We start from the raw sequence: 57,671 nt of genomic DNA, 5'->3' as shown, positions 1-57,671 counted from the left end.
GAGGATGTAGAAGCAGACCCAGAGTTAAAGCAAAAATTACTTAAGGCTAAAAAGAACGTAGTGGACGGTAAAGTTTATACAACAGATGAAGTACTCAAACTGATTGAGCAAGGTAAAGTGTAAAATGAAGGTAACATGGACAGAAGAGGGATTAGAGAGACTGAGTAGTATTCAAAGCCAGTACTTCACTTCACTAGAGACAATAACATACAAAAAACGTTTATTACTAAATATAGAAGAAAAGATTCTACTACTAGGAAAAAGTATTCCAGCTAGAGAACAAGGATGGGAAGGAAGTTATAAAATTATAGTTGATAAATTTATTGTTTACTACGCTTTTTCTGCTAACCAAGATACTTGCTACATTGAATATTTCAAGCACTCACGACAACAAAGCTAGAAAAACTAGTAATCGTTGTAATGAGTGCTTATTTTAATTCCTAGTCCATAATAGGCATATTCGTTTTCCAAATAGGAAGTATGATAAAATGAATGAATCATTCAAGAGTAAAGGAAGAAAAAAATGGCTAAAATACAAGCACCAATCAACAAAAATGAATACTACGATGTTACATTCGAAGACCTCACCCATGAAGGTGCAGGTGTTGCAAAAATAGATGGTTTTCCGATCTTCGTTCCAGATGCACTACCAACTGAAAAAGGTAAAATTAAAATAGTCAATGTAAAAAAGGGATTTGCATTCGGCCGTTTAATCGAACTTCACGAAGAAAGCAAAGACCGCACAAATGCCCCATGCCCGATCTATAAACAATGCGGCGGCTGTCAGCTCCAACACTTAAGCTACCAAGGACAACTCGACTTCAAGCAGAAGCAAGTCAGAGAAGTACTCGCACGAATTGGCAAGCTAGACATGGAACGAGTAAAAGTTCATCCAACCCTAGGAATGAACGATCCTTGGAACTACCGTAACAAAGCCCAAGTACCAGTTGGCGAAAGAGAAGGCGGGCTAGTCGCAGGCTTCTATCAACAAAGAAGCCACGAAATCATTGACATGGAAAAATGCCTCATCCAACAATCCGAAAATGATAACATCGTACAAGCTGCAAAAGAAATCTGCCAAAAATACGGTGTCAAAGCCTACAACGAACCAAAACACAACGGCTGGCTCCGCCACATCATGGTTCGCTACGGCATCATTACAAAGGAAGTTATGATTGTGTTCGTCACAAAAACAGACGACTTCCCACATAAAAGCAGCATCATAGCCGAACTAACAGAAAAATTCCCAACAATCAAGTCAGTCGTCCAAAACATCAACCCAAAACGTACTAATGTCATCTTCGGCGACCAAACAAAGGTCCTCTGGGGAGAAGAATACATCTACGACTACATCGGAGACATCAAATTCGCGATCTCAGCAAGATCATTCTATCAGGTGAACCCTGAGCAAACGAAGGTTCTCTATAACAAAGCGTTGGAGTATGCAGATTTAACTGGTGAAGAATCGGTAATTGATGCGTACTGTGGGATCGGAACGATTTCATTGTTCCTGGCTCAAAAAGCCAAACGAGTTTTTGGTGTCGAAATTGTACCAGAAGCGATTGAAGATGCTAAGCGAAATGCAGAGTTAAATGGAATTGCGAACGCAAAATTTGCTGTTGGTGAAGCGGAAGTTGTCATTCCTAAATGGTATCAGGAAGGCAATAAGGCCGATGTGATTGTTGTCGATCCTCCTCGTAAAGGCTGCGATGAATCTTTGTTGAAGACGATTTTGAAGATGAAGCCGATGAGGGTTGTTTATGTTTCTTGTAATCCGGCTACATTGGCGAGGGATCTTCAAGTGTTAGAGCAGGGTGGATACACGACGGTTGAGGTTCAGCCGGTGGATATGTTTCCGCATACGGTGCATGTTGAAGCGGTCGTGAAGATAATGTTAAAAGAAGGCAACTGACCCATATGGAGTTGCCTTTTACTTCTATTAGATGGACTGAAAGGCAACTCTAATCAAAGTAGCCTGCAATGTTTAAAATATAGATATCTAGAGGAATAATGGGTTTAACAGTTCAAGAATGGATGCCTTCAGAATTTATTAGTTAAGGCTAGTTTTAGAGGTGTACCAGGAACTTAGGAAAAATAATCTAAACGTTTATATTTACTTTCAGTAATTAAATTTGGCATTATGATGTCTTACTTTCAGTGAAAATCTAAACGTTTATAATTTAGGAGTTATGCAAAAATGGATTCGAAACCAAATATCCAGGATGTAGCGAGGCTTGCTGATGTTTCAATCGCGACAGTATCGAGGGTGATCAACAACCAGGATGGTGTGAGGAAAGCAACGGAGGAAAGGATTCTTAAGGCTATCGAGGAACTAGGTTATATTCGCAATGCAGCTGCCAGAACCATGAAACGAAAAGAAACCAACACGATTGGTGTCATTGTGCCTGACATTAAAAACCCGTTCTTTCCCCTCGTAATGGCTGGGATTGAACAGAAAGCCCGGGAGAAGAATTATTTCACCATTCTAAGCAGCACAAACGAGTCACCGGTTATCGAAGAAAAAATTGTCAAGAATTTCATTGAACGCGGCGTGGATGGGGTCATTATCACGACGGCCGATGAAAATGGCGAACATCTGAAGCTGCTCCAGGAGCAGAATATACCAACGGTGGCAGTTGACCGTAGCATCAAAAGCTTTGAGGTAGACACTGTCCTTGTCGATAATGTAAAGGGAGCGTATCAGGCAGTCCAGCACCTGATTCTTCAGGGGCATCGGAAAATAGCTATCATTTGCGGTCCCCAAAATACGACTCCAGGTTTTGAGCGGTTCCTAGGCTATAAAAAGGCAATAGAGGACTATAATATCCCTCTCGACGAAAGGCTTGTGGTGCAAGGAGATTTTGGAGAGCACAGTGGCTATCTGGCAACAAGGCAGCTTAGAGAACTGGATGAAAGGCCAACAGCGATTTTTTCATCGAATAACTTGATGACAATTGGCTGCATGAAGGCCTTGGATGATTTGAACTGGAAGCTTGGCTATGAAGTGTCGTTCATTGGTTTCGATGATGTGGATATAGCGACATTCCTGAATCCGAAACTGTCAGTCGTGGCAAGGCCGATGAAGGCGGTTGGTGAAATTGCTTTTATGTTCTTGCATGAAAGGATCAACTTTAAGGAAGCTCTTCCGAAACGCCAATATTCACTGCCTCCAGAGCTAATCATCAGGCATTCCTGCCGTCTTATGAAGAAGTAAGTTGAAGAGCGTTGCTCCATCCGTTAAATGGATGGGGTCTTTTTACAAATAAAAAAGATAGGTCCTAGTATTCGTATCTCCTCCCACAATTTAAATTCTTCTTTTCAAGACGGCGGCAGGCAGGTTCTATTTTTTTCTCTAAAAGGTTTATCTGTGGCTTTTCACGTTTTAAGCTATTGCATTTAATTTTACAACTGGCTCTTTTTTGAAAACGCATTCAAAAAAACGCTTGCCACTTTTAGAGTAAGGTGATAATCTAGATTCAGGAACAAATCTAAACGTTTACATTTAATTGTTTAGTTAAACTTACTATAAAACTTGTTACAGCGGTATATTTTTCGAACAAATCTAAACGTTTACATTTTTATGTTTGAATCCTAATATTATGGGAGTTCGAATTCGGAGGTCTCGAGTGACAAGGTTCACTGCGGATCATCAGACAAGTCCTGCCGACTAGTGAAGTGTGTATTTTACCACGTGAATAAAAATGCTTTCAATGAAATTGATCCGGACACCAACAGTTGAAAGGGTGTCTGCTCATTTTTCGCAAATGATAGCGCTTTTACACAATAAATTATCAAAACGAAAAGGAGAATTCTTATGAACAACGCAAAAATGATTGACCACACACTATTGAAGGCAGATGCAACGAAGGAACAGATTGTGGAGCTTTGTGCAGAGGCAAGGGAAAACGGGTTTGCATCTGTTTGCGTGAATCCTTCATGGGTAAAAACTTCAGTAGAAGAGCTTGCAGGCAGTGATGTAAAGGTCTGTACGGTTATCGGCTTTCCACTTGGGGCGTCTACCTCGTCTGTAAAAGCGTTTGAAACTATGGATGCCATTAAAAATGGAGCAACAGAAGTGGACATGGTTATTTCAATAGGGATGCTGAAATCGGGTAATGATCAGGCTGTGGAGGAAGACATTCGCATGGTTGTCGATGCAGCATGTAGAAAGGCGCTTGTTAAGGTAATCATTGAAACTTCGTTGCTTACCGAAGAAGAAAAAGTGCGTGCCTGCAAAATGTCCCTGCGTGCCGGTGCTGACTTTGTCAAAACATCCACAGGATTTTCAACAGGAGGAGCAACAGTGGAAGATGTCGCACTTATGCGCAGTGTTGTCGCGTACAAAGCAGGTGTGAAGGCATCGGGCGGCATCCGAGACCTGAACGACCTAATGGAGATGGCCGAAGCAGGTGCGAACCGAATGGGTACAAGCTCCGGCGTAAAGATCATGAAAGGTGAAACGGTTGAGAGCGGATATTAAGGTCACTTCATCGATTATAAAAATTCACTTATAAGGAGAAAAGAAAATGACAAGCAAAAACTTGATTCAGCTGCCGGACGGCTATTTGAATCGAACTCCCATTTTTCAATTTATCCTCTTGTCGTTACTGTTTCCTTTATGGGCGGTAGCAGCCAGCCTGAATGATATCCTCATCACGCAATTCAAGCATGTGTTTGAGTTAAGTGATTTTGCAAGCGCTTTAGTCCAAAGTGCATTTTACGGCGGATACTTTCTGGTAGCGATACCAGCTTCCATGGTTATCAAAAAGACGAACTATAAGTTTGGGATTATTACAGGCTTGCTGTTCTATATTGCGGGATGCACATTGTTTTATCCGGCTTCAGAGATGGCAACATATACGATGTTCCTATTCGCGATTTTCTCCATTGCCATCGGCCTTGGTTTCTTAGAAACAGCTGCAAACACATTCAGTTCCATGATCGGGCCGCGCCAGCATGCAACACTTCGTTTGAATATTAGCCAAACGTTTTATCCGATTGGAGCAATTTCCGGTATTTTATTAGGAAAATACCTTGTTTTCCAGGAAGGTGCAAGCCTTGAAGCACAAATGGCCAATATGACTACTGAAGAAGCGCATGCTTTTGGACTACAGATGCTTCAGCATACACTTGAACCATATAAATATATTATTTTTATTCTAATCGGTATATTGATAGTATTTGTTTTTACTAAATTTCCTTCCTGTAAACCCTTTTCAGCCAAAGCAAAGGCATCTGAAAAATCGCCTAGCCTTTTGCAGACACTTAAGTATCTGGCTGGAATCAAAAACTTTCGCAAAGGAATTGCTGCCCAGTTTTTATACGTAGGAATGCAGGTTGCGGTTTGGTCGTTTACTATTCGCCTGGCACTTGATCTAAACCCTGACATTAATGAACGTATCGCTTCGAACTTTATGGTGTTCAGTTTCATTGCTTTCTTCGTTGGAAAGTTTATAGCCAACTTCTTAATGACTCGCTTTACTCCGTCAAAGGTATTGGTTTTTTATTCAATCATAGGTGCAGCAATGCTTGCCTATGTATCATTCGTTCCAAACATGACTGCTGTATATGCGGCTGTTGCCGTGAGCATGCTATTTGGACCTTGCTGGGCGACTATTTACGCGGAAACGCTTGAAGTTGTTAAGGAAAAGAAATATACAGAGTTGGCAGGGGCAATCCTCGTCATGTCACTCATTGGTGCAGCAATTATACCAGTAACCCAGGGATTCGTATCAGATCATTTTAATTCGATGCAACTCTCATTCCTTATCCCTATGGCTTGCTTCATCTATATTGGTTTCTATTTCTTTGGAAAAATGAAACAGAATGATGCAACACAGAGTGCCGGAGACCCACTAAAGATGGCTCAGTAAGAAAACCTGATTTGCAAGGGCGGCCGTATTCCGGCTGCCCTATCGTTTATATAGGAGATGAATTGAAATGACATCTGGAGTAGTTGAATTGCAGCGTGATTATTATACAGATAGTAGCAAGGTGATTTTTCGAAACGACGAAATGACAGCAAGTCTATTCCGTTATCCGTCAGGTGTGGAAGCGATCGAGCTTAAAAATTTACGGGGCAGGATGGTTGTCCTTCCTTATATGGGCCAGATGGTCTGGGACTTGGTGTTTGATGACGTAGACCTGAAAATGAAAAACATGTTCTCCCAGCCGAAAAAGGCAGCTAGAGTCATTGATACATATGGCTGCTTTGCTTTTCACTCAGGCTTGATCCGCAACGGCTGTCCTGGACCAGAGGACGACCATGACCTGCACGGCGAAATGCCGTGTGCCAAAATGGACAGAGCCTGGCTTGAGATAACGGACGAGGGCATTAAAATCTGTGGAGAGACCGAGTATGTGAAGGGATTTGGCCACCATTACTTGGCACGGCCAACGGTAAAAATGTTTAGTAGGGAAACATTCATTGAAATCAGCATGAATGTTAAAAATCTTTCTGGATCAGAGATGCCGCTTCAATATATGTGCCACACAAACTATGCCTATCTCGACAACGCGGTCATGAAGCAGAACATTCCTGACGATGCTTTTAAACTCAGGGAGTCCATACCGGGACATGTGAAACCGACTGGGAGATGGATGGAGTACAATAAAAGGCTCCTTAGCGGAGAAGAAATGATTTCAGCTTTAAACCAGCCTGAGATGTATGATCCGGAGATTGTATTTTTTGCGGATGAGCTGGATCATTATCAGGAAGAAGCAGAGTTTGAAATGGTATTGCTGGATGGAAATGCTTTTTTCACTAGATTTTCTACAGCTGAATTTAATTATTCAACACGTTGGATTTTACACAACATCGATCAGCAGGTTGGAGCTTTCGTGCTGCCTGCGACCTGCAGACCAGAAGGATTCCTTGCTGCCGAAAGATCCGGTACAATATTGAAGCTGGATGCTGGGGAAGAAAGATCCTTCACAGTGGTAACGGGGAAAAAATAAGGAGGTAATCACATGGATATCGCAGTAATCGGATCCAACATGGTGGATCTCATTTCATATATTGATAAGATGCCAAAAGAAGGGGAAACCCTCGAGGCGCCGGAATTCGAAATTGGTTGCGGAGGAAAAGGGGCAAACCAAGCAGTTGCTGCAGCAAAAATGGGCTCGAAAGTGATGATGGTAACGAAGGTTGGCGATGACCTCTTTGCGGACAACACGATTCGAAATCTTGAAAACTATGGGATAGATACGGAGTTTACGAATAAAGTACTAGATACTTCAAGCGGCGTTGCACCGATTTTTGTAGATCAGGATTCCAAAAATCGCATTCTAATTATTAAGGGAGCGAATCAGCACCTTTTACCAGAGGATGTGGACAAGGCCACAGAGAAACTGAAGCAATGTTCTCTGATTGTTCTGCAGCTTGAAATCCCGCTTGAGACGATTTACCAGGCAATTGATTTTGGAAATGAGTACGGAATTCCTGTTATTCTGAATCCGGCACCTGCTTCGAAGAATCTGGACTTCAGCCATATATACAAATGCGACTTTTTCATTCCAAATGAAACCGAACTGGAAATCTTGACAGGAATGCCTGTGGATACGGTCGAGCAAATCAAGGCTGCTGCTGGAACTTTAATTGATAATGGAGTTAAAGACGTGATCGTCACCATGGGCAGCCGCGGAGTCATGTGGGTGAACAAAGGGGAAGTGCATATCGTTGATTCTCATAAGGTAGCCGCTATTGACACAACCGGGGCGGGAGATGCTTTCATCGGCTGCTTTGCCCACTATTTCGTGCAGAACGGTGATGTACTCCTTGCGATTAATATGGCCACCGCTTTTGCGGCATTAAGCGTCACAAAACGTGGCACACAGACTTCATATCCAAGTGTCGACGAAGTCGAGCAGTTCGAAGGTAAGGGTTTGAATAAAATAAAGGGTTTTGCCATCTGATAGTACCCATTTACTCTATAATCACATTAATTATCCCAAGGGCATCATATTTTGTGCCTGCTTTCTTGTACTTTTATCAAGTACCGGATTCGACCAATAATTGATGAATACGATTTTACAAGTAGAGCAGAAGAAAGTGGTTTTTAGGTCGTATAAACCTTCCACCTTGGCAAAGGATTTTAAAGTTATGAGCTATATATTTAAGGTGGAGTATATCCAGCAGGTGGATATGTTTACGCAGACGATGCATGTGGAGTGCTGTGTGTTGCTCGAAAAAAGCTAGAAGGAATGTAAGCGTTCGAGAATCTATAAAAGATTCGCGGACTTCTGTATTCTTCTTTTATTTCAATACGTTCATTAGTTTGTAGAGAATTTCATCGTAAAAAAAATGATGAAGCTGCAGTGTAAAAATAGCAAGGGGACGGTTCTTCTGCTTCCATATTGGAAGCAAGAGAACCGTCCCTTTACTTCATGTTAGATTGATTACTACTAAATTTTAATTACAATTATAGTAAAAGTTTTCGCCAAATAAATAGAAAGTAATAAAACAATTATATTATACTATTATTAGGTAAAAAGTATGATTGATAAAACTTATTGTATAAGGGTGTGGAAATAATGTACTACAGGGAAATAAAGCACGAGGGATTACATAAATATCGTTTAATCAAGGGTAATGATAAGCACGTTGTTGAACAAAAAGCTTTCCTGCAAAAAAGACAATGGGATGAAATGTGGGAGAATAGAAAAGAAGCAGAGAAGAAGAAGCTTGAAAGAGAAAATGTTGCAATGGAAAAAGCTCAGAAGAAGGCAATGTCAGAACAACAGACACTTGATGCTATTAACGAGATTGAAATGATTGACCACACATTGTTACATACTTTAGATATAGATGATAAAATCGATTGGGATTCCTTAAAGGATAACTCTAGATTTACAGTTCCAAAACCGAAAAGTCCTCAAGAGCCGTCATATTCCTCAGAGCCAGAAAAAAAGTTCTATGAGCCGAAGTTTGGATTTTTCGATATTATTTTTTCTTCAAATAAACAGAAGAAAATTGATGCATGTAATAAGTTATATGAAGATGCAATTAATGGTTGGAAAAGAGCAACTGACGATTTAAAAGCTAAGTTTGAAAAAGATGTAGCTATATATAAGGAAACGCTAGAGAATTGGAATGAAAAGAAAAAAACTTTTGAACTTGAAAAGCAAGATAAAAACGATGCTATTGAAAAGAAGAAAGAACAGTATTTAGCTGGGGAAAATGAATCGATTGTTGAGTATTGTGACATGGTTCTATCTAATTCAGTCTATCCTGATTATTTTCCACAGGAATTTGATATTGACTACAATACTAACAATCGAACTTTAGTTGTAGAATACTCGCTTCCTGATATCTCTGACCTACCAACCTTAAAAGAGGTTAAATATGTTGCTACAAAGGATACTTACAAAGAATCATTTATAACAGAAGCTGCAGCTAGGAAAATGTACGATAAGTTGCTATATGATGTAACTTTACGTACTTTACATGAACTTTTTGAAGCAGATGCAATAAATGTAATAGATTCAATAATAGTTAATGGGTGGGTAAATTCAGTCAATAAGGCAACGGGTAAGAACGAAAATATCTGTATATTATCTGTTCAGACAAACAAAGAAGAATTTATGGAAATCAATTTAAAGATGGTAGATTCAAAAACTTGTTTTAAAAATCTAAAAGGTATTGGAAGTAGTAAATTATTTAGTCTTACCCCTATCGCTCCTATACTCAAAATTAATAGGGAAGACGGTCGTTTTGTTGATTCTTACAATGTAACTGGAAGTGTTGATGAAGAAACTAATTTGGCTGCTATGGACTGGCAAGATTTTGAGCATCTAATAAGAGAGTTATTTGAGAAAGAATTTAATAACTCTGGTGGAGAAGTGAAAATTACGAGAGCTAGCAAAGATGGAGGCGTGGATGCAGTTGCATTTGACCCAGATCCTATTAGAGGAGGTAAAATTGTTATTCAGGCGAAAAGGTATACAAATGTAGTAGGTGTTTCAGCAGTTCGAGATTTATATGGGACTGTGATGAATGAAGGTGCAACAAAAGGGATATTAGTCTCTACTGCAGATTTTGGTCCAGATGCTTACAATTTTTCCAAGGATAAACCGCTGACCTTATTAAATGGTAACAACCTTTTACACTTGCTTCACAAACACGGACATCAAGCGAAGATTGATCTAAAAGAGGCCAAGTTGTTATTGAAAGAAAAATAACATGAGGAGCGTAGGGTTGTTTTCTAATCTTGTTAAGTGCTAATGAGGTGTTTTTCATATATTTATGAGTATTATCCTAATAAGTGGTTTGGCGAAAAGCTTGTATACTTTCTCACTATTTCCAATAGAATTCAATAGACTAAGGCTTGCTCGTTCGCTTGAAATTAACCAATGGGCCTTCCTTGATAAAAAATTTTTCTTTAATATTCCTTGACAGGAATATTCCTCGCAATGTATATTGTACTCATGAAAACATTTATTGCCTTAGCCGAACCTAATCGGCTGCTCATTGTAGAACTCTTACGTGAGGGTCCGCTCTCTGTAGGGGAAATTACTGAACGACTCGGTTTCAATCAACCTCAGGCTTCCAAGCATCTCAGAGTTCTTAGTGAAGCCGGGCTGGTGGAGGTGCAAGCAGTCTCTAATCGAAGAATTTATAAGCTTCGACCAGAGCCGTTCAAAGAGCTTGACACTTGGATGGAGTCATACCGTAGCCTCTGGAAAGAGAGATACGACAACCTTGAGGAATATCTCCAGAAGCTACAAAAAAACGAAGTGAAATCTGACGACTAGCAGTAGTCTAACTCTCCAAGTGAGCAAAACTTTGCAAGTCGACTTAAGGACTTTCCTTTGCAGATCATGTACCAAAACTAATTAAGACCACCTAGAGGAATCCACAAAAGCTTTCAAGTACAACTTAACTTAAGGAGGACATTTTATGTCAACGAAAATGATTTCGAGAGTAGAGGGTAACGAACTGATTCTAGAGCGTGAATTTGATGCACCTAAAGAGCTTGTATTCAAGGCGTTCTCAGAGGCAGAGCATCTGAAGCAATGGTGGGGACCTCGCGGGTGGACACTTACGGTATGTAACATTGATTTTCGTGAAGGTGGCGTCTGGCATTATTGCATGAAGTGTATTGACGAGAATCAGGGGGACTTTTTTGGATTTGAGTCTTGGGGAAAAGGGGTTTACCAAGAGATTGTTAACGCGGAGAAAATTGTTTACATTGATTACTTTTCTGATGCAGAAGGCAATGAAGCTGAAGGAATGCCATCAACTCGCAGTATCTTAACTTTTGAAGAAAATGCAGGGAAGACAAAGGTTATCAATCGTGCTCAATACGCTTCGTCAGAGGCACTTCAGACCGTCTTAGATATGGGTATGGAACAAGGCATTACTGAGACTTGGGATCGTTTGGGTGAATATGTAGTAACACTTAAATAGTTTTTCAAAAAAACTCCTGTACTAAAAATAGTCTGGAGTTTTTTTGAAAAAAGAGACAATCACTACCAATTCGTATGAAGTACTCCCTCCATATCATTCCGTTCATAAGCCATGATACTGCACCATAAAATTTGAGATATCTTTGAAATAGAAGCCATCTACAATAGCCGCTTTTCCAGGGTAGGTTTAAGCAAACGCTTATTTAAATTCCAGTGCTAATCAATATTGGTGTTTGTCTCAAACTTCCAGTAGCGGTGACAAAAAAATAAGTAGATGGTGAGAATTTCATGAAGGTACTAGATCATCCCTTTGATGAACAATGGTTTTGGTTATGATGGTACATGAAGGTGTTATAATATAGGTGTAATGATACAGAGAAGACGGAGGGTTACAGATGACGAATAATGATATATTAATTAGATTAAGATATGCTCTAGATATAAAAAATACAGATATGGTAGAGATATTTAAACTTGGTGGCATTGAAGTGACAAAAGAAGAAGTGCTAAAGATGCTCACAAAATCAACTGATAGCTACGATGATGAGGCTGAAATTGATGGTGATTTCGCTGAAGATGATGAGAATATAAAATTCAATAATACGATATTAGAGTCGTTTTTAAATGGCTTTATAATTTTCGAAAGAGGAATTCAAGAACCACAACCAGGACAACCGACAAGACCAGCACTGTCTAATGAACCTGTTAACAATATGCTTTTAAAGAAATTGAAAATAGCACTAGCATTAACAAGTGATGATGTCCTTGATATACTAGAAGATGCAGGAGTCATGATCACAAAAGGGGAACTAAGTGCGGTATTAAGAAAAAAAGGGCATAAAAATTATAAAGAGTGCGGCGATAAATACGCTAGGAATTTCTTAAAAGGATTAGCGATAAAATATAGAGGATAAGGGCACTAAAGGACTCTAGGTGATTAAATGATACATATATACTCAGGTGAAACAATCAGTTTTAATATAAATTATCATAAGCGAAAATCCATGGGGATTTCTATAGATCCCTATGGAAATGTTGAAGTAAAGGCTCCTAAAGGGACAACCGATGAATGCGTGCTTCAATTTATAGAGGAAAAATGGGATTGGATTCAGCAAAAATCTAAAGAAATGAAGGATAGAACGCTTGGGCCACAAGAGAAGGTCTATGATCATGGTGAAAGCTTTCTTTATTTAGGAAACGAATATCCGATACACATCTCTGAAGATATAACTATCAAGCAAGACCATGTAATATTTGAAGGAGATAAGTTATATATATATGTGAAAGAACTAGAGGATGAAAAAATAAAACAAGCTTTAAAACGATTTTATTATCAGCAATGTAAAGCGTTAGTAGAGAAAAGTATTAAGTCCTATCAAATCAACTTTAAAATAAAGCCACGCTCAATCCGTATTTCTGATAATAACAGGACATGGGGAACGTGTGATTCAAAGCTTCAGTTAACATTTAATTGGAAGCTAGCCATGGCACCACTGAAGGTGATCGACTACGTAGTCGTTCATGAAATGTGCCATATGGTCCATCTGAATCACGATCGATCCTTTTGGCGCCTTGTTGGAAAAATAATACCCGATTATAAGGAAATGGAAAATTGGTTAGCATTTTCAAGTTGGAAAATGACTGTTTAGCAGAAGACTTCATTGGAACCATTGTTATTGCATTAAATAAGTGAGCTCAACCCCTATTAAATTAAATATATATACCTCAAGTAAAGGAGTAGCATTATATTGAAATAATAGTAAACCATGACAAATTGTTTCCAAAAACATTTGGAGATTTTGTAAGGAGTCAAACGGATAATTGATTAGTATATCTCTAAATACCTTTGTGGTTTCAAAGCAGTTGAACTTAAAGAATCTGCAAAACTTTGCGAAGACTAGGAGTTTTGACTTAACTTAAATACAGTTAGGAAAGATTAAGAAATATTTTCCTATCATGCTATAAAAGAAGGTATTCCTTCAGGCTGAAAAAAGAAAAAGCATTGAGAAGTATACTGCTCAATGCTTTTTTGCCTCTTAAATAACTACGGTGAACCGTATCATAAATAAATGAGGTTTTACACTAGATTGATAATAAAAGAGAATTTCCCTAGAGGGGAGAATTAAAACTTTTAGGAAAATTCTTATTTGAATACTTAGAGCTCGGGCTTTTGAAAATTTGAGTAATTCTTAACTTGTAGATTCGATTTTTACTACTGGATCGCGATAAGAACTACTACCAACCCTGAATCTTGTATTTGCTTAAAGAATGGGGTAACTTATCAGGATTCAGGGTTATATACAATTCGTTAATTTTATTACTATGAATATAAAAACTAAGGATACTATGAACCTTACTATTCATATAAATCACAATGGCTGGCTGACTATTGACATTTTTAACTTCAAAATAAAAGTCTTCGGGGATCTTTTTAATAACACCATATAAAAAGGGCAAAACATTGGATACGGATACAATTGGACGAACAGCAGCCTTAACTTTTCCTCCTCCATCAGAGTACAGTGTAACGTTTTCAGATATAAGTTCTAATAACACATCAGTATTTTGCATCTGAAATGCTTGGATAAAGCGATCAATAATTGACTTGTTCTTATCATAGTTTAAACTTTCACCCTCTATACGGGAGATCTTTTGCTTAGCTCTGCTAAAAATTTTTCTGCAGTTTTCTTCTTTCTTTTCAATTATGTTAGCAATCTCCAAATAGGAGAAATCAAATACCTCTCTTAAAAGGAGGACTGCTCGTTCATCTGTTGCTAAATGTTCCATCATCCGTAAATAGGCAATACTCAATCCTTCTTTTTGTAGAACAACTTCAGATGGATCGAAGTAAAGTGATTTCTCTAGTAATAATGGCTCAGGATTCCATGGTCCCACGTAATGTTCTCGTCTGTACCCTGCGGATTTTAAAACATCAAGACAGCGGTTAGTCATTATTTTGCAGAGATAAGCTTTTTTATTATCTAGCTTTTGCTCATCAATTTGGTACGTTCTTAAAAAAGTTTCTTGCACAATATCTTCTGCTTCTACTACTGAACCTAACATTCGATAACCTATTGAAAACAACAATGGTTTAAATTGTTGATATTCCTCATTACTAATTTGCACTATATCACCTGTTTTCTTTTTGAATGATTTCTTCAGCTGCCTGTTTCCCGCTACTAACGGCTCCTTCTGACAAAATGGAATCGGGTGAAGCCCAGTCTCCTGCTATATATAATCCTGGAATGTTTGTTTTAGAACGGTGAAACTTTTGCTCATCTCCTATTTGAGGTAAACGATGGTTAACTGTAATTTGAGGGATAAAACGACTTGTGATTTCATGTTTTTTCCACCCTGGCTGCATCATTTCTAAAAACTGTTCGAGCTCGGTTTTTACCTTTTTTCCATCTATGTGATCATCTGGGTGATGATATTTAAACACATGAAGAACTGCACTTTTTGCATCATCAGAGAGCCGGGCATATTTTGAATGTACAGAAAAATAGAAAGGATCAGTGATGCCCATGGCGAACAATTTCTTTGGATTAGGAAGCTGAGTTAAAGCGACGTCTAACGTTGCTCCTCTTACAGGTGTTATTTGGGCTAAAAAACTACTTTGAGGACGATCAAGCTTTTCACCTAACATTTTATTAAGTTCGTGAGGGCCAGTTGTGCAAATTACATACTTCCCGTGAATTTCCTCGTCATTAGAAAGAACTAATTTAAAATGTTCATGCTCAATCGGTTCAAGTTCTTTTACAACTGTACTTGATTGAACCTGAACACCTGAGATAACCACATTATTGTGGAGTTGGTCAATAATTGTCTGCCAACCGGCATCTAGATAAAGTACACCGCCCATGACAGTCTTCAAATGTGAGACTATTAGTTTTGCACTCACCTTTTCAGGAGCATGACAGTATGTCGCAAGTCTGCCTAGTATATATAGTAATGACTGAACTTTTTTAGATACGGCTGCTTGCTGTACCCATTGATAGAATGTTTGCTCTGTTAACTTTTCAGTATCAATCCTATTAAACTTCATTAAAATAGTGGCCCATTCAATGCGTTCTTTCCAATTCAAAAAACTTGATGAAAAAAGTCCTAAAGGAGTAAAAGGAGCAGCGTATTCCATATTATTCTCAATTAAATCGCCAGCTAATTTAGGTGATTTTCCATTAAGTTTAATACCTAAGTTTTCTAGTATAAATTTAGCTTTTCCCTTTTTATAAATGGCATGGGGACCTAGGTTCAAATACTGGTGATTAATCTTAGTTGTCCTAGCTCTCCCACCAACATTTCTTCCTTTCTCTAATATTAATATAGACAAATCGGTTTTAGCTAAATAATTAGCTGCAACATAACCTGCTAATCCACCACCGACAATGACAATATCCCATCTTTGAGTCATAAGATAACCTCCATTTGTTTTTTCATAACTTATGACGACGAAGGATGAATATATGTGACAACATTTCAGATAAAGTTAATGGAAGTGTGTTCCTAACTAAAGCTGAAATCGCTTTATGAGTTTCTACTAAGTTTTACGTTTGTGAACTTCAATGAATTGATTTTCAATTTGATCAAATTGGCTTTTCATGTCTTTGTGCATGGTTATTAGCAACTCATAAATATTTTGATTTTCCATTAATATCAACTCTTATTTTCTTTATACAACAGATTATTACTCTTTGTCTCCTTAACTGTTGCGTTACCTCTAAATTTTTAGCAGCATATTAATGCAATGATCACCAAAATATTATGTTCTCCAGAAACTTCTTCGCTCTTTTCGGATAGGCGCTTTCAGGGAAATTGAAAACCCAGAACCGATCGCCATTTTTTCTGCCTATTAATCCACTTAGTAACGTATTAGGGGCCATTATTTCATATGGTAAATCTTTAACAAGGTAAGCAACATGGGAATCCAAAGCAGTTAATTCAACAATTTTGCCATTCATTTGAGTCACTTCAAAAATCGTACGTTTTGTTTCTTTGCATTCTTCTAATTGTTGGTTGTTTTGTTGGATATCGGTATTGTAGTCCCAATCATTGTGATGAATTCGAGAGAAAACGCTGTTGAAGAGCCGGTTGATTAGTTTTTCACATTGCTTTAACTCACTAGCAGACTCTTGAATAAAGTTTTCAATTAATCGATAAGTAGAACTTCCCGTTCGTTTATCGAGCCAGTATGTAAATTTCTTTAGTTCTATAAAAATTGCTCCTACTTCTGTTTCATTAGGACTTAATTCGATATGGTTAGGGTAAAAGGTGAAGAGAAATTCCTCCCAAAACGAGGCTTGACAAGCTTCCCAAGATTCAGGACATTCATCCTCCAAATATACGGTAAAATATAGACCTAGCACTTCTAGAAATTGATTGCGGGACTTGCAGGTGGGATTTCCCAGCTTATAGGTGATTAAATCGGTTCCGTAAAATTCGAATAAACCACGATACCTTAAATTGAACTCCGAACTTATTTTGACTTTTTTTAATAATTCTTCATGTTCATCAGGTCTTTTAACAGGCTGTAACCATACTCTAGTATTTTGAGAACAACAACTATCAACATCTTTTCCGCTAGCACATTTGCATAAAACCAGTTTTTTCAATTAATAATCACCTTTCTTTACTGAAGATTTAATAGAGTTGGAAAAAGAAAACGTTATGGGAGGAGGTTGTTGGAAGATAACTCAATTATAATCAAAATTAATTTACGAACAATGCTTTTTTGTAAAATCAAATTTTGCTAAATTCCATGAAATTTGACTATGACAGCACCTATATACCCAACTCTATTCACTAAGAGTTTTGATGGGAGTTCCAAGATCACTTATTATGTAGAAGTAAGAAGACTAAAGAACCTTAGGGGGAAAATCACATTAGAGCCCGCTACACATACTAACCCTGACTGAGCGGGTTCACTTTCCTGATTGAAGGAGTAGGAGCATCAAGTTAAATAAACGTTTGTTTAAGTTCTTTTTAAAGGGAAGTATCATTGAAAACGTATCTATTTTAATCAGATTCACGTTTATTTTCACAAATATGAACATAAGGTTTTAAAGACGCTAAAATAAAGTAATCTACGTGCCTACAACACTATCAATTCAAGGAGGAATTTCTATAAAAGCAATCCTATGCACAAAATACGGATCACCCGATGTTCTTCAACTAACAGAGGTAGAAAAACCTACTCCCAAGGACAATGAAGTACTGGTAAAAGTTCATGCGACAACCGTAACGTCAGGGGATTGTAGAGTTCGAAGTTTCAATAGCCCTTTCTTGTTTTGGATTCCCATGCGAATATTCTTAGGTTTTAGAAAACCGAGAAAACCTATACTTGGGGTGGAGTTAGCCGGTGAAATTGAAGCAGTTGGCAAGGATGTAAAGAGTTTTAAAAAAGGTGACCAGATTTTTGCATTAACTGGGATGAGGTTTGGTGCGTATGCCGAGTATACATGTCTGCCTGAAGATGGGATAGTGACAATAAAACCGGCAAATATCACCTATGAGGAAGCAACTGCCGTTCCTTTTGGAGGAACTTCAGCATTGTATTTTCTTAGGAAAGGAAATATCCAGAGCGGACAAAAAGTTCTGATCTATGGAGCTTCTGGAGCAGTGGGGACCTCGGCAGTACAGATTGCCAGATACCTTGGAGCAGAAGTTACTGGGGTTTGCAGTACCACTAATGTAGAGTTGGTGAAATCCCTGGGAGCAGATAAAGTAATTGATTACACGAAGGAGAATTTTGAAGAAAGAGAAGAGCGTTACGATCTCATCTTTGTTGCAGTTGGGAAAAGCTCGAAATCAACTTGCAAGAAGGCACTAACTCCGAACGGGACATACGTGACAGTTGACGGGCAAGGGATCGCTAAGGAACGCACGGAAGATTTACTTTTATTAGGAGAGCTTATTGAAAGTGGAAAGTTAAAAGCGGTTATAGACAGACGTTACCCTCTTGAAGAAATTCCCGAGGCTCATAGATATGTAGAAAAAGGGCATAAAAAAGGAAATGTGGTCATTATTGTTGCAACTTAAATAAAAGTGCACTGTCACTTCTCGAAGTTTGTTAAAGCCTACAAACATCGGACGGTGACAGGAGGCACTTTTCTTAGTTATTTTTACGTCTTATATCTGCAAAGTTATCCCTAGTCAGATCGAAACCTCTTTATCTTTTTTTGAACCTTTACGGAACCAGATTATGACAGGGATAAGTAGAAGTGAAAGGATCCCTCCGGCAAGTAATGGGAAACTAGAATAAGCTACGACTACACCAGATAGTGCTCCACCGAATGCGCCAGCCAAAGCAATGAAAACATCAACAGATCCTTGCGTTTTTGTACGAGTTGATAGATTCGTTCCATCAATTAAGAGTGCTGTACCGCTAATGATTCCAAAGTTCCAACCGAGCCCAAGTAGAGCGAGAGCGATAGTAAGAATCAGCATGGAATCGGTAGGAGCCACGGCAGCAAGAATACCTGCAGCAAGTAAAGTGGCACCAGAAGTGATTGCCATTGCAATACGTCCAAGCTTATCAACGAGAATACCAGTAAAGAGTGAAGGAAGATACATCGCACCAATATGGACGCCAATTATCATTCCTACATCTCTTAAACTATGTCCGTGGTGCCCCATATGTACAGATGTCATTGTCATAATCGCAACCATGAAAATTTGGGTTAAAATCATGACTGTAGCTCCAATAACTACTCCTCGTTTGTTAATTGTTAGAGAAGTGAAATTCACATCTGAAGGATTACTTTCGCCTGACTTTTTGAGAAGCTGCAATAGCTTTAGAAACGATCAAAGGATCTGGGCGAAGTAAAGCAAATAGGATCAGACCAGAAACGATGTAGGCTGCAGCCGCTAGTATAAATGGGCCAGCTAAGGCAGGGACTCCGATCACTGTGGCGAATCGGCCCATAACATCAACCAAGTTTGGACCTGCAACAGCCCCAAATGTAGTGGATACCAATGCGATACTAACTGCTGTTGCACGCTGTGAAGAATTTGCTTAGTCGGTACCTGCATAACGTGCTTGCAGGTTTGTTGCAGAGCCTGCGCCATAGATTAGTAGTGAAGCGAAAAGAAAGAAAATATTATTGATTACTGCTGATATAACGACTCCAATCGCTCCAATACCACCACCCAAGAACCCTGTTGCGAGCCCAAAACGGCGTCCAAAACGTTGCGAGAGTCGTCACCCTTTCTATTTTAATACTCCTAATTAATACCATTTCCGACATTCTTCATTTCTTATGTGCGTTATCATTATATTAACTTATTTCTATATTATTTTTGAGATGTGAAATTAATTATTGTCCGCTGTAAGAAAAGTCCTTTTGTTACTCCTTATTTATGCGCTGTTGCTAATTTCAACTTATTTATACGCTATTTTGAATTAAGCAACACCTTATGCTAATCACTTGAAAATAAAAATAGAGGTAGAAAAAAGGTTTACTAAATGCTGAACAATTTAAAAAAGCCGAAAAAAATAGTCGAGCAGATGATCATCGATTATAATGAGCATAGGTAATTTATCATTGAATGTAGGAATTGTAATAATGATAAATTTGATGCATCCAAACAACTTGAAGGGTTGTTCAAAGAAAAAGAAGGCATAGAGGTCAAGTAATACGATAGCCTTGAGGAAGGGAAAGCCGCTGTGAAAAATGGTGATATACCACTTTTGCTGCAAATTCCTAAGGGATATAGGAAACCGAAGAAGCACCCCTGTCGCTTCCTGTTTACTACAATGTAACAAATCTAGCAGCAGCTGAGCTTGGTTTAACCGTCATAACCGGGCTGGTCGATCAATATAGTAAAAACTTAGTTAGCTATGAACCTGTTGTCACCATAGAATCAATTGGTATTGAAGCACTTACCATTGCTACAAATAAAAGAGAACATTAAGTAGAGGTAATGTATATATGAAAGAGGAGTTAATAAAAGATGCCGATGCATGCTATCGGAGGGCGGAGCAGAAGGCTGCTCATTATTTTAAATCACTTTATGTGCAGGTCATGCAAAAGACTTATGTCCCTACCCTAACAAGAGATATACAATCCTGGAAGCACAACCATATTCATCATCATACATTATTATCCTTTTTTTCGCGTGGAAAGGGAAAACCTGATTCCAGAGGGTATCACAATTATATCCAATGGTTGGATTACACAGGGAAACTAGATAATTACCTGGATCGAAGTATTTCATATATTTATATGCGGGATTTGGGCAAAGCACTGGATTCACCTGATACTCAGGAAAGGGTTCGGCGTGCGGTTGACAGTTTAAAAAGTTATCTGACTTCTTCCACCAAGACAGACAACCCTGAGACGTTTAGCATGGCCGGGTTGTATCGGATTGCCCAGAAGGAAGGTATTGAAACTACCATGATCTGGGTGATAGACAAACTAAAGACAGTATCCTCAAATATTCCGATGGGGATGGATGCTGAGCAAGCCAAGCGAAAACTTATTAAAATCATTGCTGGAGTAGTGATGCACGAGGTTGAAGAGATGGCTGATGATATATCGCATCAAGAACGTGCTCAGAAACTTGATAAAGCTATTAGGCTTGGTTACTCCTATGGTCTGACCTATCCCTTCATTGATGACCTTCTGGATGCCAAAGTCTTATCCACTAAAGAGGAGAAACAATATTCTGAATTGATACGTACCACTCTTATCACAGGATCTGTGCCGGAATTGGGCGAGTGGACTGGAAAAAACCTGGATCTGATTCGATATATTCATTCGGAACTCCAAGATGCCTTTGAGTATATTAAGGTGCATCAGCGACCAGATACAATAAAATCATTTTTCGAGCAATCCTACGTGTTTTTTAATTCCCAGGAAGTGGACCGTGTAAAGGATCTATCAAATGGAAATTACACCAATGAAGAGCTTTATATACCAGTCATTTTAAAATCCTCTTCTTCACGATTGATTGTCCGTTCAGTAATCAGTGCTCCTGAGGATGAGGGCTTTGACAACCGAACTTTCTTTTATGGCATTTACAACCAGCTGGCTGATGATTTTGCAGATATGTTTGATGACATGAAGGAAGGCGCAGTAACACCCTATACCTATTATATGAAATATCATGGTAAACGTTTGGATCTCATAAACCCTTTTGAATTATACTGGACGGTCATTTCTAATTTGATCCATAACGTGTATCACTCAGATAAAAAGACCTGTGAGGTGATACTGGATCGTGCAATAAACGGACTGAAACGTTTTAAGGAACGAATGGGAACCAAAAAATACAACGAAGTTATGGAGCTATTTGCTTCGGGAAATCAGAAATTCAATAGTATCATCCAAAAGATGGTTCAAAAAGCGGATGATGTGGATTTCTTTGATAAACTGCTTAGGGACCATATGATGAACATTCTGAAAAAAGAACGGAAAGAGCAGGAAGACTTTTTAGATACGATCGAGACCGTACGCAATCAAATCAACAACATCTTACATATCCCTAAAACCGATCATGTTTCTTTGATGAAAGAGCCAATAATTGATGCTGCAAATTACAGTCTGGTTGGCGATGGAAAGCGATTGAGGCCAATAGTGACTTGGATCATGGGCGTTAACGAATATGGATTAGAAAGTTCAGCAATCGTGCCACTTCTAAGATCATTGGAATATATGCATACTGCATCCCTAATCTTCGATGATCTGCCATCCCAGGATAATGCGTCCATCCGTAGGGGGAGTCCAACCCTACATCAGGTGTATAACATTGCCATAGCAGAACTAACCGGTCTCTTTTTGACTCAGAAGGCTATTTGGGAACAAGCTTCTCTTGACCAGTTCGATTCGAAAACTGTGCTTAAATTGATTAAATATTCGGCCCAAATGACAGAGGAAATGTGTAAGGGACAAGCGATGGACTTGGAATCAAAGGGGAAACAATTGACACTGGAACAATTAAATATGATGTGCTTTTATAAAACTGGGATAGGATTCGAAGCTTCCCTCATAATGCCTGCAATTCTCGCCCATGCAAAGGAATTAGAAATTGAAGCTTTGAAAAAATTCGCCCATCATGCCGGCATTGCCTTTCAGATTAAGGATGACTTGCTTGATGTTGAAGGAGATCTGATCTTACTAGGAAAGCCCATTGGAAAAGATGCTGAAAACACCAGTTCTACTTTTGTATCAATCCTAGGTTCTGATGGTGCCAGAAAAGCGATGTGGGAACATTTTTGTCTTGCAACAAAAGCGTTGCAAGAGGTCCCGCGCAATAAAACTTTTCTGAAGCATTTATTGAATTATATGGTTAATCGGGACCATTAACAGTAAAAATAAGGTAGAATACCGAGAGCCAAGGCAGTATAAATCATTTAAAACTCACTCATGCTTTGTAATGATAAAAGGTTGGTTAATTATCAAGGGAAAAAAAACTCTTTAATGTAGTTGTAAACTGTGAATAACATGTGAATAAGTGTTAGAGCAAAAAGGGTGTGAATCGGAATCACATCCTTTTTCTTATCATTAATTTCCGAATAAAAGGGCGTATTCTTTGTGTGGAAAGGCTATATAAATTGGCAGAAGTAGACACTATTAGGGGGTCTAATACGGTGAACCGTACCATAAGTAAATGAGGTTTTTTTGTGGAAAACAGGTACAGCACCTTCTAGATAGGAATGGAAGGTGCTGTTTTAATTAATTATAGTTAAAAATTTATTTTGAAATTTAAGGGAGGAAACCAAGTGCCAATTGCGCTTAATAATTTACGTGAAAAAGTAGGGAATTCTTTAGATGAATACATATTAGATCTAGAAGATTCAGAGAAACTTGAAGTTTTACATAAAAAAGATGAAATAGTTGCAAATCTTATGGCAGGAAAGTTTAGAGATTTAGGTGGATTAACTGCTATGAGAGGATTTGTTTACCAATATTATGTTTCGATGTATTACATGATGTCAATGATATCCCCGACACGCGAAAGTTGGTGGGACGCAGTGGTATTAGAATACTTTGATGATATTACTCTTATTGGAGAAGAAAAAATTAAATTTATACAGGTAAAAACAATAAGAGAAGATGGAGTTAAAAATCATCAACCGAATAATTTTTCTACAAGAAAATCGTTAGACCAAGCAGATGATGCTAAAAATCATTTTAATAGTTGGGTTGAAAAAAATATATTGAATTACGATTATTTTCTAGAATCAAATACTGTTGAAGATATTACTGATAAAAATAGCTACGAACCACAATTTGAAATAGTTACCAACACTAAAAAGAGTAGTTTATCAAAATTGAAAAATTATACAGAAAATATCAACTATGAAATTAAAGACAGTGTTGATGCTGAAGGTGAAATTGAAGACGCTATAAAAGACGATGATGTATTTAAAAAAGCAATTGAAAAGCCGATAACTAAATTCGGTTATCGTTTTGAAGATTATGCTCAAATGGACATTGATTACTACTTAAAAAGACTATATATAAATAAATTAGGGTCTACTAGAGAACTTTATGAAGACACTTTAAATATGATTGAAGAAACCGTTAATGTTACCGATATTAGAGCTAAATCTATAGCAGAACACATATTCAATAGAATGTTTGCACTTGTAATATTAAATAGCCACGAAGATAATGAGGATAAAATAGAAAAAAGTGAACTAATTATAACAAAGGCACAAATTAATTATTTAATTAAAGGTTGGCTTGTTGAGGCTAAGGAGCTAATTAGTGAGAGTTCTTACTACGATAGCGCATGGGGGATATTTGAGACTACCATAGGAAGCCTAGAAACTGAATTTAAAGAGCAATTTGTTAATGGAAGTTTAAAAGCAGAACTGCTTACTCAGCTAGATTGGCTGAATAATCATATAACAACTAGTAATAGAGAGAATAGTACATACTGTGTATCTATTTTTAATAAAATATTTAATGGCAATAATAATCTTTCAATTTGGGATTTTGAACATGGTGATATTAGAAGTAATTTAAAAGAATCATTAAGGTTTATTGTATATTTTACAGTGTTTTATGAAAGTCACTCAGAGGTTTATCATAATGCTAAAATGTTATTTCACAAGGGGAAATCAAGTGTTATCGATAATGTCCTTTTCACAATTTATCATGCAAGAAATAAATTGAATAAAGTAACGTCAATTGAAAAAATTAAATCGAGTTTAAATGAGTGCCACGTATCAAGACATATAACTTTGGATTTATATTGCTTACTAATTGGCTCTAAAAAAGATGTATTAAATCCACTTGCATCAAAAATATCAGCTAGGTTTAAAATCACAACTGATGTTGATTCGCTCAAAAAAATTACAGAAGTTCCTGATCACATGAAATTTGTTGATGTTAGTGAGCTAGAAGATTTCTTCGAGAGCTTCAAGCAAGACGGAATCGAATTAGATAGCTTTAGAGAAAGTGAACTATTACCAAGTTGGAAAGAATATTTAGATGAAATTGTAAAGAAAATGAAGGTGAATTATATTGAAGCATGAAACAGTTATCAAGTTATTAGAAGAAAAAGGTTTCGAGAATTTTCTGCTTGAATCTGATGTAATGACTCAACTTGAACAGCATAATATAAGTATTTGGGCAAGTGAGTCTAAGTTAGTTCTTGTAAAAGAGTATAGAACAAAAAATTCTTTAATTGATTGGAAATTAGAAGACCAAATATATATATCAACTGCATTACAGTATTTTCCAAACAAGTATATTAACAATTTATACTTTTTCATGGTTTTAGATTTTAATTCGGATGATATTGCTTTAAGACTTGAAATAAATAAAATTGAAAAAAACGATTTAGTCTGTAAGAAATACGTATTAGAGAATGAAGCTGATTTAAATAGAGTTCCTTTTTTAATGAATCTAATGATAGAAACAGAAGAATTTTCTTTTGATAAGAAATTTCAAGAAAGAATTGTGAAATTCAAAGAAGAAATTGGTAAGGAAAAAAATTTAAATTTGGAACTAATATTAGATGATTATTTCTCTCATTATTCAAATGATAAACAAACTAGCAAAATTAAAATAGAGACTTTATTAGAAACAGGAGACTTAAATGTTTATTCAAAAAATAGTATTAAATAACTTTCGTATTTTTAGAGGAAAGCATGAATTCGACTTTTCAAACAAGAAAGTAATTGTTATAGAAGGACCCAATGGCCATGGTAAAAGCACGATTTTTGATGCGATTAATTGGGTTATCTCTGGAAAAATATCTAGATACGTTGGATCGTCAGAACATCTTCAATTCAATTTTATAATAAATAATGATGCTCTCAATAAAGGTGTGGATGAAGCATCAGTTGAAATATATTTAAATAGTAGTGAAACAATATGTATTAAAAGATCTATTAAGAATACTGGCTTACAAAAATTAGTTGTGAATGGTCAAAGAACCTTAATAAGAGAAGGTCAAAAAGAAATCGTGCGTTTATTAGTTAATGAGAATATAACTAATGATGCAAATTTATTAGAGTCCATTGATTTACTCTCATTTATAGAATCAACTTTGATTTTGTCCCAAGAAAACCTAGAAGTGTTTGTTAGAGGTAATAAACCTACAGAACGATATTCAAAGTTGGAACAAATTCTTGGATTAACAAGATATGGGCAAGACTTTAAAGAGTACTTACAAGATTTAAAAAAAGGGTATGGGGCAGAGTACGAGGGAATAGGTTTGGAACAGAACAAATTAAAGCATGAGAGAGAGCTTCTAAATGCAGAATACCAGCCTAAACTACTTCAAAATGAAAGAATTGGTAGCAAGTCAAAGGAAAGTATTTTAAACGAACTTAACACCTTTCAAGGAGACTTGAAAAATTATTCGCTTCAACCTCTTACTATTGACCAAAATTTTAATGAGCTTACAAAAGATGAATATGAACTAGTAAAAAGATATATTGACTTAATAGAAGATGAATTGAAGCAACTAGAATATTTTGAGTTTGAAATAAAGAAAAAAGAAATTTATGTTGATGAGTTAGAAATTAATGAAAAAATTATTGAATACAAAAACGAAATAGAAAACTTAAAACGAAATATACTTAATCGTGAAAAAGGTTTGGAAAGAGCCAATTCAAGAATAGAAAATTTAAATACGATTTCACGAACAAATAATTATTTAGAGACTAAAAAGATTGAAAAAGAAAGTATTATAACAAATATTAAGAGCATCACTGAAAACTTAAAAACTATTTCGAAAAATTTAGAGATAAACTACACTGATTTGACTTTTGAACAAATCTCGATTTATGAGAATGAATTTAATGCGAATAATGATCGTTTAAACAAACTTATAAAGAAAAAAAGGATTATAGAATTAGAGAGACGCCTAAATGAATTAAAAAAAGAAGCTGAAGATTTAGAAAAAGGATTAGAAATTGAGAATAAACTTGTAAATGATTTTAAAACAAGAGTCCAGGAAATTAATGAATCAATTTCAGGTTTGAATATTCAAAAGGATAGTAGTTTATCGCTTCAAATAAATGCAGTTATACATGAAGTTCAAAGTCATTTATTGGATAGCAAAGAACAAAAATGCTTAGTTTGTGGGACTGATTATGAGAGTGATGAAAAATTAAAGTCTGCAATACGCATAGAATTGGAAAACTCAACTAAGTTTATTAATCAAGTTGATATATCAATAAATGAGCATAAAGTTAAGAGAAACAAAGTTGCTAGTGTATTAGATTTAGCTGAGCAAAAGTTAATAGATTTTAAGCAAAAAAGAGAGACTTTAGAAAAAGATATAGTAAGTTTGCAAAGTGAAATTGCATCTATGAGACTTAGCAACTCAATAGACCAAGAGGATATTAAAAAAATTCATTTAGAAATAGAAGAAGTTCAAAAATATATACAAAGTAATGAGAATAAATATAAAGGTTATATAGAAATTAAAGAAGGTAATACTTTAATAAATGATTTGAACCAAAAAATTTATGACATCGGTGAGGAAGAGAAGGCAGCGTCTGAAAAACATAATCTTTATAAAGTATTTATTGGAGATCAAAGAAATCTTCAAATGAAAATTAATGCAATAAACAGTTATATTGATAATGGGAAAATTAAAGTTCAAGAATACAATAAAAAAGTAGGAGAATTGGAACAGTATATTCAGGATTCCGATAGGAAATTGAAGTTATTAATCCAAATTAAGCTTGGGTTAGAGAAGGTGCTGGATTGCGAACTGAGATTAAATAGCAGCGATATATTAAAGTTCATAAAGGCGAATATTGATCTAATTAAGAACGAAGAATATAAAGCTAGAAATATTTTAGTTCAGATTGAGAAATATCTAGGAGACATCGAATTAAGAGAAATAGAAACGAAGATTAAGAATTGTGATGAAGGAGTTTCAACTTACCAAAAGCAACTTGATCAATATTCAATTATGGATGAACAATTAAAAAATCTTATCACATACCATACTGAAGTACAGAGTTCTTTAATTAATCAATACTTGGGAGGATTATCTTTTACAATAAATAATTACTTTAGACAAATTTCACCTCATTCTTATTTTAATTATATTAACTTAATGACAAAGAAAAATGAGTTATTTGTACTTTTGAATGATAAGGAATTGGAATACGATGTTTTGGATGAAAATATTAATGAATCTATAAATGCTAGTCTCACTTTAAGTGCAGCACAATCCACAATATTAGCTATGAGTATATTCTTAGCATTAAATAAATCTCAGAATTGGAGTAAGTTAAATGTAATAGGCATTGATGATCCTTTCCAAAATCTAGATGATATTAATGCATATTCTTTTATAGATGTTATTGCTAATCTAATATTAATAGAAAATAGACAAGTAATAATTAGTACGCACGATTCTGATTTTGCAAAGTTATCAGTCAGAAAAATGAACTTAAAACCTGAGGATTATGCATATATCAAAATACAATCTTATACTAGAGACGCTATCGAGATTGAATCAGAACAATACAGATTGTTGGAGGATTAACATAAGTTTTTTCTTCAATAAAATCTACTTTTAATCTTGAATCTCGGTATTTTCGAACATACGTTATATTACTAATAAAAAACCGCAACACAGAGTTTCTGTGTTGCGGTTAATATTATGTTAAATTAAAGTTCTTTACTTTAACCGACTGTAGTTTCTGATTATATATAGAAGGAAGTGAGTTAGTATTTGATTCTTTATTTACTTTAGAGCCCAAAAATAAACCACTAAATCACAAGGATATTGAAAACTTGGTGCATTTTGTGGTTTTCTTTTTAGTTTACGCTCTTTTTTACAGGCATTTGAAGAACCTAATCCAGGAGACGCAAAACCACTATCTCCGCGGATGATGATTGGACAATGAGGATAGAGTTCTTTGAAGTGAATCAGGACAGGTTCCTAAAACTCAACTATCCCATTTGGGGTATACACATTTCCACTTTGAAAGACGGCTTTTATCATGGCAACTATTCAGACAGTGGAACAGCCTGGGAACTTGGTTATGCTTATGTTACTGACAAACCTGCTATTTTAGTTCATGTCGGTGAAACAGTAATTTAGTGGTGCATGAAGCTCACATGCAAATATCACATTGAAGGAAATTAAGGACTATGACCAACTAGCTAGTTCTTTCTATACAGGTGAAATGCTCTAATGGCTAAATTGAAAACCTCATTTAGATACATCAAGGTGAACAGTATCATTAGTAAATGAGGTTTTTGTTAAAGTTCTAATAAAAAAGGTTGTTTTTCTTAAGCTAATACTTTATTATAATTCTATAAACGCGTTTAAAGCGTTTTCATGAAACGATGTAATTCGATAAAATAATTAAATATAGGTTTATTCAACAAGGCGTGTTACTGTTCGGCAGGCAAGACCTAGATTGGATGGGAGATTTATTATTTCCCAACCAATCCAGGTCTTTTTTTGTTGGCATCATGTCCTTGTTTAACAAAAGAAAGTGGGGAATAGGATGAATTACAAAGAATTGGCACAGTCAATCCTTCAAAATGTAGGGGGAAGCGGCAATGTTCAAAATGCAATTCACTGTGTAACGCGGTTACGTTTAACTTTAAAGAATCCATCTTTAGCAGACACGGAGAAAGTTAGCAATCTTGAAGGAGTGATTAAAGTAGCTAACACAGCTGGTCAATACCAAATTATCATTTTTAATGATGTCGGTCATGTTTACAAGGAATTTATTAAGCTAACGGACATTTCGGACGGAAATTCAACGATTAATGAGGTAACAGATAAAAGTTTGAAGGGGTATTTTAATCGTTTTGCAAATTTAATCGTTGGGATTTTTGCTCCCATTATTCCAGCGATTGCAGCTTGCGGAATGTTGAAAGCGCTCCTGGTTCTCCTGCCGATGTTCAACCTAATGGCAGAGGACAGTCAGACTTATCTATTACTCAAAGTAATTTCTGATGCTGCTTTCTTCTTCTTGCCAGTGTTACTTGCCTACACAAGTGCGCAAAAATTTGGTACCAATCCGATGGTATCGGTTGCTTTAGCCGGAGTGTTGCTGCATCCTAACTTAACCACTATGTTTAACAGTGGTGAGGCCATTTCATTCGCTGGGATACCAGTAATGGCTGTTTCTTATGGGACTTCCGTAATTCCAATTATTTTAATTATCTGGTTTATGTCTTATATTGAAAAATTCGCTGATAAAGTATCGCCGGGACCTGTAAAAGTATTTTTGAAGCCATTAATTGTCATTCTAATTGTTGCTCCAATTGGTTTAACGGTATTAGGCCCACTTGGAATGTATTTAGGTGCAGGATTAGCGAACGGCGTATTATGGGTCCAAGATACTGTTGGCTGGGCAGCTGTTATGATTCTTGCCATCATTATGCCGCTTATCGTGATGTTTGGGATGCATAAGGTTTTCTATCCGGTTGTTATCGCTGCTTTAAGTAATCCTGGATATGAGACGCTTGTACTTACAGCAATGTTAGCATCCAACTATGCACAAGGTGCAGGTTCATTAGCTGTTTATTTTAAAACAAAGGATCCTAAACTGAAACAAGTTGCTCTATCAGGTGGTATTTCTGGTTTGTTTGGTATAACTGAACCTGCATTATACGGTGTACATTTAAAATTAAAAAGAACTCTAGTTGCTTGTATGATAGGTGCAGGTATCTCCGGATTATTTGTGGGTATTATGAATGTTAAAGCTTTTGCGATGGTAGGACCTGGAGTAGCTTCCATGCCAATTTTTGTTGAAAAAGGTTCATTGAATATTATGTTCGCTGTCATCGGAGCATTAATTTCTGTGGTGGTTACGTTTATCGCCGTTTACGTTATTGGTTTTGAAGATGAAAAGGCTGCAGGGAAAAATGAAAAAGCTGACACTAAATCTGCTAAATCCGCAATTAAGGTAGAAAGAAAAGTGATCTATTCACCGATTAAAGGGGAACTTATACCATTAACAAAGGTAAACGATAAAGTGTTTTCAGAAGAAGTAATGGGCAAAGGGATCGCGATTAAGCCTGCTGAGGGTAAGGTTGTTGCTCCATTTGATGGAACAGTTGAAATGGTTTTTCATACGAATCATGCAATTGGTTTAAAATCGAATCTTGGCGTAGAGGTACTCATCCACATTGGAATTGATACGGTGAATTTAAATGGACAGTATTTCATTTCTCGTGTAAAAAAAGGTGATCAAGTAAAACAAGGACAGCTATTGATTGAGTTTGATTTAAAGAGTATTCAAAAAGCTGGTTACGATACAACGACACCGGTAATCATTACGAATTCAGCAGATTATTTGGAAGTTCTGCCCCAAGACGAGAAGATAAAGCCTGTTAGCGGTCAGCCGTTGCCGCTTCTAACTGTTTTATAAGTAGTGTTTTGATGTAACCAGGAAAGGTGAGACTGTGATGAAAATAATTAAAGTGCTGAATACAAGTGTTGTTCTTGCGAAACGAGATGATCAAAAGGAAGTCATCGTTATGGGGAAGGCCATTGGTTTTAAGAATAAGCCAGGAAGCACGATTAACGATGCGGATATTGAAAAAATTTACGTCCCTGAGAATAAAAGTACATCGAATGATTTAGTTGAATTAATGCAAGAAACTCCGAAAGAATATTTGATGATCACGGACGAAATTATCTCTTACGCGAAAGGCCGTTTAGCCAAGCATTTAAATGAGCACCTATATATTGCCTTAACAGATCACCTTTACATGGCTACTAAGCGATTTAATGAAAATTTAACCATACAAAATCGGATGCTTTGGGAAGTAAAGAAATTTTATCCGGAAGAATTCAGCATTGGCTTGTATGCGCTAGATTTTATTGAAAAGCAGCTAGGGATCCAATTGCCTGAAGAAGAAGCGGCAAACATTGCTTTCCATTTAGTGAATGCCCAGCAGACGGATGATAATATGAATCAAATCCTGCTCATGACCAATACAGTTAAGGATATTTTAAATATTATTAAGTTTCACTATAAGATTGACATTCAAACGGATACGATTAATTATTCGCGTTTTTTGACACACCTACAATTCTTTGTCCAGCGGCTGCTGGAGAATAAGATGTTGGGAACACCCGACCATGATTTGTTTGACCAGATTAATAAGAAGTATCCGGTAGAAGGAAAGTGTGTAGATAAAATTGTAAAGTATGTTAAAACGAACTTTAATTACGATATTTCGGATGAAGAAAAGATGTATTTAATCATTCATATTAACAGAGTTGTCTCAAGAGGCAATGCATAATAGTCAGGAGGATAACTATGTCCAACCAAATTAGAAAATTCCCAGAAGGTTTTTTATGGGGCGGAGCCATTGCAGCAAATCAAGTAGAAGGTGCCTGGAACGTTGACGGCAAAGGTCTATCTACAGCGGATGTCGCCATATTCAAAAAGGGAGTCAGCAAAGCTGACTATAAAAAACATAATAAAGTGGACGAAGAACAAATCCAAAAGGCGATGAGTACAGAAACCGCAGAGGACTACCCAAAGCGTAGGGGGATTGACTTTTATCATCGTTATCCAGAAGACATGGCGGTTTTTAAAGAAATGGGATTGAAAACATTACGTGTCTCAATTGCTTGGACTCGAATCTTTCCAAATGGGGATGAGGAACAACCTAATGAAGCAGGTTTAGCCTTCTATGACCGTTTATTTGACGAAATGCATAAAAATGGGATTGAACCGATAGTAACCTTATCGCATTATGAAATGCCATTATATTTAGTGAATCAATACGGAGGCTGGTCAAATCGGATCGTGGTTGATCTCTTCGTGAAATTTAGTAAAGTCGTTTTTACTAGATATAAAGATAAGGTGAAATATTGGCTCACCTTTAATGAAATTGATAGTATTGTCCGTCATCCGTTTACAAGCGGAGGTATTGTACCTGAGCGTTTTGAAAATGTAGAACAGACCGTGTATCAGGCCTTGCACCATCAATTTATTGCCAGTGCATTAGCCGTTAAATATTGTCATGAACTCGTTCCGGGTTCAAAAATAGGCTGTATGCTGACAAAATTAATGACGTACCCTCATTCTTGTAACCCAAAAGATGTCCTAAAGGCTTCCAAGAACAATCAGTTTAATCATTTCTTTACTGATGTTCAAGTGCGCGGGGAGTATCCACGATTTATCAATCGTTTGTTTAAAGAAAAAGGAATTCAGATTGAAAAACAAGTGGGCGATGACGAGCTGCTTAAAGCACATACCGCTGATTTTATTTCTTTTAGCTACTACATGTCATTGGTTGCTAGTGAAAATAGCGAGGGAATGGAAAAAGTTAGTGGGAATACAATTGGCGGGGTGAAAAACCCTTATTTGGAAACAAATGAATGGGGCTGGCAAATCGACCCGATTGGGTTACGTATTTCTTTAAATGAATTATATGACCGTTATCAGGTTCCGTTATTTATTGTTGAGAATGGAATGGGAGCCTATGACAAGATCGAGGAAGATGGTAGCATTCAAGACGATTACCGAATTAGTTATCACGAGCAGCACCTGGAACAAATGCTGGAAGCCATCGAGGATGGAGTCAAGTTAGTTGGCTACACGAGCTGGGGGATTATTGATTTGATCAGTTATTCATCCTCAGAAATGGAAAAACGGTATGGTTTTATCTATGTAGACCAAGATAACGATGGCAATGGAACGTTAGAAAGAAAACCGAAAAAAAGCTTCTATTGGTATAAAGAAGTGATTGAAAATAATGGGCTCTTGGCAGAGGAAAAGGAAGCGGCAATACGCTGACATAAAAAGGGAGTGGAGATAGCCTCCACTCCCTTTTTTGTTTAGGAAATTATAAAATTTTTGAACTTTGGATAACGTTTCTGAATCCAGCTCCGACGCACAGGACGTGCTAGTGCAGTCATGGCGATTGACGTCGCGTCTTTGACTGCCAGCGCCTAGCCCCTCGAGGTCATAAGTCAATTCTAAATTGAAGGCAAAGAACGCCTTCTATTTAGAATCGCCTTATGCTTGTCGGACGCCTTCAGGATGAAGGTGAGAAAGGCGTTGCAACAGGACGTTGCGAATTTAGCCTTTCTTCCTCTGACCAAGGCGCTTGCGCTTTTGTTCATAGAGTAAATCATCGTCAGCTAGGGCTATTGGCGACCGATATTTGCTAGAAAGAAACGGGGAGCCAATCAGGACGATTACCTACCGAAATTAGTTAGAAGAAGCTATAAAATTCTTATTTTACCAAAATTAGATTTTCTATTTGTTTAATCGCCTCAATTACGTCCCTTTCACTATATGAACCCATTAACTGAAGGGATTCTTCTGGTTTAATCGCATGGGCAGCAATGAGTTTCATGGCTTGTTCTTGGTTATTTGTAATACCTAATTCTTTTAAGTTAATCGGGAAGCCTAGGTCTTTGTAAAAAGGAATGAGCTCCTGTACTTCCTCCGTTCGGTTTTCAAGGTTTAGCTGGACTAAAATCCCATATGCAACCTTTTGGCCATGAAGAATGCTGTGCGTTTCTTCAATAAAGCTGAGTCCATTATGAATAGTATGGGCTCCTGCCATTCTGCCATAGCGGCCACCATATCCACCTACTGTTCCGGCTAAGGTTATTACCGCCTCTAATACTTTTGTAAATGAAGAAGAGTTCGTACGCATTTCGAGGTTCTGAATAGCCTTTTTACTTTCTTCCATTAATTTTTCTTTTATGAAGGAAGAATGCTCCAATCCAACTTGTACCATTAATGAGAAAATATTTTTGTTAATGTTGTTTCGTATGGCTGCTTCTGCTTCATACCATTTGGCTAATGTATCACCGATGCCGCTTTTAAAATAATCAACAGGTGAGCAAAGTAAGAATACAGGATCTACCAGTGTAAGATAGCTGGAACGTTTATGATAATCCACTCTTATAAATGAACCATTATCATCGTAAATGACACTTAAAGGCGTGCTGGCGGCACATGTGCTTGCAACCGTTGGAATCGTGATGACCTCAACATTTAACCGGTCTGCAACTGATTTGGCGGTATCGATTATTTTTCCACCGCCAATCCCAATAATTACATCCGCCTGACTAGCACTTTTAGAAATTTTGTTTACAGCGGTATCTGAGCTGTATCCATCATGCTGAATGACCTGAACATGGGAAGGTAAGTTTGTATAATTTAAAAATGCTTGATACGATTTGTGTCCCGTAACCACTACTGGAGAATGAAAACCATCTAAGTAATTGGAGATGTTTTTCAGAATTCCTTCTTTACAGATATATTGATTTGGTCCACTTCTAACAATATCCTCTGGTCTCATGAATGTTGACTCCTTTTTTTATGATTAAAATAAAAAGACCTAAATTGAGCAGTATGAAACATACTACTCAACTTAGGTCTTGCCTGCATAACCAGTAACACGCCTTAAATTATTTAAGTATACAATATTATTTTAACAATATTCAGTCTATAATAAAAGGGTTTTATTTTAAATATATTTAAGGATGTTTTCAAGAAAACCCTGATTTTTGTGTCCATCGAAATCGCTTTTTCGATTGGAATGATGGCAGGTGGAGGAATCATTGCTTCTTGGGGAGGTTTCAAGAACAAAGTTCATACGATGACATTAGCTAGTCTCTTAATGGGAGCTTGTACATTTGCACTTGGTATCGTGCCTATCTTTTGGATGTATCTAATTTTTATGGCTGTGTTTGGAATTGCAATGCCAATTTTTAATACCCCAACTATGGTTTTATTGCAAGAGAAAGTTGATGAAAATTACCTTGGGAGAATCTTTGGTGTATTTGGAATGATTTCAACATCAATGATGCCATTGGGGATGCTTGTTTTTGGTCCAATCGCCGATGTAATTAAAATAGAATGGCTACTTGTAGGAACTGGGATACTTATTTTAGTGCTATCCATTTTCTTAGTTCGAGATAAAGTATTAATTGAAATAGGAAAGTCATAGTTACCGTGCCTTGTGTCACTGCTTGAAAGTTTGTCGAATGATACACGACAAACGACAAGCAGTGGCGGGCACTTTTTTTATGGAAGAAATCATTGTGTTCATATAAAATGGTAGTAATTAGTAGAAGTTTTATTCTGAAATCGAGGTGATGACTTAATTGGCAATGCTAGATCAAGATTCTCAATACATTAGAAGTGCCTACATCAAAAGAGATCAAATAACCTCTTATGATCACTTTCCGCTCAATCTACCAGTGATTCGGAATTTTAAGGAATTGAAGTTTCATCCTAATGTTACGTATATTATTGGTGAAAACGGAATGGGAAAGTCAACTTTACTAGAGGGTATTGCGATTGCTTATGGATTTAATCCTGAAGGTGGAACGTTAAATTTTAACTTTACTAGTTATGACTCTCACTCGAATTTAGACGAATTCATCCGTTTAGTAAAGGGTGTTAGCAGGGCAAAGGATCATTTCTTCTTTCGAGCAGAAACGTTTTATAATGTAGCAACCAATATAGAGAATTTGGACAAGGAACCTTTGTCTGGACCCAGGATTATCGATTCCTTTGGGGGGAAATCATTACACGAGCAATCCCATGGAGAATCCTTTTTCGCTGCATTTATCGAACGTTTTCAAGGTAATGGCTTATACATACTAGATGAGCCTGAGGCAGCATTGTCCCCATTAAGGCAAATGTCAATGTTAGCTAGAATCAATGATCTTGCTAATCAGGGATCACAGTTTATCATCTCGACCCATTCACCGATACTTATGGCCTACCCTAATGCGAAAATTCTCCAACTTACAGAAGAAGGAATGAGTGAATCAACATTGGAAGACACGAATCATTATTGTATTATGAAACAGTTTTTTGAAAATAAAAATCGGTTGCTGCACCATCTTTTCCGATAATAGTGCCAGACACTTTTCTCCAATCTTGGTACAGTCTACTCACAGAAAAAGTCCCATGAAGATTGCAACTCGTGATGCTATACCATAGGTATGATAATATGATTTGTAAATGAGGTGATTTGGAGTGTCATTATCAAAAGATTCCTTTGTGCCATTAGCAAAATTTTTCGAGATTAGAGAAACGAATGACAATTTATATGAGTATATTGATGGCACAGTATTCATGTCCCCATCTCCATCAACAAAGCATCAAAGAGTATCAGGTCGACTTCATTTAAAATTTGGGAATTACTTAATTGGTGGAGACTGTGAAATTTTTGCTGCACCTTATGATGTGGAATTGACGAAAGATGGGATAGAGGGAAATAAAATTATTATTCCTGATATCAGCATTATTTGTCAAAAGAGTGGTTTTAATGAAGCGAAGTATGTTGGTGTTCCTAATTTAATTGTAGAGATCCTTAATCCATCTAATCAATCTCATGATCTCATTACAAAACTTAATCTTTACATGAACTATGGAGTAAAAGAATATTGGATTGTAAACCCGATGTTAGATTCAATTACTGTTTATTTTTTGAATGCAGAAGGAATGTATGAACAATTTGATATTAAGACACGAACAGGCAAGATAAAGTCGAATTTTTTAAAGGGTTTTGATGTGGAATTAGAGTACGTTTTTAACTAAGTGTGAAAAGCCTTAGTTATTGTCCTTAAAAAATTGGCGAGCAGATTATCATCGATTATAATGAGCATAGGTAAGAAACAGTCTTATTAGGGCTGTTTCTTCTTTAATATTGTAAAGTGAGGATGGTTAACTTGACTCAAGAAAGCATGGTTCAGGTACAAGGTCTTGTTAAAAGATATGGAAACTTTACAGCTGTGAATGGCGTTGAATTTTCAGTTCAAAAAGGGGAAGTGTTTGGACTTCTTGGACCAAATGGAGCCGGAAAGACAACTACAATTGAAATGCTAGTAGGTCTTCGTAAGCCTGACGAGGGCACAGCCTTATTGGCTGGATATGATATAAAAAAAGATATAAACAAGGTCAAGGAAGTAATTGGTGTTCAGCTTCAATCGACTTCACTATTTGAACTATTAAAAGTGGAAGAAATCTTACATTTATACGCAAGCTTTTATCCTAATCACATTAACATTGAACAGCTTGTTTCAGATATGCTATTAACCGAAAAACGTAAGGATCGAGTTAAAGGCTTATCGGGTGGGCAGAAGCAACGTTTAGCCATTGCCTTAGCCCTTATTCACGATCCAAAAGTAGTGTTCCTAGACGAACCTACGACAGGATTAGACCCACAGGCGCGTCGAACGTTGTGGGATATTGTTCTGCGGTTAAAAGAACGCGGAAAAACAGTGATCCTATCCACTCATTACATGGATGAGGCCCATGTTTTATGTGACCGCATAGGTATCATGGACCGTGGGGAGCTAATTGCACTAGATACACCTAGTAATCTAGTTAAACAACTTCAATCTAGCAGTACCATTGAATTCCATGTAACAAATCCACCAGAGAAAGAATCTTTTTTGGAGTTGGATGGGGTTAAGGAAGTAGGGATTCGCGACAAATTAGTTCAGTTGTATACAGACGAACTACAGAAATCATTAACAGCTTTAATTCACTATACTTCTCTTCACAACGTCACCATTGAAGAGCTCCAAACCCGTTCTGCTACCCTAGAGGATGTATTTATTCATATGACAGGAAGGAGCTTGCGAGAATCATGAGAGCCTACTTGCAATTAACACTAGCACAATTACGCATCTTTTCGAGAAATAAACAAGTTCTATTCTTTACCTTACTTTTCCCTGTTATCTTAATGCTAGCATTAGGTACATTTGCCGGTGGAGACAGTAACTTATCATTGAATGTAGGAATTGTAAATAATGACAGATCTGATACTTCCTTGCAACTTGAAGATTTGTTTAAACAAAAAGAAGGCATAGAGGTCGAGTATTACGATAGCCTAGAGGATGGGAAAGCCGCTGTGAAAAATGGTGATATTCCACTTTTGCTACAAATTCCAAAAGGATATAGTGCTGGAATCGAAGCCGAGGAAGCACCCCTTTCACTTCCTGTTTACTACAATGAAACAAATATAGCAGCAGCTGAGCTTGGTTTGACCGTAATAACCGGGATGGTCGATCAATATAGTAAAAGCCTAGTTAGCTATGAACCTATCGTCACCATTGAATCAATCGGTATCGAAGCACTTACCATTCGTTATGTAGACTTTCTTGTACCTGGTATAGTGGCGATGATGATCATGAGTAACAATATGAACGGTGTTGCTGGACAGATAGCTGCATGGCGTGAACGAGGTATTTTAAGAAGAATGCAAGGAACAACACTAAAAGCCTCTACCTTTATTGCTGCTCAAATAACAGCTCGGCTGTTTCTCAACGGAAGCCAAGCCTTACTTGTATTGTTAATCGCAAATCTTGTATTTGGTGTAGAAGTAACTGGATCCTGGTTAGCTCTCATTTTCTTTGTTGTTCTTGGAACTCTAGCATTTATGGCACTTGGATTCATTATAGCTGGTATCGCAAAAAATCCAGAAAGTGCTGGACCAATAGCTGGATTTGCCACGTTTCCAATGTTATTTTTAGGTGGAGTTTTCTTTCCAATAAGTAATATGCCTGAGATGTTACAGCCTTTTGTGAAAATACTACCAATTGCTCATTTAAGCACCGCACTAAGGGAAACGATGAATATTGGAACCCCATTTTTAGCACTCGGATGGGAAACTCTTATCCTATCATGCTGGCTAATCGGGGGGTTTGCCATTGCAAGCTATGTTTTTAAATGGGAGTAGTTTAATAAAAAGTGTCTGCTATTACACTTTGATAGCCAGTGCCTGGCACCGCCCGAAGTATGTCGGTGAATTTCGACAAATTCCGAGTGGTGACAGTGGCACTTTTTTAATCGGGAATCAGTCCCGTAATACGCCCTCCAATAAATGTATTTAAAGTTTTGGTGAAGAGATTGATGAAAATAGCTCAGACCATTAATTGGTCAGGGCTATTTTATAGTCAAGAGGCATTTAGCGCGCTTATTCCACTTTTTCATCTTTAGAAAGGAAGCTTTCTCTTTCTAATTTCACTAGTTGTTCAGTCGGAACCAAGTAGTCTGTGTATTGCCGGATAACGCTCGATTTTAGTATTTTTAAGTCTTGGATTTTTTCTTGTAACAGTTCAGCACGTAATAGGATTTCAGGCTCATTGACACCTAAAAGTGTGCGTATTCCGGTTGTACTACTAAACCTGGGATTAATTTCAAAAATATAGGCTTTCCCTTTCCAAAGGCGAAGTTGAAAATTGCATGGACCGTAAGGTTTCAGGGTCTTAGTGACTTGCTTACAGTACTCTGTAATATCCTTATAGTGAATAGACGCTGGATTAGACGTTGCAACCATCGTGATGCCATCCTGTAACTGCCTGTTTAACGCAATCGCGGATAATATTTTTCCATCTGCTCCGCTACAAATTCCCACAGTAAATTCCTCATGATCTCCAGGAAGATATTGCTGCAGAACCATATCTTTTTTTTGGGAAAGAACTTGCCTAAGGGAACTTAAATCCTGAACTATATGGATATCTTCTGAACCCTGGCCCCACCTCGGTTTAACAAAGATAGGGAAGCCCACTTTTTTAAGAAAATTATCAATCTGTTCTTTATCTTCCGGATAGCGAATCGTATTTGGATAAGGGAAATGATGTTCTTTGAGAAAATTTATCGTATTCCATTTATCACTACAAATTGAAAATACCTTTGCTGTGTTAGTGAATACCTTAGCTCCAGTTTCGTCTTCAATCATTGTTTTATAGTGGCTGTAAAAGGGAAGTTCTTGTGCAGAGGCGATAAAATTTGCATGTATTTTTTCTTTTCTTATGATTTCTAGCAATCTTTTTAAATAAGACTGTTCCTCCCTTACAGGTGGAATAATGTATGCACGGTGGGCAAGGTGGAGTCCCAGCGTATGGGGACGAGTATCAGTAGCCACCAGCTTAACGTTTAACTTAGATTTTAAGAGGGACTGAATAACAGCTACACCATAGAGCGATCCAGATCCGGTTATAAGTACATTCAATTTATTCATAAATCACCTGTTTAGGTAAAAATTCTTTACTCTTGGGTCCACAATTAAAAAGTAAATCAATAATAGACATATGTGATATAAAATCACCCCATAGCTGTGGGTATTCGAGATGGTCAAATTTCTGGTATTCCAAGCGAATTTGATTTCTTTTAAATTCATTTTCATCATTATATGATATGGCACCAGTCCCTGATAAATAAGTGGTTGCTTGTAAAGCTTTGCAGATACTAATGATTTTATCCCCTTTTATCCCTGCTGTCCCTTCAATTTCTGAAGAACGTATAATAGGAGTTTTTATTTCTAGTAGAATGCGTACTACTTCGATAAGCCGCAAGTTAAAATCAACCAATTTTTCATCTGGATTTTGATAAACGGGCAAAAAAAACTGTTCATATTGTTTCCAAAAAGGGGCCCGTGCATAGCATCTTTGGATCGAACCCCAATGCTTTTGGGTCCATTTACTATCGTCAAATATTGTCACATCTTTGATTAGGCCTTTTTTTTGACCTATTGGGACAGTTAACAATCTAGGTCCATCTGGACTTTTTATTTTGTTTTTATTCGTAATGGCTGTTTTTGAATAAGTAACATCATCAAGGATTACAAACAAATCACAAGACAACATTTTGTGGAAATACCCACACCAAGGTAGGTAGTTAGGTTGATGAATAGCAATGATCATCGGACATCACCACCGAATCCTTCAAATAATTTTTTTGCCATCATAATGTTCGTTTTATGTCCTGTTCGAATTCCAATAAAATGCCCTTGAACTGGTATACCAATAGTGGTAAGATCTCCTATCAAATCCACTAATTTATGTCTTGCTGGCTCATTATCCCACCTAAGCTTATTGGCCGTTCCATTGGAAAACACAAGACATTGATCGATGGAACTGCCGATTAATTTAGCTACCTGATCATATTCATAATCTATGATATATGACCTTGCTTCTGACAGCTCTGAAGCAAAGGCTAAGTCCGTTGTGTGTTTGTAATTGGCTAGTTGGGTTGGGAGTTGGTTACCTGGATATTCAAGCAAATAAGTAAACATAGGTTGCCGATTAGGTAAAGCCATTAAAATGCTGTCGTAGCGTTCACCTTGATAGGTGAAGGAGTCAAAGACCCATTTTGGCTCAGTTACAGTTAGATACCTTTTTGGTATATGCTGCAATACGGGTTCAGCTTGTAACAAGGCATTCACAAAAGAGGCACTGCTAAATTGACTGACTACAGGAATGTGTGAACTGTCCATGTGGATTTTTATATTATCAATGCCTAAACCAGTGATAGCAGCTAAAATGTGTTCTGTATGTTCAATATGAATATTATTTTTCACTAGGGAGGTCCACCGAGAATCAGTTCGGGCGTACTTGGTCTTACATTCTACTTGCGGTTTCCCGGGCAGATCATCACGTACAAAAACAATACCGGTATCAGGAGGCGCAGGAAATAGGGTGACCGTCGTCTTGTGTTGGCCCGTTATAGATATTCCGCTGCATGGGACGGAGTGTGTTATCGATTTTTGCATGGCGATCCCAACCTTATATTTATGATTTACTCACAACCTTTAATATTTCTACAGCACGGTGTCTGTAGGTATGATTCTTGTAGACTTCCTTTTGACCTGCTAGAGCGATTTTTTTCCTTGCATTCTCATTTTTTAGATAATAATCAATTAATTTAATCGTTTCTTTAGGTGAACTGGAACAAGCAAGATGCTTTCCAGGAGTAAACGTTTCTTTTACCGCTGGGGTACATGGCGCAAGCAGAAATCCTCGGGCAGCCAGAACTTCATACGTTCGTGAGGTTAATTCCGTTAATGTATTTTGAATTCCGAGAACAATTTTTGCTGAGCTATATACATTGTTTGTTTCTAAATAGGAAAGTTTGTTCCGCAAGAATGTAGAGGGGACGTCAAAGCCGACAAGGTTAGAATTGAGATAATCCCATCGTTTCCCCCATATTTTCACGTCAAATCCGTTTTCTATTAGAGGTTTTAATAGAATCTGTACACTATTTTTGCGGAAGTCCTTCCACTTCACTCCGGCACTAGCTACAACAGCAATGTCACAAGTGTATTGATCCTGCTGCTTGCCTGGCTTGTGAAAATAAGGGTTACAAGCCCAAGGAAGGTAGTGGGCTGAAAATCCTAACTCCTTATAAAAGGGAATAGAAGCACGGTCAATGGTAAAGACATAATCCGGACGGGTGGTTTCAATATAAAAATGAGTCCATTCATCTCTCCAACGAGGATCCTCTGTTGCCCAATAAGCATGTTTCACTTTAGACTTCCTTAGAAGCCGTCTAAGGATCTGCAGCTTTTCTAATGTATGGATTTTTGTCCATCCGGCGGTTACCACCAAATCGGGCTGAAATTCCTGTAACACCTTCTTCAGCTCTTCTTCTTGGATATCCGTCATTCTCTTGACATAACAGCCCGCTTGGTAAAATCCGTATGGCAGTCCCAGTAGGTATTGTTTTGCTGCTTCAATAAAAAGAATTTTCATTTTAATCACCCGATTTCATAAAGTTAATCTGTAGGTTTCACGTAAAATTCCTCGTCCTCCAAAACCTTCTTTAAACTTGATCAAACCGGTATTCACCACTTTTCCTTTGTTTTCAGTAGAAATGCCCCAATCGATATAGTGAAACCCTTCCTTCATTCCCCAAGTTATAAGATGACTGAAGACTAAATTTAAAGGTCTTACATGTTGATATTCATCACGATGACAAATATAAAAACAATTGATAACTCGACTGTTAAGGATAAACACTAGTACTCCGGCAATCATTTTCCCTTCGTAAAAGGAAGAAAACAGTTTAATTTGATCAGGATATCTTTGTTTCAAATCAAGCAATTCTGAGTAAGAGTGAGTGGGGATTGTATTATGTCTTTCTTTGAGATTGTATTCCAATATATTACAAAAATTCTCATAATCGTTACTTTCCTTTACGGTTACTCCCGAATTTATTGCTTTATTTCGATTCCTAATCGCATGTTTCTCCATGCAGCTGTCTGCTTTGTCTATCTCTTTGAGTGACAGTGCTGTTGCTAACTCTGTTATGTCAGGTGAAAATCCATTGTGTCTTAAGGAAAAATCGATCTCATCCGACGTCCACAAATGGTAGATACGAGGGACCATTTTCATTTCGATTGCTTTAAATCCAAGGGAACGGCAATAGTCTATTAGCAGTGGGATAAGCACTAAAGCCTTTGACGAATTGAACTTTTGATTAATGATAATTCCTCCGTGTGATGCACCTGGATAAGAACAAAAAATACAGTCTTCTCCTTCTTTCTTTATTGCAGCAGGAATTACTGCGGTTAATTTGTTTTGGTCGTCATATACAATTAAGGAACAATCTTGAAATTTTTCTGGAAAATGATAATTTAGAAATTTACGTTGCTGCATAAAGGTACCATTTCTTGAATTTTGGACAAAGTCATCCCAATGGGATTCGTAATCATTTGTATATGTTTTTATTTTCACTTTGTATCACCAATTCATCTGAAATTTTGAATTAATATATATAATTACTAAAAAATAGTTCAAAAATGATAGGTTATTCTATTCAAGGGGTTATCCCTCAGTGACAGATATAAATAAAAGACAATCGTCTATTTTTGGGATTTTGCTCACCTTGAAGAATGCTGATTCATATTTTAGCAGAGGAGATGTCATCTGAATTATGAAAGGAATGGAGAAAATGCCACCAAAACCACCAAAGAAACCAAAACCATCAAAGAAACCAAAACCACCAAAATGTCCACCACCATCTGATGCAGATTACTAAATAAGGAATCTACGATTAAGAGGGACACATAAAAGAGGGTGACCCAAAAGCAAAGTGTCAGACTCAAACGTCAACAATCTCTAGTTTTTAATGAATCATAAATAAAAAAGAAAATGTTTTTACAAAGTAGTGTCAAACACTTATGGGACACCCTCTTCTTTTATAAGCAATGATTGAAATGAAAAAATAAAGAGGGGAGAGAAAATGATACCTCTTGTTGATTTAAAGACTGAATATAAAGTTTTAAAAGATGAAATTAACCAGGTAATTGGGGAAGTCCTAGAAAGTGGCAGTTTTATACTAGGATCAAAAGGAAATAAATTGGAAGAGGAAATCTCCAACTATATTGGTGTTGCACACGGGTTAGGAGTAGCTAATGGAACTGATGCACTACTATTAAGTTTGGAAGCATTAAATATCGGATACGGTGATGAAGTCATTACGACACCATTTACCTTTTTTGCAACGGCTGAAGTCATTGCCAGGGTAGGTGCGACTCCTGTTTTCGTAGATATTGATCCGCTAACCTTTAATATGAGTCCAGCTTTGATTGAACATGCTATAACAGAAAGAACGAAGGCCATTATCGTTGTTCATTTATTCGGTCAATCAGCAGATATGGATGCTATCATGGAAATATCCCGTAAGCATAACCTTCGAGTGATTGAGGATGCCTGTCAATCAATTGGGGCAGCCTTTCAGGGAAAAAAAGTGGGTTCATTCGGTGATGTAGGATGTTTTTCTTTTTTTCCATCGAAAAATTTGGGGGCATATGGTGATGCGGGTATGATTGTAACGAATGATAGTGAATTAGATTGTAAAATTAAATCCTTGAGAAACCATGGCAGCTGCCAGCGGTATGTTCATACACATATTGGTTTAAACAGCCGGTTAGATGAAATACAAGCCGCCATCCTTTGCATAAAATTAAAACGGTTGGACAAATGGAATGAAAGGAGAAGAGAATTGGCGGCGAAATATACAAGGAGATTAACAGGAATCGTTGATGTCCCTATTGTTGCAGCAGATAGGGAGCACGTTTTTCATCAATATTGTATTAGAACAATACAGCGGGAAGAATTGGCACAATTTCTCCAGCAAAAACAAATTGCTTCTGGTATTTATTACCCCATTCCACTACATCTTCAACAAGCCTTTGATCAACTGGGGTATAAAAATGGGGACTTTCCTATTTCAGAAAGTACAGCCCAAAATATACTGGCACTACCGATTAATCCCATGATGACAGATAAACAGCAGGAACAAATTATATCCGCTATAGTAGAATTCTTCGGTGATAAGGCATGAGTCTTATAAAAATAGGGGTTGTAGGTGTTGGCAGTATGGGTGTGAATCATTGTAAGGTTTTGCAAAAGATAAAAAATGTTCAATTTGTAGGTGTATTTGATATAAACCAGGAAAGAAATGAACAAGTAGCTAATATGTTTGCGGTTACAGCATTTTCATCATATGAGGAGCTCATGAATGGAGCAGATGCTGTCATAATTGCAGCCCCAACGTTCCACCATTTTTCATTAATAGTGCAGGCAATCCAGAAAGGAAAGCATGTGTTAGTTGAAAAACCTTTGGTCACCTCGTTGAAGGAAGCGGAACACATTATAACAATGGTAGAAAAAGAATCAGTCATAGTTCAAGTTGGTCATATAGAACGCTTTAATCCAGTTTTTAAGCAACTATCCTACATGATGAAAATGGAAAATGTGATATCTCTTGAAGCTAGAAGATTTGGGGTTCCATACCGACATATAGATACAGATGTCATTCTTGATCTTATGATCCATGATATCGATATCATCTTACAATTAGTGAAAAGCCCGCTTTCGAATGTTACCGGAGTTGGTTACTACGGAAAAGATGGACAATTAGAGGGTGCCGCCGCTTTACTTTCTTTTCAAAACGGTTGCTTCGCTTCCTTACTTTCTAGCCGTCTTTCCTTAGAGAAAAAGAGAAGTTTATATGTAACAGAAAAGAATAGATTCCTAAAAGCGAATCTACTAGCAAAAGAGTTATACATTTACCATGAAATTACTAAACCTCTCACATCCATACGTTCCTACCATCCAGAAAATATTATTGAAAAAGTTGCGATTCCTCATGCAGAAGCGCTTTATTTAGAAATCGAACACTTTGTTCAATCTATCCAAACCAAACACTCCCCTAAGGTAGGCGTCCACGAAGCAGCTAAAGTACTTGAAGTAGCATTGAGAATCAAAGAACAAATTGAGAAAAATAAATAGAAATCGGCATAGACATCGTCGATTTCTACTTTCTATTTTACCTGTACATATATTTAATACAAAGCCTAGTTAAAAACTCACAATTTAGCATGAGAAGAATAACTAGCGGTGCTGGCACTACCCAGAATTTGTCGATAACATTTCTACATACTTCAAACGGTGCCAAGCACTTTTTTTGTAGAAGAAATCATCATGTGCATTTAAAATGGTAGTAATTAGTAACAGTATTATTCTAAAATCGAGGTGATTTCTTAATTGGCAATGCTAGATCAAGATTCTCAATACATTAGAGGTGACTACATCAAAAGAGATCAAATAACAACGGATGGTAACAGGCATTTTTTTGAGGAAGGAAAAGTATACACTCTTCATAAAAAACACCGTTAAAAATTGGCGAGTAGATAATCATCGATTATAATGAGCATAGGTAAGAAGCAGTCTTAATAGGGTTGCTTCTTCTTTACTATTGTAAAGTGAGGATGGTTAACTTGACTCAAGAAAGCATGGTTCAGGTATTTTTGGACAAAGTGCCTGTGGCAACGTCAACCTTGAGCATACAAGCTAATGCAAAGAGCATACTTCCTGCAGCAGCAAAGAATAATATTTCAAAACCAAAGTAGTCAATTAAAAGTCCTAAAGTTGGTGGTGAAATGATTGCTGCTAATGAAGAAACTAAATAATACAAACCAGTTCGTGTACCAAAACTGTGTTCACTACCTGTAGACACAATAAAAGGATAGGCATTGATATTTATACATGCCCAAAACATACCGCCCACTAATAGAATGGCTCTTAGGGCAAAGACCGAGTCCGTCCAGTTTAGTAGAAGAAAAACGAAAACTAAGCCTATGATCCCGATCAGTATTACTTTTTTCTTCCCGTATTTTGCACCTAATAGCCCACAAGGAATAGCGGATAGTACAAAGCTCAACGAGAAAAAGGCTAATGAAAATGCGGAAGCACTTTTTGATAAGCCAAGCTCATTTACTCCATATAAAGTAAATAAAGCCTCCATCCCCTGAATCGCCATAAACCAAAAAAAGATAGCAGCTAATAAGTAAACAGTTGGTGTATTTAATTCTGATTTGTAGTTGATTTTTGGAGGGGAAATAATGGCATAAGACAAGGCATCACGGCTTTCTTTAATGTTTTTAAAGATAACCCATAATGCTAGTAAAAATATAACTGAAACCGCTAAAAAAGGTAGGTATTCTTCAATATTGTACAAAAGAGAACCTACACTAAATGCTAAAATGGCCCCGCAGCCTCCCATAAAATTAATAACCCCGTTTGCATTCGTTCGTTTAGATTCTGGTGTAATGTCTGGCATTAAAGCAATGGTGGGAGAACGGAAAATCGCCATCGATAAGTTCATACATACCATAAAGATGATTAACGTCACTAAACTAGTGTGGAATGGAATAAGAGCAAAGAATAAAGCAGCGATTGGGATACCGATTAGCAAATAAGGCATACGTCGACCAAAACGAGTTTGTGTTCGATCACTGCGGTTCCCAATATATGGCTGTAGAAAAAGGGCAATATAATTATCAATGGTCATAAGGAATCCAATTAATGCCGTGCTGGCAATATAATTATTAAGATAAAATGGAACAAATCCATTATACAAAGACCATCCAATACTAATGCTGAAAAATCCAAACCCTAATAGCCAAGTTTTTTTCATTGCAGCTCTCCTTAAGATTGATTTAGATGTGAAAAGTCAATCAGGGAATGTCAAAAAAATGGAGCGCTACTATATTATGCAGTGTAACACTCCCTTTTGCGTGTTATTTTCTTAAAATGAAATCACTAAAAAACCCTGTGTAAACCAATAAAAGAGTGCAAGGTCCCTTTTTAAAGGAATCTGCACTCTCTTTTCAATTATATATATAAGGTGCTTTTGCTTTAGATGAAGATAACTTTGCTCTTTTTTCTAATAAGCTTAGAGAGAACAAAAAGAGCACCAACTTAATTATTTGGTGCTCCTGGTGGGTAGTAATAGGGTGGGACTTTTATCCAACCATGTTCTCTCATTTTAGTTTTAACATCCATCCCATAAATTGCTTTTTCAGAATGGAATCTAATCCACATTAGCCCTATATCACTTCGGATACACTGACTAATGTTACTTGAACACATTACAATATTTGTTGCTACTTTAGCAGAAATTAGATTAGCAATCTCTATATCAGTTGCCTTTACACCAAGTGGAACACTATTAGGATCTGAATTTGGCTTATGCCCAGAGATATCGGGTAAAGCAACGCCTTCTTTAATCATAAATTCTCCCAAGATTTTTTTTTGATTTATACCAAGTTTGGTTCCATCTTTTAAAAGTTCAATAAGTACATTATCAGTAGTTGTATTTAATGCGGATTCAAGCACGGGAATTTCCTCTGCTAACGCAGTGTAGTAAAGCCAGCATCCCATTGCTTCACCAATGTGGAGTCTTGATTTAGGTTCAGTGTCAAATCTTGTTATTAGGTAATCGAATAATGCTTCTATCTTGTTCGGCAATAACAACACCTCGTCCTTTGTCGTTATTAACATCGTTAACTAAAATGGGTTTTTTATACATTTGAACATGTTAATATAAAATTAGGTGTTCAGTTCGAGTAATCTGGACAATAGACACAAACAATGCAGTAAGCAATATATCGATAATAGCTTATCAGCTTCATAAATACGTTGAAGGTTGGTAATATTGAACAAAGGTATTCCCTGTTAGTTCGCTAAATACTTGCAGAAGTGATAGGGGCTTAAATTATGTACCTAATCCAAAGGAGGATTAAGAGATGAGTCAATTTCGTATACTCATTGCGGGTTGTGGTGGAATGGCAAATACTTGGGTAGAGTATGCCATGCAACGTCCTGATGTAGAGATAGTCGGACTAATTGATATAAATGAGGATAATGCAAAGATTCTGTCTAATAAGCATGGCTTAACTGTTCCTTTTTTTAAAGATGTGAAAGAGGCTGCGATATCTACCGAAGCTAATTTAGTATTTGACATAACGATTCCTGATGTCCACAAAAAAATTACACTTTCCGCCTTTGAAGCAAAATGTGACGTAATGGGTGAGAAGCCAATGGCATCATCACTTCAGGAGGCGTATGAGATGAAGGCGGCTGCGGAGGCTGCGAATCGGTTCTATGCGGTCATGCAAAACCGTAGATATCTCAACAATATAAGAGCACTTCGAGATTCAATCCATAAGGGAACAATTGGGAAAAGTGGTTTTGTATGTGCAGATTTCTTTATCGGTGCACATTTTGGAGGATTTCGAGATGCAATGAAGAGTCCTTTAATACTAGATATGGCCATACATACTTTTGATCAAGCACGTTTCATAACTGGTGCTGATCCGGTTTCGGTCTACTGTTATGAGTTCAATCCAACAGGTTCTTGGTATGAAGGAAATGCAGCAGCTATTTGTATTTTTGAAATGTCTGATGGTTCGGTATTCAACTATCGTGGTTCTTGGTGTGCAGAGGGAGCTTCAACCTCATGGGAGGCAGCTTGGCGTGTTACTGGGACAAAAGGTACAGCTATCTGGGATGGTGACCATGTGCCTTATTGTGAGGTTGTTAAACTTGCCGATGAGCACGTATTTCAGAACGAGCATACTCGAGTAGAAGCAACTGTTACAGAAATGACTCATGAAGGTCATTTCGGCTGCTTGGATGAAATGTTTCTTGCTCTATTAGAAGGAAGAAAATCAGAGACAGACTGCACAGATAATATAAAGAGTATGAAGATGGTTTTTGGAGCATTAGAAAGTGCTGATAAAGGACAAAAAATTTCTTTAACTTAATAGGAATATTTGTATTTTAGATCATAAATCTACTTAAGGAGAGATCAATGATTCTCTCCTTTGTTTTTAGTTAGCCTTAAAAAAACATATCTATATCATATAAGAGCTATGTCTAATCCCACTATGTAACAGCTATCCAATCAACGGCTTCAAACTAAAATAATCTAAAGCCTGATTAACTAGATGAAGATCATATATTCTTTTTTCTAAGCAAAACTGAATGACCAAATCGTAGGTTTCACTATCAGACAATGAATAACCTGCAGAGCTTAAGAGCTCATTGGTGTCTTCTTCATTTAGCTCAAGTGCAAATGCGAGAGCAATCATGGTGTTTTTCTTAGGATGATAATTTAGATTCGATCGTATTTTGGAAAAGTGCTTGCGGTCGATTCCGGCCTTTTTGTAAATCTCTATGTCACTTGCACCCTTTTTATCAATGAAACTGAACAATACCTGGTTCAGTGTGGGTTTGCGGTTTATTTTAATAAAATCTTCTAATTCAATCTGTTGTATGTCTTCAAAAATACTATTCTCAATATTAGGAGCCGATTTACAATCCTCTAATTGAAAACTGCTCAAATGAAGTTGTACAAACTCCCGTAATTCTTCAATTATCATCTTATCAAGCATATGGCCCACCCTCCCTTAAATGTCGCTTAACAGGCGACCACATTATGAATAAATTCATTTAGAATTATATCATGAACAAATAGAGAGGATGTTTAGTATGAATCAAAATTTAACAGAAATTATCTTCCTGCTTGATCGGAGTGGATCAATGGCTGGGCTTGAAAGTGATACCATTGGAGGGTTTAATGCCTTAATTGAAAAGCAGTGCAAACTAGAAGGTGAAACGATGCTCACAGTAGCCCTCTTTGATGACAGCTATGAGATAGTATGGAATGGTATTGATGCAAACAATGCAAGACTAACAGACAAGGAGTATTATGTAAGGGGATGTACAGCACTTCTTGACGCAGTCGGAAAAGCCATTTTGGATGTGCGCCAAAGGTTATCTAATACTAGTGAAGAGCAAAAGCCAGGTAAGGTTATCTTTGTGATTACAACAGATGGTATGGAAAATGCGAGTAGTGAGTTTAATTATAAAAAAGTAAGAGAGCTCATAAAGCACCAGCAAGAGAAATACAATTGGGAGTTTATTTTCATTGGAGCAAATATTGATGCTACAAAAGAAGCAGATAGTATAGGAATAGATAAGGATCATGCATATAACTTTGAAGCATCAGAAATTGGTGTTGAAAGTATGTATTCCATGGTTAATGAGGAACTATCAGAGAGAAGACAGAAACGGTTTTTATGATAATGGAACACTCCCAAGTCACTTTCTGGTTTGGGGGTGTTTTTTACTAAGAAAATTCCCTAGGGTATAATGAAAGTATTCGTTAAAATTCGATAGAAACACACACAATAAATTGCAAAAATAAGGAGCAAACCATGAACAACTATAAATTAACCATTCAATATGACGGCGGACGCTATAAAGGCTGGCAGCGGCTCGGTGAAGGTGAAAACTCAATTCAAGGAAAGATAGAAAATGTTTTATCAGAGATGGTAGGGAAAAAGACTGAAATCATTGGATGCAGCAGAACAGATGCAGGTGTACATGCTTTTGCTCAAATAGCCAATTTTATAATCAGTGAGAATCTAACAGAGTCTGAAATCAAGAAGTATTTGAATAAATATTTACCCAATGATATCAGCATAATAGAGGTTGTGTCAGTTCCAGACCGTTTTCATGCCCGTTATAATGCCAAAGATAAAACCTATGTGTATAAGATTTGGAACGAGGATCATACAAATCCTTTCATGCGAAAGTACAGCATGCATGTTGAAGAAAAGTTGAATATCACAAAAATGAAAAAAGCATGTCAACATTTCATAGGTGAACATGACTTTACTACTTTTTCAAATGCCAAATCTAAGAAAAAGTCCATGGTGCGTGAAATACATTCTTTAGATATAGAAGAAAATGCCGGCTTTATTCAAATAAGAGTGCGAGGTAATGGATTTCTTCATAATATGGTAAGAAAAATTGTCGGAACGTTGATAGACGTTGGGTTGGGAAAGATAGAGGGTGAAAGTATACCGAGTATTTTAGATTCAAAAGAACGGAACCAAGCTGGTTTTCCAGCAGAGCCGGGTGGGCTTTATTTGGAGAAAGTTGAGTTTTAGATATACGTCCTCTCTACCCAATCTTTAGAAAAAGCTTATTAGATACCAAGAAAACCACCCTGCGTCTTAGGAAGCAAGGTGGTTTTTCAAAAAAAGCATATTTAATTTTAACAACTGATTCATAGTTATTCTAAGCAAAAACGGATAAGGGGAATTAGGGTTTTTAATGATAGCTAAAATCTTACCACCAATTTACCTAATACTAGAAGTACCTACTAATGATTCAGGTGTCATCCCCAGTACTAATTGACTGATATTTGCGTATCCGGTACTTCTAAACTCAGCAAAAGTTTGTTTCAATACTTGGAAATCAAGATCATCTTTTAGTTTTTGTAATTCTTTTTTATACAAGCGTAGAACAGAGCGAGAAACAAAGTTCGGGGCACATTGGCAGGGATCTTCATCCATAATTAAGCATCCCATATATTGATATTTAAATTGAAATGCACGAGTAAGGTTAACCATATCAAATAATTTTTCAACAAGGTTAGGATAGTCTTTTTTTAATTTTTCAAGGGTTACAGATATAGCGTTTAATTTATCAAGACTAGATAAAGTTACCATCATTTTTCCTCCTTTTATTGGTCCCAAGGTTTTTTCAGCGAAATAAACTCAGCTAATTCTTTACTTTTCTGCCTTCTAAATTTACGCATTTCTGCTCTTTCTTTACCTGTTTTGTAAATAATGTACCATATAGCTTGGAGTACTATTTGGCTTTTAATTATTTCAAGATTCTTGCTTCGTGAGATATCTGACAATTCAATAAGTTAAGCATTGAATTTAATTTACGATTCTATATTTGCTAGAAATTTGCTTCCGTACCTTACTTCTTTGCTTTAGAAATAAGCTAAACATAAATCGTAGTAAATGGGGCATACTTTACATAAAAGTACTCGGGAGGGTAGTGAGTATGCATGTAGCAATTACTATTTTAACTATTATGGCTTCTTTTAAGTGGGGAAATTGGAAAAGCTGGAGAGAATACCAGGCTAGTATGTTTTTTATTGCCACAGGTGGTTTGCTTTACGAATATATCGTACAAGAAAATTCCTTGTGGAAGTTTCATCCCGATTTGCTTTACGGTCAAGAAATGACAGTAATTGTTTATGCTCTTATAACTATGCCCGTTAGCATCTTCCTCTTTCTCTCCCATTTTCCCGAGAGACTGTTTCGAAGACTAATTTACATATTGGTTTGGTCTGGAATTTACATATCTGTTGAATGGATCTTACATATGTTTGGGAGGATTTCATATCAGAGTGGCTGGTTATTCTGGTATTCTTTTTTATTTGATGTTGTCATGTTCTCGGTCATTGCCCTACATCAATACTATCCATTCAGAGCCTATATTTTATCGATAATTATAATCATTTTCTTGATATCTTATTTCCAAGTCCCATTTAAATTTGCTTGAAAATTAAAAGTATCTGTGTCAAAACCCGGATATTAAGAAACAGGGTGTTAAATGATGGAAAATAATATTAATTTTTTCGTAGATTAAGTCTTACCGGAGTTCTTACAGTTGTATTATCATGAGTGTAACCACTTAAAGTTTGTCAAACTACCCCAACTTATTGGAACAGTTGAGCCACCTTGACAGCAAAAAAATATTATCGTAAACTATCATTAATAACTGAATATAACCTCACTTTTAATAGTGAGGTAGAGGCGCGATATTTAACAGTCCTTAGAGGAGTTTGAGAAGCTATGATTCTAAAGGAGAAGGAAATGTCGCCGAAGTTTGTAATATTTCTCTATATTACATGCTGGGTCTGTAGTGAAGAACTGCAGGACTGTCTCAATAAACGTCCCGGTTTATTGAGTGTGCTATCTCATGTGGGAAAAAACGAGGATTTGGGCCAACCATACATATGTGACCTGAGTTTATCTCAGGTCTTTTTTGTGTAGGTTGGCCTTTTTAGAATATTTAGAACACGATTAAACATATAGTTACCAAAAGGGGAGAACTGTCATGAGAAAAAAATCGTTATTATTTTTTACGATGTTGCTTTCAACAATTTTGCTACTAGCAGGATGTGGGTCAGGTAGTTCAGAAACTACAGGGTCATCAGCTGAAGCAGACACATTTAAGGTTGGTCTAGAAGCTGGATATGCACCATTCAACTGGACTCAGATGGATGATTCCAACGATGGAGTAAAAATTGATGGCAATGCAGAGTATGCAGGTGGATATGATGTCGAAATTGCAAAGAGAATTGCTGAAGATCTAGGAAAAGAATTAGTGATTGTCAAAACGGAATGGGATGGCCTTGTACCAGCACTAACTTCAGGTAAAATCGATGCAATTATTGCAGGTATGTCACCAACAGCAGAACGTAAAGAGACAATCGACTTCTCAGAAAACTATTACACATCTGATTTAGTAATGGTCGTAAAAAAAGGTGGAGACTATGAAGGTGTTACTTCGATCCAAGATTTCAAAGGAGCAAAAGTAACGGCTCAATTAAATACCTTTCACTATTCAGTAATTGAGCAAATTGAAGGTGTATCTCAGGAAACTGCTATGGACAACTTTCCAGCAATGAGAGTGGCTCTTGAATCAGGGATGATTGATGGCTATGTGTCAGAACGTCCAGAAGCAATCAGTGCTTCTGCGGCAAATGAAAACTTTGCAATGGTCGAATTCGCAGAAGGATTTGCTACATCTGATGATGATACAGCAATCGCGGTCGGACTTGCAAAAGATAGTGAATTAACGGAGAAAATCAATGAAGCATTAGCAGCTATCTCAGAGGAAGATCGTCAAAACATTATGGATACAGCAATTAAGAATCAACCAGCTGCAGAATAATGAGAATGTGATACCGGCTGCATTTTTTTTGCAGTCGGTTTTGTTTTTTTAATAAAGGGGGAGAACTATGAGTCTTGAGTGGGTCGTAACCATTGTTTCAAACAATTGGCCTATGTTCATTCGTGGAGCTGGAATGACTCTATTAATCTCAATGATTGGTACGATAATAGGTGCGATCATTGGTTTAGTAATAGGAGTTATTCATACAATTCCAATGCCTGAACGAGGAGCAAAGAGAAGTATTCTTAAAGTAATTAATGCCATTCTTTCTATTTATATCGAATTTTTCCGAGGAACACCTATGATCGTCCAAGCGATGGTCATTTATTATGGCTCTGCTTTAGCATTTAATATCGATATGGACATATTAGTCGCAGCGTTCTTTATCGTATCGATTAATACTGGGGCTTACATGGCAGAAATTGTTCGAGGTGGGATTATTTCTGTCGAAAAGGGACAATTTGAATCGGCTCAAGCGATTGGTATGAATCATCTTCAAACGATGATTCATATTGTCTTACCACAAGTTGTTCGTAATATTTTACCAGCAACAAGCAATCAATTTATAATTAACATAAAAGATACATCAGTATTAAACGTAATTGGTGTAACGGAATTGTTTTTCCTGACAAAATCAGTTGCAGGAAACAATTTCAGATACTTTGAATCGTTTTTTGTCGCGTGCATTTTGTATTTCATCATGACGTTTACGATAACAAGAATTTTGCGAGTTATTGAAAGAAAATTAGATGGTCCCGAAAATTACAATATGATGGATAATCAAAGATAGAGATACCAGAAGAGATGTTGCGTAGAACAAGATCGCGTGCGGAAATCTATAGAAAACAAAGGATGAGATATATGGAAAAAGTCATTGATATACAACATTTAAGCAAATCCTTTGGAAACCATGAAGTATTAAAAGACATTGACTTTTCAGTGTATAAAGGAGAAGTTGTCTGCGTCATTGGTTCGTCTGGATCTGGTAAATCGACTCTTCTTCGTTGTATTAATCTTCTCGAAAAACCAAGTGGTGGACAAATTATTTACCAGAGTGAAAATATTTTAGATGACAAACATGATATCCACGCTTACCGAACAAAGTTAGGGATGGTTTTTCAGCAATTTAACTTATTTAATAACCACAATGTATTAAACAATTGTGTTGTCGGACAAGTAAAAGTGTTAAAACGTTCCAAAGAAGAAGCAGAAAAAACAGCAATGAACTATTTAAAAGTCGTCGGTATGGATCAGTATGTTAATGCTAAACCAAGACAATTATCAGGTGGTCAAAAACAACGGGTGGCAATTGCTAGAGCACTTTCAATGGAACCGGATGTGATGTTGTTTGATGAACCAACATCTGCACTTGATCCTGAGATGGTAGGGGAAGTTCTTAAAGTGATGAAGGAACTCGCTGAAACAGGTCTTACTATGTTAATCGTCACTCATGAAATGGAATTTGCAAAAGAAGTTTCAGACCGCGTCGTATTTATGGACAAAGGAGTTATTGCAGAAGAAGGAAGTCCCGAACAAATTTTCAATAATCCAACTCAAGAACGTACGAGGGAATTTTTGAAGCGTACTTTAAAATAGATAGAACTTAGTGTCTGTCACTGCCCGAAGTACGAGGGAATGGATTTCTTCATAATATGGTTCGAAAGATTGTCGGAACGTTGATAGAGGTTGGGTTAGGTAAAACAGGAGATGCAGAGTTAAAGGTTGTAATAGTATAGCATTTCTTTACAATGCAAAACTCTTTATGAAGGACACTTTTCTTAATGCCTTGCCGTATTTTGTCCTTCACAGCCTTTATGAAGGACACTTTTCTTGATGCCTTGCTGTATTTTGTCCTTCACAGCCTTTATGAAGGACACTTTTCTGTGTGCCAGGCATGTTCATCAACTAGACGGTGGAAGTCCGTTATGGGCGTTGGGATATGCGAACCATTAGTCGAAGGCAAGGGTGTCCACGGTGAC

General features: G+C 36.9%; 47 protein-coding genes, 3 pseudogenes and 1 riboswitch. Of the genes and pseudogenes, 36 read left to right on the top strand and 14 right to left on the bottom strand.

The window, feature by feature from the left end:
- The first annotated feature begins 124 nt into the window (after window positions 1–124).
- From ACFFIX_RS17450 to ACFFIX_RS17390, 13 genes are all read left to right on the top strand, one after another.
- Window positions 125–400 carry a type II toxin-antitoxin system RelE/ParE family toxin gene (locus ACFFIX_RS17450; RefSeq protein WP_378936241.1) on the top strand — a complete coding sequence of 92 codons (276 nt, stop codon included), beginning with the start codon at window positions 125–127 and terminating at the stop codon, window positions 398–400.
- A gap of 123 nt (window positions 401–523) precedes the next feature.
- On the top strand, window positions 524–1,912 hold the full coding sequence (rlmD, locus tag ACFFIX_RS17445; protein ID WP_378936239.1) for a 23S rRNA (uracil(1939)-C(5))-methyltransferase RlmD: 1,389 nt from the start codon (window positions 524–526) through the stop codon (window positions 1,910–1,912).
- A 285-nt stretch (window positions 1,913–2,197) separates the two neighbouring features.
- Window positions 2,198–3,214 carry a LacI family DNA-binding transcriptional regulator gene (locus tag ACFFIX_RS17440; RefSeq protein WP_378936237.1) on the top strand — a complete coding sequence of 339 codons (1,017 nt, stop codon included), beginning with the start codon at window positions 2,198–2,200 and terminating at the stop codon, window positions 3,212–3,214.
- 594 nt (window positions 3,215–3,808) lie between these two features.
- A complete protein-coding gene (deoC, locus tag ACFFIX_RS17435; protein WP_378936303.1) occupies window positions 3,809–4,480 on the top strand; it encodes a deoxyribose-phosphate aldolase in 672 nt (223 codons plus the stop codon).
- A gap of 61 nt (window positions 4,481–4,541) precedes the next feature.
- The gene (gene fucP / locus ACFFIX_RS17430) at window positions 4,542–5,873 is read left to right on the top strand and encodes an L-fucose:H+ symporter permease (protein ID WP_378936235.1); all 1,332 of its coding nucleotides are present in this window, start codon (window positions 4,542–4,544) and stop codon (window positions 5,871–5,873) included.
- A gap of 67 nt (window positions 5,874–5,940) precedes the next feature.
- Window positions 5,941–6,957 (top strand): aldose 1-epimerase family protein, encoded by a 1,017-nt coding sequence (locus tag ACFFIX_RS17425; RefSeq protein WP_378936234.1) that lies wholly within the window; start codon window positions 5,941–5,943, stop codon window positions 6,955–6,957.
- A 12-nt stretch (window positions 6,958–6,969) separates the two neighbouring features.
- Window positions 6,970–7,914, top strand: coding sequence for a ribokinase (gene rbsK / locus ACFFIX_RS17420; protein ID WP_378936233.1), 945 nt, complete (start codon window positions 6,970–6,972; stop codon window positions 7,912–7,914).
- 103 nt (window positions 7,915–8,017) lie between these two features.
- Window positions 8,018–8,197: a hypothetical protein gene (locus ACFFIX_RS17415; protein ID WP_378936231.1), complete on the top strand. Its 180-nt coding sequence runs from the start codon at window positions 8,018–8,020 to the stop codon at window positions 8,195–8,197.
- Window positions 8,198–8,532: 335 nt separating this feature from the next.
- Window positions 8,533–10,179, top strand: coding sequence for a restriction endonuclease (locus ACFFIX_RS17410; protein ID WP_378936301.1), 1,647 nt, complete (start codon window positions 8,533–8,535; stop codon window positions 10,177–10,179).
- 246 nt (window positions 10,180–10,425) lie between these two features.
- Window positions 10,426–10,752 carry an ArsR/SmtB family transcription factor gene (locus tag ACFFIX_RS17405; protein WP_378936229.1) on the top strand — a complete coding sequence of 109 codons (327 nt, stop codon included), beginning with the start codon at window positions 10,426–10,428 and terminating at the stop codon, window positions 10,750–10,752.
- Window positions 10,753–10,897: 145 nt separating this feature from the next.
- Window positions 10,898–11,407: an SRPBCC domain-containing protein gene (locus ACFFIX_RS17400; RefSeq protein WP_378936227.1), complete on the top strand. Its 510-nt coding sequence runs from the start codon at window positions 10,898–10,900 to the stop codon at window positions 11,405–11,407.
- A gap of 394 nt (window positions 11,408–11,801) precedes the next feature.
- Window positions 11,802–12,320 carry a YehS family protein gene (locus ACFFIX_RS17395; protein ID WP_378936224.1) on the top strand — a complete coding sequence of 173 codons (519 nt, stop codon included), beginning with the start codon at window positions 11,802–11,804 and terminating at the stop codon, window positions 12,318–12,320.
- A 27-nt stretch (window positions 12,321–12,347) separates the two neighbouring features.
- Entirely contained in the window at window positions 12,348–13,055 is a 708-nt protein-coding gene (locus ACFFIX_RS17390) for a M48 family metallopeptidase (RefSeq protein WP_378936223.1), read from the top strand.
- A 586-nt stretch (window positions 13,056–13,641) separates the two neighbouring features.
- Here ACFFIX_RS17390 and ACFFIX_RS17385 read toward each other — a convergent pair.
- The 3 genes from ACFFIX_RS17385 to ACFFIX_RS17375 all read right to left on the bottom strand — a co-directional run bounded on the left by ACFFIX_RS17385 (window position 13,642) and on the right by ACFFIX_RS17375 (window position 17,015).
- Entirely contained in the window at window positions 13,642–14,532 is an 891-nt protein-coding gene (locus ACFFIX_RS17385) for an RNA polymerase sigma-70 factor (RefSeq protein ID WP_378936221.1), read from the bottom strand.
- 4 nt (window positions 14,533–14,536) lie between these two features.
- Window positions 14,537–15,817 (bottom strand): phytoene desaturase family protein, encoded by a 1,281-nt coding sequence (locus ACFFIX_RS17380; protein WP_378936219.1) that lies wholly within the window; start codon window positions 15,815–15,817, stop codon window positions 14,537–14,539.
- 337 nt (window positions 15,818–16,154) lie between these two features.
- The gene (locus ACFFIX_RS17375) at window positions 16,155–17,015 is read right to left on the bottom strand and encodes a hypothetical protein (RefSeq protein ID WP_378936217.1); all 861 of its coding nucleotides are present in this window, start codon (window positions 17,013–17,015) and stop codon (window positions 16,155–16,157) included.
- A 511-nt stretch (window positions 17,016–17,526) separates the two neighbouring features.
- Between ACFFIX_RS17375 and ACFFIX_RS17370 the strand changes: the two genes are divergently transcribed.
- Window positions 17,527–18,441: an NAD(P)-dependent alcohol dehydrogenase gene (locus ACFFIX_RS17370; RefSeq protein ID WP_378936299.1), complete on the top strand. Its 915-nt coding sequence runs from the start codon at window positions 17,527–17,529 to the stop codon at window positions 18,439–18,441.
- Between the two features lie 114 nt (window positions 18,442–18,555).
- Here ACFFIX_RS17370 and ACFFIX_RS17365 read toward each other — a convergent pair.
- Window positions 18,556–19,603, bottom strand: a pseudogene (locus ACFFIX_RS17365) (MFS transporter); the annotation flags it as partial.
- Between the two features lie 730 nt (window positions 19,604–20,333).
- Between ACFFIX_RS17365 and ACFFIX_RS17360 the strand changes: the two are divergent.
- From ACFFIX_RS17360 to ACFFIX_RS17330, 7 genes are all read left to right on the top strand, one after another.
- The gene (locus tag ACFFIX_RS17360) at window positions 20,334–22,709 is read left to right on the top strand and encodes a polyprenyl synthetase family protein (RefSeq protein ID WP_378936215.1); all 2,376 of its coding nucleotides are present in this window, start codon (window positions 20,334–20,336) and stop codon (window positions 22,707–22,709) included.
- 416 nt (window positions 22,710–23,125) lie between these two features.
- The gene (locus ACFFIX_RS17355) at window positions 23,126–24,889 is read left to right on the top strand and encodes a dsDNA nuclease domain-containing protein (RefSeq protein ID WP_378936213.1); all 1,764 of its coding nucleotides are present in this window, start codon (window positions 23,126–23,128) and stop codon (window positions 24,887–24,889) included.
- Window positions 24,879–25,484 (top strand): ABC-three component system middle component 1, encoded by a 606-nt coding sequence (locus ACFFIX_RS17350; protein WP_378936211.1) that lies wholly within the window; start codon window positions 24,879–24,881, stop codon window positions 25,482–25,484. The genes ACFFIX_RS17355 and ACFFIX_RS17350 overlap by 11 nt, the downstream gene beginning before the upstream one ends.
- Window positions 25,456–28,371: an AAA family ATPase gene (locus ACFFIX_RS17345; RefSeq protein WP_378936210.1), complete on the top strand. Its 2,916-nt coding sequence runs from the start codon at window positions 25,456–25,458 to the stop codon at window positions 28,369–28,371. Before ACFFIX_RS17350 ends, ACFFIX_RS17345 begins: the two co-directional genes overlap by 29 nt.
- 973 nt (window positions 28,372–29,344) lie before the next feature.
- Window positions 29,345–31,222 (top strand): beta-glucoside-specific PTS transporter subunit IIABC, encoded by a 1,878-nt coding sequence (locus ACFFIX_RS17340; protein WP_378936208.1) that lies wholly within the window; start codon window positions 29,345–29,347, stop codon window positions 31,220–31,222.
- Between the two features lie 37 nt (window positions 31,223–31,259).
- Window positions 31,260–32,102 (top strand): BglG family transcription antiterminator LicT, encoded by an 843-nt coding sequence (licT, locus tag ACFFIX_RS17335; RefSeq protein ID WP_378936206.1) that lies wholly within the window; start codon window positions 31,260–31,262, stop codon window positions 32,100–32,102.
- 17 nt (window positions 32,103–32,119) lie between these two features.
- Window positions 32,120–33,607, top strand: a complete 1,488-nt coding sequence (locus tag ACFFIX_RS17330; RefSeq protein WP_378936204.1) for a glycoside hydrolase family 1 protein — start codon at window positions 32,120–32,122, stop codon at window positions 33,605–33,607.
- Between the two features lie 442 nt (window positions 33,608–34,049).
- Here ACFFIX_RS17330 and ACFFIX_RS17325 read toward each other — a convergent pair whose 3' ends face one another.
- Complete coding sequence (locus ACFFIX_RS17325) at window positions 34,050–35,129, bottom strand: iron-containing alcohol dehydrogenase family protein (protein ID WP_378936202.1); 1,080 nt, start codon at window positions 35,127–35,129, stop codon at window positions 34,050–34,052.
- Window positions 35,130–35,342: 213 nt separating this feature from the next.
- Between ACFFIX_RS17325 and ACFFIX_RS17320 the strand changes: the two are divergent.
- From ACFFIX_RS17320 to ACFFIX_RS17300, 5 genes and pseudogenes are all read left to right on the top strand, one after another.
- Window positions 35,343–35,780 (top strand): annotated as a pseudogene (locus ACFFIX_RS17320) (MFS transporter); the annotation flags it as partial.
- 163 nt (window positions 35,781–35,943) lie between these two features.
- Window positions 35,944–36,696 carry an AAA family ATPase gene (locus ACFFIX_RS17315; protein WP_378936298.1) on the top strand — a complete coding sequence of 251 codons (753 nt, stop codon included), beginning with the start codon at window positions 35,944–35,946 and terminating at the stop codon, window positions 36,694–36,696.
- A gap of 124 nt (window positions 36,697–36,820) precedes the next feature.
- The gene (locus tag ACFFIX_RS17310; protein WP_378936200.1) at window positions 36,821–37,384 is read left to right on the top strand and encodes a Uma2 family endonuclease; all 564 of its coding nucleotides are present in this window, start codon (window positions 36,821–36,823) and stop codon (window positions 37,382–37,384) included.
- A 122-nt stretch (window positions 37,385–37,506) separates the two neighbouring features.
- On the top strand, window positions 37,507–38,442 hold the full coding sequence (locus ACFFIX_RS17305) for an ABC transporter ATP-binding protein (protein ID WP_378936198.1): 936 nt from the start codon (window positions 37,507–37,509) through the stop codon (window positions 38,440–38,442).
- Window positions 38,439–39,530, top strand: a complete 1,092-nt coding sequence (locus tag ACFFIX_RS17300) for an ABC transporter permease (RefSeq protein ID WP_378936196.1) — start codon at window positions 38,439–38,441, stop codon at window positions 39,528–39,530. Before ACFFIX_RS17305 ends, ACFFIX_RS17300 begins: the two co-directional genes overlap by 4 nt.
- Window positions 39,531–39,767: 237 nt before the next feature.
- On the opposite strand, the gene ACFFIX_RS17295 is transcribed toward ACFFIX_RS17300, so the two are convergent.
- From ACFFIX_RS17295 to ACFFIX_RS17275, 5 genes are read right to left on the bottom strand one after another with little or no spacing between them, the layout of a single operon-like run.
- On the bottom strand, window positions 39,768–40,814 hold the full coding sequence (locus ACFFIX_RS17295) for an ATP-grasp domain-containing protein (protein WP_378936194.1): 1,047 nt from the start codon (window positions 40,812–40,814) through the stop codon (window positions 39,768–39,770).
- Window positions 40,807–41,496, bottom strand: a complete 690-nt coding sequence (locus tag ACFFIX_RS17290; protein WP_378936192.1) for a WbqC family protein — start codon at window positions 41,494–41,496, stop codon at window positions 40,807–40,809. Before ACFFIX_RS17290 ends, ACFFIX_RS17295 begins: the two co-directional genes overlap by 8 nt.
- Window positions 41,493–42,344: a UDP-3-O-acyl-N-acetylglucosamine deacetylase gene (locus ACFFIX_RS17285; RefSeq protein WP_378936190.1), complete on the bottom strand. Its 852-nt coding sequence runs from the start codon at window positions 42,342–42,344 to the stop codon at window positions 41,493–41,495. Before ACFFIX_RS17285 ends, ACFFIX_RS17290 begins: the two co-directional genes overlap by 4 nt.
- Before the next feature lie 19 nt (window positions 42,345–42,363).
- Entirely contained in the window at window positions 42,364–43,323 is a 960-nt protein-coding gene (locus ACFFIX_RS17280; RefSeq protein WP_378936188.1) for a CgeB family protein, read from the bottom strand.
- A gap of 15 nt (window positions 43,324–43,338) precedes the next feature.
- Window positions 43,339–44,307 (bottom strand): GNAT family N-acetyltransferase, encoded by a 969-nt coding sequence (locus ACFFIX_RS17275; RefSeq protein WP_378936186.1) that lies wholly within the window; start codon window positions 44,305–44,307, stop codon window positions 43,339–43,341.
- A gap of 508 nt (window positions 44,308–44,815) precedes the next feature.
- Between ACFFIX_RS17275 and ACFFIX_RS17270 the strand changes: the two genes are divergently transcribed.
- Window positions 44,816–45,919: a DegT/DnrJ/EryC1/StrS family aminotransferase gene (locus ACFFIX_RS17270; protein ID WP_378936184.1), complete on the top strand. Its 1,104-nt coding sequence runs from the start codon at window positions 44,816–44,818 to the stop codon at window positions 45,917–45,919.
- Entirely contained in the window at window positions 45,916–46,869 is a 954-nt protein-coding gene (locus ACFFIX_RS17265; protein WP_378936182.1) for a Gfo/Idh/MocA family oxidoreductase, read from the top strand. The genes ACFFIX_RS17270 and ACFFIX_RS17265 overlap by 4 nt, the downstream gene beginning before the upstream one ends.
- A 508-nt stretch (window positions 46,870–47,377) precedes the next feature.
- Here the strand turns inward: ACFFIX_RS17265 and ACFFIX_RS17260 are convergent.
- Together ACFFIX_RS17260 and ACFFIX_RS17255 are read right to left on the bottom strand one after the other, a co-directional pair.
- On the bottom strand, window positions 47,378–48,556 hold the full coding sequence (locus tag ACFFIX_RS17260) for an SLC45 family MFS transporter (protein ID WP_378936180.1): 1,179 nt from the start codon (window positions 48,554–48,556) through the stop codon (window positions 47,378–47,380).
- 284 nt (window positions 48,557–48,840) lie between these two features.
- Window positions 48,841–49,422 carry a DUF3231 family protein gene (locus ACFFIX_RS17255; RefSeq protein ID WP_378936178.1) on the bottom strand — a complete coding sequence of 194 codons (582 nt, stop codon included), beginning with the start codon at window positions 49,420–49,422 and terminating at the stop codon, window positions 48,841–48,843.
- A gap of 245 nt (window positions 49,423–49,667) precedes the next feature.
- Here ACFFIX_RS17255 and ACFFIX_RS17250 point away from each other — a divergent pair, with 245 nt between their 5' ends.
- On the top strand, window positions 49,668–50,687 hold the full coding sequence (locus ACFFIX_RS17250) for a Gfo/Idh/MocA family protein (RefSeq protein WP_378936176.1): 1,020 nt from the start codon (window positions 49,668–49,670) through the stop codon (window positions 50,685–50,687).
- Between the two features lie 132 nt (window positions 50,688–50,819).
- On the opposite strand, the gene ACFFIX_RS17245 is transcribed toward ACFFIX_RS17250, so the two are convergent.
- Window positions 50,820–51,317 (bottom strand): hypothetical protein, encoded by a 498-nt coding sequence (locus ACFFIX_RS17245; RefSeq protein WP_378936174.1) that lies wholly within the window; start codon window positions 51,315–51,317, stop codon window positions 50,820–50,822.
- Window positions 51,318–51,414: 97 nt separating this feature from the next.
- Between ACFFIX_RS17245 and ACFFIX_RS17240 the strand changes: the two genes are divergently transcribed.
- Window positions 51,415–52,008: a vWA domain-containing protein gene (locus ACFFIX_RS17240; RefSeq protein WP_378936172.1), complete on the top strand. Its 594-nt coding sequence runs from the start codon at window positions 51,415–51,417 to the stop codon at window positions 52,006–52,008.
- A gap of 134 nt (window positions 52,009–52,142) precedes the next feature.
- Complete coding sequence (gene truA / locus ACFFIX_RS17235; RefSeq protein WP_378936170.1) at window positions 52,143–52,880, top strand: tRNA pseudouridine(38-40) synthase TruA; 738 nt, start codon at window positions 52,143–52,145, stop codon at window positions 52,878–52,880.
- A 192-nt stretch (window positions 52,881–53,072) separates the two neighbouring features.
- On the opposite strand, the gene ACFFIX_RS17230 is transcribed toward truA, so the two are convergent.
- Entirely contained in the window at window positions 53,073–53,444 is a 372-nt protein-coding gene (locus tag ACFFIX_RS17230) for a hypothetical protein (RefSeq protein WP_378936168.1), read from the bottom strand.
- Window positions 53,445–53,790: 346 nt separating this feature from the next.
- Here ACFFIX_RS17230 and ACFFIX_RS17225 point away from each other — a divergent pair, with 346 nt between their 5' ends.
- The 5 genes and pseudogenes from ACFFIX_RS17225 to ACFFIX_RS17205 all read left to right on the top strand — a co-directional run.
- On the top strand, window positions 53,791–54,294 hold the full coding sequence (locus tag ACFFIX_RS17225) for a CBO0543 family protein (RefSeq protein WP_378936166.1): 504 nt from the start codon (window positions 53,791–53,793) through the stop codon (window positions 54,292–54,294).
- 241 nt (window positions 54,295–54,535) lie between these two features.
- A riboswitch (Lysine riboswitch) is annotated at window positions 54,536–54,718 on the top strand.
- Between the two features lie 134 nt (window positions 54,719–54,852).
- Window positions 54,853–55,692, top strand: coding sequence for a transporter substrate-binding domain-containing protein (locus ACFFIX_RS17220; protein WP_378936164.1), 840 nt, complete (start codon window positions 54,853–54,855; stop codon window positions 55,690–55,692).
- A gap of 67 nt (window positions 55,693–55,759) precedes the next feature.
- Window positions 55,760–56,482 (top strand): amino acid ABC transporter permease, encoded by a 723-nt coding sequence (locus ACFFIX_RS17215; protein WP_378936162.1) that lies wholly within the window; start codon window positions 55,760–55,762, stop codon window positions 56,480–56,482.
- A gap of 71 nt (window positions 56,483–56,553) precedes the next feature.
- Window positions 56,554–57,288: an amino acid ABC transporter ATP-binding protein gene (locus ACFFIX_RS17210; protein ID WP_378936160.1), complete on the top strand. Its 735-nt coding sequence runs from the start codon at window positions 56,554–56,556 to the stop codon at window positions 57,286–57,288.
- Window positions 57,289–57,317: 29 nt separating this feature from the next.
- Window positions 57,318–57,428 (top strand): annotated as a pseudogene (locus ACFFIX_RS17205) (tRNA pseudouridine(38-40) synthase TruA); the annotation flags it as partial.
- Window positions 57,429–57,671: the final 243 nt, after the last annotated feature.

The sequence above is a fragment of the Metabacillus herbersteinensis genome (assembly GCF_042433335.1).
Classification (GTDB): domain Bacteria; phylum Bacillota; class Bacilli; order Bacillales; family Bacillaceae; genus Metabacillus; species Metabacillus herbersteinensis.
Note: the sequence above shows the minus strand (reverse complement) of the source record. Positions and strands in the feature narration are given on the sequence as shown.

Bases quoted from the DNA above. Each gene is read 5' to 3' on its own strand.
- ACFFIX_RS17295 (WP_378936194.1), bottom strand. From the start codon at position 40,814: ATGAATAAATTGAATGTACTTATAACCGGATCTGGATCGCTCTATGGT.
- ACFFIX_RS17285 (WP_378936190.1), bottom strand. From the start codon at position 42,344: ATGCAAAAATCGATAACACACTCCGTCCCATGCAGCGGAATATCTATA.
- ACFFIX_RS17425 (WP_378936234.1), top strand. From the start codon at position 5,941: ATGACATCTGGAGTAGTTGAATTGCAGCGTGATTATTATACAGATAGT.
- ACFFIX_RS17340 (WP_378936208.1), top strand. From the start codon at position 29,345: ATGAATTACAAAGAATTGGCACAGTCAATCCTTCAAAATGTAGGGGGA.
- ACFFIX_RS17220 (WP_378936164.1), top strand. From the start codon at position 54,853: ATGAGAAAAAAATCGTTATTATTTTTTACGATGTTGCTTTCAACAATT.
- ACFFIX_RS17240 (WP_378936172.1), top strand. From the start codon at position 51,415: ATGAATCAAAATTTAACAGAAATTATCTTCCTGCTTGATCGGAGTGGA.
- ACFFIX_RS17315 (WP_378936298.1), top strand. From the start codon at position 35,944: ATGCTAGATCAAGATTCTCAATACATTAGAAGTGCCTACATCAAAAGA.
- ACFFIX_RS17325 (WP_378936202.1), bottom strand. From the start codon at position 35,129: ATGAGACCAGAGGATATTGTTAGAAGTGGACCAAATCAATATATCTGT.
- ACFFIX_RS17215 (WP_378936162.1), top strand. From the start codon at position 55,760: ATGAGTCTTGAGTGGGTCGTAACCATTGTTTCAAACAATTGGCCTATG.
- ACFFIX_RS17440 (WP_378936237.1), top strand. From the start codon at position 2,198: ATGGATTCGAAACCAAATATCCAGGATGTAGCGAGGCTTGCTGATGTT.
- ACFFIX_RS17415 (WP_378936231.1), top strand. From the start codon at position 8,018: ATGAATACGATTTTACAAGTAGAGCAGAAGAAAGTGGTTTTTAGGTCG.
- ACFFIX_RS17225 (WP_378936166.1), top strand. From the start codon at position 53,791: ATGCATGTAGCAATTACTATTTTAACTATTATGGCTTCTTTTAAGTGG.
- ACFFIX_RS17210 (WP_378936160.1), top strand. From the start codon at position 56,554: ATGGAAAAAGTCATTGATATACAACATTTAAGCAAATCCTTTGGAAAC.
- truA (WP_378936170.1), top strand. From the start codon at position 52,143: ATGAACAACTATAAATTAACCATTCAATATGACGGCGGACGCTATAAA.
- ACFFIX_RS17400 (WP_378936227.1), top strand. From the start codon at position 10,898: ATGTCAACGAAAATGATTTCGAGAGTAGAGGGTAACGAACTGATTCTA.
- ACFFIX_RS17360 (WP_378936215.1), top strand. From the start codon at position 20,334: ATGAAAGAGGAGTTAATAAAAGATGCCGATGCATGCTATCGGAGGGCG.
- rbsK (WP_378936233.1), top strand. From the start codon at position 6,970: ATGGATATCGCAGTAATCGGATCCAACATGGTGGATCTCATTTCATAT.
- licT (WP_378936206.1), top strand. From the start codon at position 31,260: ATGAAAATAATTAAAGTGCTGAATACAAGTGTTGTTCTTGCGAAACGA.
- ACFFIX_RS17250 (WP_378936176.1), top strand. From the start codon at position 49,668: ATGAGTCAATTTCGTATACTCATTGCGGGTTGTGGTGGAATGGCAAAT.
- ACFFIX_RS17330 (WP_378936204.1), top strand. From the start codon at position 32,120: ATGTCCAACCAAATTAGAAAATTCCCAGAAGGTTTTTTATGGGGCGGA.
- ACFFIX_RS17270 (WP_378936184.1), top strand. From the start codon at position 44,816: ATGATACCTCTTGTTGATTTAAAGACTGAATATAAAGTTTTAAAAGAT.
- ACFFIX_RS17395 (WP_378936224.1), top strand. From the start codon at position 11,802: ATGACGAATAATGATATATTAATTAGATTAAGATATGCTCTAGATATA.
- ACFFIX_RS17305 (WP_378936198.1), top strand. From the start codon at position 37,507: ATGGTTAACTTGACTCAAGAAAGCATGGTTCAGGTACAAGGTCTTGTT.
- ACFFIX_RS17280 (WP_378936188.1), bottom strand. From the start codon at position 43,323: ATGAAAATTCTTTTTATTGAAGCAGCAAAACAATACCTACTGGGACTG.
- ACFFIX_RS17260 (WP_378936180.1), bottom strand. From the start codon at position 48,556: ATGAAAAAAACTTGGCTATTAGGGTTTGGATTTTTCAGCATTAGTATT.
- ACFFIX_RS17405 (WP_378936229.1), top strand. From the start codon at position 10,426: ATGAAAACATTTATTGCCTTAGCCGAACCTAATCGGCTGCTCATTGTA.
- ACFFIX_RS17345 (WP_378936210.1), top strand. From the start codon at position 25,456: ATGTTTATTCAAAAAATAGTATTAAATAACTTTCGTATTTTTAGAGGA.
- ACFFIX_RS17290 (WP_378936192.1), bottom strand. From the start codon at position 41,496: ATGATCATTGCTATTCATCAACCTAACTACCTACCTTGGTGTGGGTAT.
- ACFFIX_RS17380 (WP_378936219.1), bottom strand. From the start codon at position 15,817: ATGACTCAAAGATGGGATATTGTCATTGTCGGTGGTGGATTAGCAGGT.
- rlmD (WP_378936239.1), top strand. From the start codon at position 524: ATGGCTAAAATACAAGCACCAATCAACAAAAATGAATACTACGATGTT.
- ACFFIX_RS17450 (WP_378936241.1), top strand. From the start codon at position 125: ATGAAGGTAACATGGACAGAAGAGGGATTAGAGAGACTGAGTAGTATT.
- ACFFIX_RS17410 (WP_378936301.1), top strand. From the start codon at position 8,533: ATGTACTACAGGGAAATAAAGCACGAGGGATTACATAAATATCGTTTA.
- ACFFIX_RS17245 (WP_378936174.1), bottom strand. From the start codon at position 51,317: ATGCTTGATAAGATGATAATTGAAGAATTACGGGAGTTTGTACAACTT.
- ACFFIX_RS17265 (WP_378936182.1), top strand. From the start codon at position 45,916: ATGAGTCTTATAAAAATAGGGGTTGTAGGTGTTGGCAGTATGGGTGTG.
- ACFFIX_RS17230 (WP_378936168.1), bottom strand. From the start codon at position 53,444: ATGGTAACTTTATCTAGTCTTGATAAATTAAACGCTATATCTGTAACC.
- ACFFIX_RS17300 (WP_378936196.1), top strand. From the start codon at position 38,439: ATGAGAGCCTACTTGCAATTAACACTAGCACAATTACGCATCTTTTCG.
- ACFFIX_RS17255 (WP_378936178.1), bottom strand. From the start codon at position 49,422: ATGTTAATAACGACAAAGGACGAGGTGTTGTTATTGCCGAACAAGATA.
- ACFFIX_RS17390 (WP_378936223.1), top strand. From the start codon at position 12,348: ATGATACATATATACTCAGGTGAAACAATCAGTTTTAATATAAATTAT.